Source organism: Sphingomonas sp. CROZ-RG-20F-R02-07, assembly GCF_022662335.1.
Taxonomy (GTDB): Bacteria; Pseudomonadota; Alphaproteobacteria; order Sphingomonadales; family Sphingomonadaceae; genus Sphingomonas.
Genome location: NZ_JAKNQJ010000001.1, coordinates 619,242 through 676,912 on the forward strand (window position 1 = coordinate 619,242; position 57,671 = coordinate 676,912).

At 67.3% G+C, this 57,671-nt stretch carries 49 protein-coding genes and 1 tRNA gene (2 of these 50 cut by a window edge); 32 read left to right on the plus strand and 18 right to left on the minus strand.

Annotated features, from left to right (window positions below; translation table 11 throughout):
- The 3 genes from L8H00_RS03085 to L8H00_RS03095 form a co-directional block, all read left to right on the plus strand.
- Nucleotides 1–327: the end of a DUF979 family protein gene (locus tag L8H00_RS03085; RefSeq protein ID WP_242095742.1), read on the plus strand. 573 nt of this gene lie to the left of the window's left edge; only the last 327 of its 900 coding nucleotides appear in the window; its start codon lies beyond the left edge, outside the window; the stop codon is at nt 325–327.
- Entirely contained in the window at nt 324–1,295 is a 972-nt protein-coding gene (locus L8H00_RS03090) for a DUF2891 domain-containing protein (RefSeq protein ID WP_242095743.1), read from the plus strand. The genes L8H00_RS03085 and L8H00_RS03090 overlap by 4 nt, the downstream gene beginning before the upstream one ends.
- A gap of 589 nt (nt 1,296–1,884) precedes the next feature.
- A complete protein-coding gene (locus tag L8H00_RS03095) occupies nt 1,885–3,027 on the plus strand; it encodes a hypothetical protein (protein ID WP_242095744.1) in 1,143 nt (380 codons plus the stop codon).
- 229 nt (nt 3,028–3,256) lie between these two features.
- Here L8H00_RS03095 and L8H00_RS03100 read toward each other — a convergent pair whose 3' ends face one another.
- Nucleotides 3,257–3,640: a response regulator gene (locus L8H00_RS03100; RefSeq protein WP_242095745.1), complete on the minus strand. Its 384-nt coding sequence runs from the start codon at nt 3,638–3,640 to the stop codon at nt 3,257–3,259.
- Complete coding sequence (locus tag L8H00_RS03105) at nt 3,621–5,060, minus strand: HWE histidine kinase domain-containing protein (protein WP_242095746.1); 1,440 nt, start codon at nt 5,058–5,060, stop codon at nt 3,621–3,623. The genes L8H00_RS03100 and L8H00_RS03105 overlap by 20 nt, the downstream gene beginning before the upstream one ends.
- 120 nt (nt 5,061–5,180) lie before the next feature.
- On the opposite strand from L8H00_RS03105, the gene L8H00_RS03110 reads away from it, so the two are divergent.
- Nucleotides 5,181–6,188: a chemotaxis protein CheB gene (locus tag L8H00_RS03110; protein ID WP_242095747.1), complete on the plus strand. Its 1,008-nt coding sequence runs from the start codon at nt 5,181–5,183 to the stop codon at nt 6,186–6,188.
- A 22-nt stretch (nt 6,189–6,210) separates the two neighbouring features.
- Here L8H00_RS03110 and L8H00_RS03115 read toward each other — a convergent pair whose 3' ends face one another.
- Nucleotides 6,211–8,448 (minus strand): CheR family methyltransferase, encoded by a 2,238-nt coding sequence (locus L8H00_RS03115; RefSeq protein WP_242095748.1) that lies wholly within the window; start codon nt 8,446–8,448, stop codon nt 6,211–6,213.
- A 167-nt stretch (nt 8,449–8,615) separates the two neighbouring features.
- Here L8H00_RS03115 and L8H00_RS03120 point away from each other — a divergent pair, with 167 nt between their 5' ends.
- The 6 genes from L8H00_RS03120 (at nt 8,616) to L8H00_RS03145 (ending at nt 16,923) form a co-directional block, all read left to right on the plus strand.
- Nucleotides 8,616–9,326: a sensor histidine kinase gene (locus L8H00_RS03120; RefSeq protein WP_242095749.1), complete on the plus strand. Its 711-nt coding sequence runs from the start codon at nt 8,616–8,618 to the stop codon at nt 9,324–9,326.
- A gap of 14 nt (nt 9,327–9,340) precedes the next feature.
- Nucleotides 9,341–10,075, plus strand: coding sequence for a Crp/Fnr family transcriptional regulator (locus tag L8H00_RS03125; protein WP_242095750.1), 735 nt, complete (start codon nt 9,341–9,343; stop codon nt 10,073–10,075).
- Nucleotides 10,076–10,403: 328 nt separating this feature from the next.
- The gene (locus L8H00_RS03130; protein ID WP_242095751.1) at nt 10,404–11,672 is read left to right on the plus strand and encodes a TolC family protein; all 1,269 of its coding nucleotides are present in this window, start codon (nt 10,404–10,406) and stop codon (nt 11,670–11,672) included.
- Nucleotides 11,669–14,827 carry a CusA/CzcA family heavy metal efflux RND transporter gene (locus L8H00_RS03135; protein ID WP_242095752.1) on the plus strand — a complete coding sequence of 1,053 codons (3,159 nt, stop codon included), beginning with the start codon at nt 11,669–11,671 and terminating at the stop codon, nt 14,825–14,827. The genes L8H00_RS03130 and L8H00_RS03135 overlap by 4 nt, the downstream gene beginning before the upstream one ends.
- 64 nt (nt 14,828–14,891) lie before the next feature.
- Complete coding sequence (locus tag L8H00_RS03140; protein WP_277924263.1) at nt 14,892–15,569, plus strand: response regulator transcription factor; 678 nt, start codon at nt 14,892–14,894, stop codon at nt 15,567–15,569.
- Nucleotides 15,556–16,923: a HAMP domain-containing sensor histidine kinase gene (locus tag L8H00_RS03145; RefSeq protein ID WP_242095753.1), complete on the plus strand. Its 1,368-nt coding sequence runs from the start codon at nt 15,556–15,558 to the stop codon at nt 16,921–16,923. The genes L8H00_RS03140 and L8H00_RS03145 overlap by 14 nt, the downstream gene beginning before the upstream one ends.
- 375 nt (nt 16,924–17,298) lie before the next feature.
- Here L8H00_RS03145 and L8H00_RS03150 read toward each other — a convergent pair whose 3' ends face one another.
- On the minus strand, nt 17,299–18,234 hold the full coding sequence (locus L8H00_RS03150; RefSeq protein WP_242095754.1) for a hypothetical protein: 936 nt from the start codon (nt 18,232–18,234) through the stop codon (nt 17,299–17,301).
- Between the two features lie 22 nt (nt 18,235–18,256).
- Nucleotides 18,257–19,264, minus strand: a complete 1,008-nt coding sequence (locus L8H00_RS03155; protein ID WP_242095755.1) for an NAD(P)-dependent alcohol dehydrogenase — start codon at nt 19,262–19,264, stop codon at nt 18,257–18,259.
- 172 nt (nt 19,265–19,436) lie between these two features.
- Here L8H00_RS03155 and L8H00_RS03160 point away from each other — a divergent pair, with 172 nt between their 5' ends.
- Complete coding sequence (locus L8H00_RS03160; protein WP_242095756.1) at nt 19,437–20,006, plus strand: DUF1993 domain-containing protein; 570 nt, start codon at nt 19,437–19,439, stop codon at nt 20,004–20,006.
- Nucleotides 20,007–20,052: 46 nt separating this feature from the next.
- On the opposite strand, the gene L8H00_RS03165 is transcribed toward L8H00_RS03160, so the two are convergent.
- From L8H00_RS03165 to L8H00_RS03180, 4 genes are all read right to left on the minus strand, one after another.
- On the minus strand, nt 20,053–21,351 hold the full coding sequence (locus L8H00_RS03165; protein WP_242095757.1) for an outer membrane protein transport protein: 1,299 nt from the start codon (nt 21,349–21,351) through the stop codon (nt 20,053–20,055).
- Nucleotides 21,352–21,398: 47 nt separating this feature from the next.
- Nucleotides 21,399–21,809 (minus strand): DUF2147 domain-containing protein, encoded by a 411-nt coding sequence (locus L8H00_RS03170; protein ID WP_242095931.1) that lies wholly within the window; start codon nt 21,807–21,809, stop codon nt 21,399–21,401.
- Between the two features lie 216 nt (nt 21,810–22,025).
- Nucleotides 22,026–24,353: a 3-hydroxyacyl-CoA dehydrogenase/enoyl-CoA hydratase family protein gene (locus L8H00_RS03175; RefSeq protein ID WP_242095758.1), complete on the minus strand. Its 2,328-nt coding sequence runs from the start codon at nt 24,351–24,353 to the stop codon at nt 22,026–22,028.
- Nucleotides 24,353–25,489, minus strand: a complete 1,137-nt coding sequence (locus tag L8H00_RS03180) for a thiolase family protein (protein ID WP_242095759.1) — start codon at nt 25,487–25,489, stop codon at nt 24,353–24,355. Before L8H00_RS03180 ends, L8H00_RS03175 begins: the two co-directional genes overlap by 1 nt.
- Before the next feature lie 129 nt (nt 25,490–25,618).
- Here L8H00_RS03180 and L8H00_RS03185 point away from each other — a divergent pair, with 129 nt between their 5' ends.
- On the plus strand, nt 25,619–27,310 hold the full coding sequence (locus L8H00_RS03185; protein WP_242095760.1) for a long-chain fatty acid--CoA ligase: 1,692 nt from the start codon (nt 25,619–25,621) through the stop codon (nt 27,308–27,310).
- Between the two features lie 17 nt (nt 27,311–27,327).
- The gene (locus L8H00_RS03190) at nt 27,328–27,741 is read left to right on the plus strand and encodes a MerR family DNA-binding transcriptional regulator (RefSeq protein ID WP_242095761.1); all 414 of its coding nucleotides are present in this window, start codon (nt 27,328–27,330) and stop codon (nt 27,739–27,741) included.
- A 181-nt stretch (nt 27,742–27,922) separates the two neighbouring features.
- On the opposite strand, the gene L8H00_RS03195 is transcribed toward L8H00_RS03190, so the two are convergent.
- Complete coding sequence (locus L8H00_RS03195; protein ID WP_242095762.1) at nt 27,923–29,227, minus strand: sugar MFS transporter; 1,305 nt, start codon at nt 29,225–29,227, stop codon at nt 27,923–27,925.
- Nucleotides 29,228–29,360: 133 nt separating this feature from the next.
- On the opposite strand from L8H00_RS03195, the gene L8H00_RS03200 reads away from it, so the two are divergent.
- The 6 genes from L8H00_RS03200 to L8H00_RS03225 all read left to right on the plus strand — a co-directional run bounded on the left by L8H00_RS03200 (nt 29,361) and on the right by L8H00_RS03225 (nt 38,977).
- Nucleotides 29,361–30,509, plus strand: coding sequence for an aldose epimerase family protein (locus L8H00_RS03200; protein ID WP_242095763.1), 1,149 nt, complete (start codon nt 29,361–29,363; stop codon nt 30,507–30,509).
- Nucleotides 30,510–30,520: 11 nt separating this feature from the next.
- Nucleotides 30,521–32,311 carry an IlvD/Edd family dehydratase gene (locus tag L8H00_RS03205; RefSeq protein WP_242095764.1) on the plus strand — a complete coding sequence of 597 codons (1,791 nt, stop codon included), beginning with the start codon at nt 30,521–30,523 and terminating at the stop codon, nt 32,309–32,311.
- A gap of 76 nt (nt 32,312–32,387) precedes the next feature.
- Nucleotides 32,388–33,686 carry an Hsp70 family protein gene (locus L8H00_RS03210; protein WP_242095765.1) on the plus strand — a complete coding sequence of 433 codons (1,299 nt, stop codon included), beginning with the start codon at nt 32,388–32,390 and terminating at the stop codon, nt 33,684–33,686.
- Between the two features lie 64 nt (nt 33,687–33,750).
- Nucleotides 33,751–37,782, plus strand: coding sequence for a Pls/PosA family non-ribosomal peptide synthetase (locus L8H00_RS03215; protein WP_242095766.1), 4,032 nt, complete (start codon nt 33,751–33,753; stop codon nt 37,780–37,782).
- A complete protein-coding gene (locus L8H00_RS18925; RefSeq protein ID WP_242095767.1) occupies nt 37,779–38,450 on the plus strand; it encodes a 4'-phosphopantetheinyl transferase superfamily protein in 672 nt (223 codons plus the stop codon). Before L8H00_RS03215 ends, L8H00_RS18925 begins: the two co-directional genes overlap by 4 nt.
- Nucleotides 38,447–38,977 (plus strand): GNAT family N-acetyltransferase, encoded by a 531-nt coding sequence (locus tag L8H00_RS03225; RefSeq protein ID WP_242095768.1) that lies wholly within the window; start codon nt 38,447–38,449, stop codon nt 38,975–38,977. The genes L8H00_RS18925 and L8H00_RS03225 overlap by 4 nt, the downstream gene beginning before the upstream one ends.
- A gap of 4 nt (nt 38,978–38,981) precedes the next feature.
- Here L8H00_RS03225 and L8H00_RS03230 read toward each other — a convergent pair whose 3' ends face one another.
- The 4 genes from L8H00_RS03230 to L8H00_RS03245 all read right to left on the minus strand — a co-directional run bounded on the left by L8H00_RS03230 (nt 38,982) and on the right by L8H00_RS03245 (nt 43,257).
- Nucleotides 38,982–39,389, minus strand: a complete 408-nt coding sequence (locus L8H00_RS03230) for a hypothetical protein (protein WP_242095769.1) — start codon at nt 39,387–39,389, stop codon at nt 38,982–38,984.
- 62 nt (nt 39,390–39,451) lie between these two features.
- Nucleotides 39,452–40,747, minus strand: coding sequence for a glycoside hydrolase family 130 protein (locus L8H00_RS03235; RefSeq protein WP_242095770.1), 1,296 nt, complete (start codon nt 40,745–40,747; stop codon nt 39,452–39,454).
- Between the two features lie 40 nt (nt 40,748–40,787).
- Nucleotides 40,788–41,831, minus strand: a complete 1,044-nt coding sequence (locus L8H00_RS03240; protein WP_242095771.1) for an aldo/keto reductase — start codon at nt 41,829–41,831, stop codon at nt 40,788–40,790.
- 103 nt (nt 41,832–41,934) lie between these two features.
- Nucleotides 41,935–43,257 carry an MFS transporter gene (locus L8H00_RS03245; protein WP_242095772.1) on the minus strand — a complete coding sequence of 441 codons (1,323 nt, stop codon included), beginning with the start codon at nt 43,255–43,257 and terminating at the stop codon, nt 41,935–41,937.
- A 132-nt stretch (nt 43,258–43,389) separates the two neighbouring features.
- On the opposite strand from L8H00_RS03245, the gene cyoA reads away from it, so the two are divergent.
- From cyoA to L8H00_RS03285, 8 genes are all read left to right on the plus strand, one after another.
- The gene (gene cyoA / locus L8H00_RS03250) at nt 43,390–44,490 is read left to right on the plus strand and encodes a ubiquinol oxidase subunit II (RefSeq protein WP_242095773.1); all 1,101 of its coding nucleotides are present in this window, start codon (nt 43,390–43,392) and stop codon (nt 44,488–44,490) included.
- Nucleotides 44,491–44,513: 23 nt separating this feature from the next.
- Nucleotides 44,514–46,523 carry a cytochrome o ubiquinol oxidase subunit I gene (gene cyoB / locus L8H00_RS03255; RefSeq protein ID WP_242095774.1) on the plus strand — a complete coding sequence of 670 codons (2,010 nt, stop codon included), beginning with the start codon at nt 44,514–44,516 and terminating at the stop codon, nt 46,521–46,523.
- Nucleotides 46,520–47,164: a cytochrome o ubiquinol oxidase subunit III gene (cyoC, locus tag L8H00_RS03260; RefSeq protein WP_242095775.1), complete on the plus strand. Its 645-nt coding sequence runs from the start codon at nt 46,520–46,522 to the stop codon at nt 47,162–47,164. The genes cyoB and cyoC overlap by 4 nt, the downstream gene beginning before the upstream one ends.
- Nucleotides 47,161–47,550, plus strand: coding sequence for a cytochrome o ubiquinol oxidase subunit IV (gene cyoD, locus L8H00_RS03265; RefSeq protein ID WP_242095776.1), 390 nt, complete (start codon nt 47,161–47,163; stop codon nt 47,548–47,550). The genes cyoC and cyoD overlap by 4 nt, the downstream gene beginning before the upstream one ends.
- A gap of 5 nt (nt 47,551–47,555) precedes the next feature.
- Complete coding sequence (locus L8H00_RS03270) at nt 47,556–48,233, plus strand: SURF1 family protein (protein ID WP_242095777.1); 678 nt, start codon at nt 47,556–47,558, stop codon at nt 48,231–48,233.
- On the plus strand, nt 48,230–49,525 hold the full coding sequence (locus L8H00_RS03275) for an ATP-binding protein (protein WP_242095778.1): 1,296 nt from the start codon (nt 48,230–48,232) through the stop codon (nt 49,523–49,525). Before L8H00_RS03270 ends, L8H00_RS03275 begins: the two co-directional genes overlap by 4 nt.
- Complete coding sequence (locus L8H00_RS03280; protein ID WP_242095779.1) at nt 49,515–50,048, plus strand: response regulator transcription factor; 534 nt, start codon at nt 49,515–49,517, stop codon at nt 50,046–50,048. Before L8H00_RS03275 ends, L8H00_RS03280 begins: the two co-directional genes overlap by 11 nt.
- 51 nt (nt 50,049–50,099) lie before the next feature.
- Nucleotides 50,100–50,176 (plus strand) — tRNA-Pro (locus tag L8H00_RS03285).
- Here the strand turns inward: L8H00_RS03285 and L8H00_RS03290 are convergent.
- The 3 genes from L8H00_RS03290 to L8H00_RS03300 all read right to left on the minus strand — a co-directional run bounded on the left by L8H00_RS03290 (nt 50,177) and on the right by L8H00_RS03300 (nt 53,306).
- Nucleotides 50,177–50,494 (minus strand): hypothetical protein, encoded by a 318-nt coding sequence (locus L8H00_RS03290; RefSeq protein WP_242095780.1) that lies wholly within the window; start codon nt 50,492–50,494, stop codon nt 50,177–50,179.
- A 63-nt stretch (nt 50,495–50,557) separates the two neighbouring features.
- Nucleotides 50,558–51,547 carry a WalW protein gene (locus L8H00_RS03295; RefSeq protein ID WP_242095781.1) on the minus strand — a complete coding sequence of 330 codons (990 nt, stop codon included), beginning with the start codon at nt 51,545–51,547 and terminating at the stop codon, nt 50,558–50,560.
- Between the two features lie 16 nt (nt 51,548–51,563).
- A complete protein-coding gene (locus L8H00_RS03300) occupies nt 51,564–53,306 on the minus strand; it encodes a HAMP domain-containing sensor histidine kinase (RefSeq protein ID WP_242095782.1) in 1,743 nt (580 codons plus the stop codon).
- Nucleotides 53,307–53,492: 186 nt separating this feature from the next.
- On the opposite strand from L8H00_RS03300, the gene L8H00_RS03305 reads away from it, so the two are divergent.
- Complete coding sequence (locus L8H00_RS03305) at nt 53,493–53,960, plus strand: Lrp/AsnC family transcriptional regulator (RefSeq protein ID WP_242095783.1); 468 nt, start codon at nt 53,493–53,495, stop codon at nt 53,958–53,960.
- Between the two features lie 72 nt (nt 53,961–54,032).
- On the opposite strand, the gene L8H00_RS03310 is transcribed toward L8H00_RS03305, so the two are convergent.
- Nucleotides 54,033–55,322, minus strand: a complete 1,290-nt coding sequence (locus L8H00_RS03310) for a hypothetical protein (RefSeq protein ID WP_242095784.1) — start codon at nt 55,320–55,322, stop codon at nt 54,033–54,035.
- A gap of 160 nt (nt 55,323–55,482) precedes the next feature.
- On the opposite strand from L8H00_RS03310, the gene yaaA reads away from it, so the two are divergent.
- The 4 genes from yaaA to gyrA all read left to right on the plus strand — a co-directional run.
- Nucleotides 55,483–56,235 carry a peroxide stress protein YaaA gene (gene yaaA, locus L8H00_RS03315; protein WP_242095785.1) on the plus strand — a complete coding sequence of 251 codons (753 nt, stop codon included), beginning with the start codon at nt 55,483–55,485 and terminating at the stop codon, nt 56,233–56,235.
- A complete protein-coding gene (locus L8H00_RS03320; RefSeq protein ID WP_242095786.1) occupies nt 56,232–56,915 on the plus strand; it encodes an SDR family NAD(P)-dependent oxidoreductase in 684 nt (227 codons plus the stop codon). Before yaaA ends, L8H00_RS03320 begins: the two co-directional genes overlap by 4 nt.
- 96 nt (nt 56,916–57,011) lie before the next feature.
- A complete protein-coding gene (locus L8H00_RS03325; protein ID WP_242095787.1) occupies nt 57,012–57,347 on the plus strand; it encodes a hypothetical protein in 336 nt (111 codons plus the stop codon).
- Between the two features lie 107 nt (nt 57,348–57,454).
- Nucleotides 57,455–57,671, plus strand: the 5' end (the start) of a protein-coding gene (gyrA, locus tag L8H00_RS03330) for a DNA gyrase subunit A (protein ID WP_242095788.1). Its footprint extends 2,552 nt past the window's final position; the window shows 217 of its 2,769 coding nt (coding positions 1–217); its start codon is at nt 57,455–57,457; its stop codon lies beyond the right edge, outside the window.

A 57,671-nucleotide genomic window follows, 5' to 3' on the forward strand; every position in this document is an offset into this window, starting at 1 on the left:
GGGGCGGTCGTGGCCTACACGGTCGGCATGGCGCTGTTCACGATCGTCATGGGCAACGCCTTCGCCGCCTTCCCCGTGATGGCGGCCGCAGTCGGCCTGCCGCTGCTGGTCCACCACTTCGGCGGCAACCCCGCGCCGGTCGCCGCAATCGGCATGCTCGCCGGCTTCTGCGGCACCTTGCTCACGCCGATGGCGGCGAACTACAACATCGTGCCCGCCGCCTTGCTCGATCTGCGCGACCGCTATGGCGTGATCCGTGCGCAGGTGCCGACCGCGCTGCCGCTGCTGCTGTTCAACATCATGCTCTTGTGGTGGGTGATCCGATGACGACGCTCGATACTGAAATCGCGAGCCGCTTTGCGCGGATCACGCTGGCGCATATCGGCCTGCAATATCCCTACAAGCTCGACCAGGTGCTGACCGGGCCCGCCGACGCCGTTCCGCCCACGACGCTGCACCCGATCTTCCACGGCAGCTTCGACTGGCACAGTTGCGTCCATGGCTGGTGGCAATTGCTGACACTGCGACGGATGTTCCCCGATCTGCCGGAAGCGAGCGCGATCGGCGCGCTGGCCGACAGGATGCTGACGCCCGCGCTCGTCGCCGGCGAGCTGGCCTATCTCGATCGCCCGATGAGCGGTGGGTTCGAACGTCCCTATGGCTGGGCCTGGCTGCTGGCGCTGCATGGCGAGGCGGAGCGCCACGATGCGCCCTGGGCGGCGGCGCTGGCGCCGCTCGCCCGCGCCTTCGCCGCGCGCTTCCTCGCCTATCTGCCCAAGCTCACCTATCCGATCCGGGTCGGCACCCATTTCAACACCGCCTTTGCGCTGGTACTCGCCCGCGACTGGGCGACGGGCCGCGAGCCGCGTCTGGCCGATCTGATCGACGCGCGCGCCCGAGACTGGTTCGGCGCCGATCGCGCCTGTCAGGCGTGGGAGCCGTCGGGCGACGACTTCCTCTCTCCCACCCTGACCGAGGCGGTGCTGATGCGCCGCGTCCTGCCGCCGGATGCGTTCGCGACGTGGTTCGCGGCATTCCTGCCCGACCTCGCGGCCGGCCAGCCCGCGACGCTGTTCCACCCCGTGCACGTCTCCGACCGCACCGACGGCAAGATCGCCCATCTCGACGGCCTCAATCTCAGCCGCGCCTGGTGCTGGCGATCGCTCGCTGACGGCGACATCGCGCTCGAAACCACGGCACGACGCCATCTGGAAGCGAGCCTCCCCCATCTCGACGCGAACTACATGGGCGCTCACTGGCTCCCGACCTTCGCGTTGCTTGCGATGACTCACTGAACCATCTTGCAGATCTTCGCCGCGCTCCACGGAGCGCACGTCTGGCTTCGAGCATGATCGGCCGCCGTGCGAGACCCTGCCGATCCATGTGACAAGATCATTCACGGGCTGAAAACACTGACCAATTATGCTGGTCGTCATGGAACCGACCATTACCGGGTCACCGGCTGCCGATTATCAAGGTAAGCAGGTGAAGGCAGGGACCGCCGCACTCCTATTTGCCGTCGTCACCGGGGTTCCCGTTGCGGGTCTCTGGCTGATCCCTGCGCTCGCGCCGGGTGAGCTGATCGCCCCGGTCAGCCCCGACCTCTTCGCGGCTGCGGTGTGCGTCGGTGTCCTTGGGGGTCTCTTGCTGACCGCCCGCCTCCCGCGTTGGTCTGCGATGGGTCCAGGGCATCGACGAACAGCCCGGCAAAGGTGAGCCCGACTACTTCCCAATCGGCCGTGTCGAGCGGTCGCCTCGAACCTCAACTGTGCCTGGTACGTGGCTTGAAATAGCGCAGGTCGATCAGGACTCAAAAGATCGTCGGCCGGAGGCGTCCGTCGTTCCCCTCCGCACGTATTCAAGAGCATGAGGAGTGAGGCTGCCTTGACCGACGTCCTCTCTCGAGCCCGACGAAGATATGGCCTAGCCATCCTGGTCTTCGCCTTGCTGCCCGGTATTGCCCAAGCGCACGTGAAATGGTTCTGCGGCCCGATCGACGCGTCGATCCCGCCTGCAGCGCTGCAGCAGGTGCTCTCCCCTTTGTTCTTCGCGTGCCTGGCCGGATTCGCGACCTTGGTAGCGTCGGGTAGCAGCTTCGATGCACTCCTTGCCCGGTACGTGCCCGCATCGCGCGAAGGCGACCGACGAGGCGTTGTGGTGGATATCGTCATCCGGGTCGGCCTGGCGGTCTATGCGGTGTGCCTGTGGCGCGATCTGGCGGTGGTACTCTGGGCCGACGACGCGACCGGGTCGGTTCTGACGCCGGAGATGGTAGACCGGGCCCACTGGATTGGCCTGCTCCAGCTCGCAATCGCGGGCATGGTTCTGGTGCCGCGGCTATCGCTGCTGGCCGCATTTGGGCTCCTCACGCTTTTTGCGATCGGCGTGGCGCGGTTCGGCGCGTTCTACATGATCGATTATACATTCTTCGTCGGGCTTGCAGCTTATGTGGCGCTGGGGCAGCCAGCGTTGCGGCGCCACCTTCGGCTCGCGTCGGGTCGGGTCTCGATCCTCACCGCCAGCCTCAGCCTCAGCTTGATGTGGACTGCGGTCGAGAAGTTCCTGTTTCCGCAGTGGACGATCGCCGTCCTGCTGCACCATCCAGCCATCACGGCGGGATTCCCGTTTACCTCGGTCACCACGATCGCCGGCTTCGTCGAGTTCAGCCTGTCGTTTTACCTTCTCGTAGGTCGCGCGGTTCTCGTCCGCGTCGCCGCGGTCCTACTTGCCGGCGTTTTCGTCATGGCGATGCCGGAGTTCGGCATGGTCGATATCGTGGGCCATATTCCGGTGCTCATCATCCTCGTCGCGACCCTGCTCCAGGGCGAAACCCGGCTGCAGCAAGCCTTTCGCGGTCCAGCTTCGGGCTCGTGGGCGACAGGCGGCGCGGTGCTAGTCCGCTATGTCGCGACCCTGACGGTCTTAATGTCCCTCTACTACGGCTTGCATGCCGCTTCGGTTTGGGCAGAAGGTAAACCGGTCACGCCGAACCAGCAGTCTCCGGCAATCATCCGACATCGAAGCTGAATTGCCACCATCGCGCATCGTCCCGGTCAGCCCATCATGCCTCCGGAATCAACAACGATTCCTTCCGGTTCCTTCAACCTGCCAAAGTAGTGTTAGAGCGGCGCGGCGGCACGCTGGGCGACTATGTCTTCCCCCAGTCGGAACGATTACATGAGCCACATGAGCACGCGCCAATATTCCCGCCTCGTTCACGAGTGGGTCCTCCCCATAGTCCCGGAGGCGGCCTGGATCAACGACTAGCCTGGCCGCCCAACAAAGGGCCGAGTGCGGCAAGCATTTTGCGGGGCTTCACCGGCTTTTCCAGCCGCGGGACATCGGCGAACCGGTCGGGGATGGCAGAATCGTCATAGCCAGTGGCGAACACGAAAGGCACTGCGCGGCCTGTCAGCGTGTCGGCCAGATCGAACACCATAGTATCACGGAGATTGATGTCGAGCAGCGCCCCGTCTAGCCGGGACTCGGCCGCCACCAGAGACATCGCGGCATCGAGCGTCGGCACCGGGCCCAGCACGTCTGCCCCCGCATCGAGCAGCGCGCCCCGCAGGTCGTCGGCGATCAGATACTCGTCCTCGACGACGAGGATGCGGCGACCGTCAAGCTGGTGTTCGGACATGGTGGGCCTCCCGGCGCGTACTATCCCGCGGCACATCGACTCTTATCGTGCAATGAACGCCATCGCCGGTAAAGGCGAAACTTGTCTTGGCGCCCATTTGATAGGGCAGCGCGCGTTCTATCAGCTCCCGGCCATAGCCGCCGCCGCGCGGCTTGTCGCCGGGCGCGGGCAGGTCTGCCACCCCAGTTTCGCGCCAGTCGACGTGGAGCTGGGCCTCGCCCTTGTCGTTGGCGACGACTTCCCACCGCACGGTGAGGTGGCCGGCCGGCGTCGCCAGCGCGCCGTATTTGGCGGCATTGGTCGCCAGCTCGTGGAGCGCGAGCGCGAAGGTCTGCACCAGCGAACTTTCGAGCGGCACGCCACGCGGTCCGCTCAGAGTCATCTGCGGCGCATTGCCGTCGGCATCGAGATCAAGATGCGCGCCGAGCTCTTCGCGAAGCAACGCATCGAACGCCACCCGATGCGCGCCGCGCCGGGACAAAAGACCCTGAACCCGCGCGAGCGCGCTCATGCGATCATCGATGCAGCGGCGGAACTCCTCCAGCGAGCTGCTGCCGCGCAAGGTGCGCAACATCACCGCCTGCACTACCGCCATCAGGTTGCGGGTGCGGTGCTGAAGCTCGTTCATCAGCACCGACTGCTGCTCCTGGAGCCGGATGATGTCGTCTACGTCGGTGGACGTGCCGAGCCATTCCAGCACGGCACCGTCCGGCGTGCGCACCGGCGTGGCCCTGGTCTGGAAATGGCGATAGCCCTTGCCGGCCTGACACAATCGGGCTTCGAAGCTCAGCCCGTCATGCTTCTCGGCGCGGCTCCAAGCGTCGAGTGCCGCCTGCCGATCATCCGGGTGAAAGGCCTCCAGCCAGCCCATGCCGCGACTGTCCTCGTCCGACAGGCCGGTGTAGCCGGTCCATTGCGAGCTGGCCCAGGTCCATTCACCGCCATCGGCCGCACGCCAGACCAGCTGCGGCATTCCCTCGATCAGGGTGGTGAGGCGCAGTTCCGTCCGGCGTAGCGCCGCGTTGGTCGCGGTGATCTCGCGGGTGCGCGCCTGGATACGGCCCTCCAGATCCTCGTTGGCCCGTTCCAAATTGGTGTTGGCAACCTCCAGTTCTTCGGAGAGGACCTGCAACCCCTCGAACGCCACCTGAAGCTCTTCGTGCGCTTGGCTCTGCTTGAACTCGCTTTCGTCGGTGGAACGACCCGGTGCGGAAGTAGCCGCGGCAAGCACGCCTTGAGCCGTATTCGCGGCCTGCAACTCGCGCGCCAGCACGGTCACCCGCCGCAGCAGGCGGTCGCGATCCTCGACGGTCCGGCTATTCTCCTCCAGCGCCGACTCGAGCGATGTCCGCAACTGCTCGTTCTCGTCCAGCAGCCTGGAGCGCTCGTCTTCGTGAATACCGGATGTCGACGCCGCCATAGGGTGGTCCTCGATCGTGCAACGCACCGGCAGCGGAAAAGCACCGGCCTGATCATTTTCTTTTCCCGTGCATGCGCCCGCCAAAGCGCGCAAATCGTTGCCCGGTTGCGAAGGATTATGATGGCGCTCAAGGATATCGTGGTGATCGGTGCATCGGCAGGCGGCGTTGACGCATTGCAACGGCTGTGTGCGCAATTGCCGGCGGACTTCCCGGCAGCGGTGTTGGTGGTCCAGCACCTGTCGCCGGTGACGCGCAGCCTGTTGCCGCAACTGCTCAACCGCGCGGGGCCGCTCCCCGCCCATTCGCCGCAGGACGGCGACGCGATCGCGCCCGGCCGCATCTATGTCGGTGCGCCGGATCTTCACATGCTGCTGCGCCCCGGCAAGGTGCTGATGCGGCGCGGTCCGCATGAGAACCGCACCCGCCCGGCGGTGAACGCGTTGTTCCGATCGGCCGCGCTTGCCTATGGGGGGCGCGTGATCGGGGTGGTGCTGACCGGGCTGCTCGACGACGGCACCGACGGGCTGATCGCGATCAAGGCCGCCGGCGGGTTGTCGGTGATCCAGGATCCCAAGGACGCCGAATGGCCGTCCATGCCGCAGAACGCGCTGAAGCGCGATCATGTCGACCACAAGCTGCCGCTGGAGGAGCTGGGCGCGCTGCTCGCCCGGCTAGTGCGCGAAGAGGCGGGCGTCGGCATCCCGCTTCCCCACGAATATGCAGTCGAGGATGAGATGGCCGCGCAGGAGTTTTCCGTCATGGACAGCAACATGATCACGCCCGGCGAGCCGAGCCACATCTCCTGCCCCGATTGCGGTGGTGTGCTCAACGAGATCACGGTGGAGAACGAGCTGCGCTTCCGCTGCCAGGTCGGCCACGCCTTCACCCCGCTCGGGCTGGCGGCGGCGCAGACGGACGAGCTGGAGCGCGCGCTGTCGGTCGCCGCGCGCACCCACCGCGACCGGGTGCGGCTGTTCGGGCAAATGCGCGACAGTGCCCATGCCCGCGGGCTGCCCCATGCCGAAGGGCGGTGGCTGGAGGCATCGCGCGAGTCGGAGGACATGATTGCCGTGCTGGAACGCGCGATGACCAGCCTGCGCCGGCAGCCGAGCGAGGGCGAGGCGTAGCTCGTCGCCGCTGATAACGGGATCAGCCGGCCGGTAGTTGCTGGCGCTCGCTGGTTTCGTGCACCATCACGACGAGGATCGGGGGATGCTCGTCGGCGAAAAGCTGCATGCAGAGCTCGGCCGGATATTCGTGACCGTCCGCCGCGCGGATCACGGCCTCGAACACGATCTCCGGCTTGGTCTTGTTGAACAGCGGCGCCAGCAATGCGCGAACGTCGTCGGTCGAAACACCCGCCAGCACGTCGGGAAACGCCACCAGCTCCAACTGCTGCGCCGAATAGCCGAGCTTCTTCTCCGCGCCGTCGTTGGCTAGCGTGAAGTGCAGCGTCACCGGATCGAGGAAATAGATCTCGTTCAGCGCCCGGCCCATGATCCGGCCGAGATAGCGGCTGAATTCGTCGCGACGGTTTTCGCCGGTGACGTCCTGGAACAGCAGCACCAGCCCGCGATTGCGCCCGTTCTCGTCTATCAGCCCGGACAAGGTGACGTTGCACAGGATGCGCCGGCCACGACGGTCGATGCCTTCCAGCGCCTGCTCGACCTGCGCCTCGCCGCCCGATCGAACCGTGGCCATGGCGTCGCGGAGGAGATGCACCGGCACGCCGATGTCCAGCGCGTCGAAGCTGGTTCCGACCACCTCGTCCGCGCGCAAGCCCCAGGTGTTCTCGCTCCACCGGTTCCAGCTCTGGATGTCGAGCTTATCGTCGACGACGACGATGCCGCCGTTCATGCTGCGCAGCACCGCCTCCAGGTAGAGCCGAAAGCTGGTCGCCTGCTCGGCCTGGATGCGCAGCTCTTCGTTGACCGATTCCATCTCCTCGTTGCTGGAGCGCGCCTCCTCGTTGAGCGTCTCCAGTTCCTCGTTGGTGGATTGCAGCTCCTCGTTGGTGGTCTCCAGCTCCTCGTTGGTGGACTGAAGCTCCTCGTTGGTGGTTTCCAGCTCCTCGTTGGCGGACTGGAGTTCCTCGATGGTGTTCTCCAGCGTCTCCTGCACCGCCTCGAGCTCGATCCGCATGGTGTGCAGCAGGGTGGTGTCGTTGAAGGCGAGCAGCACCGCATGAACGCTGCCGTCCGGCCGGGCGAGCGGGCGCGCGTCGACGGTCAGGCGGATCACCTCCGATTGGTTAAGTCTGTGTTCCTGATCCTCCAGCCGGACCGACCGGCGGGTGCGGAACACCTCCTCGATCGGGCCGCGCAGCTCGATCGGGCGATAGGAGATCGGCAGGTCCTGAAACGGGCGGCCGATATCGGCGTCGCCCACGCCTAGCAGGTGACGCGCCGGGTTTGTGGCGAGCGCCACCGTCCCCGTCTCGTCCACCACCAGCATCGCGGTGCCCGCCTCGTTGAGCGCCGATTCGAGCAGCAGCGCGTTGGGCAGCGGCATGTCGGCGCGGCGCAGGCGAGCTTCGCGGAACCCGGTGGCGATCGGCCGGCGCCACTCCTGCGCGACCTTGGCAAAAATGCGATGCTTGGTATCGACGGCGCGGAACAGCGGCGAGCGAGCAAGCTGCGTCTCCGCCTTGCCGAGGAATAGGAAGCCGTCGTTGTTGAGCGCATAATGCAGGCGCGGTAGGACGATTCCCTGCGTCTCCCCCTCCAGATAGATCAGCAGGTTGCGGCAGATCAGCAGGTCGATGCGCGATATCGGCGCGTCGTGGACGACGTTGTGGCGGCCGAAGATCACGCATTTGCGCACGTCGCGTTCGAACACGTAGTGGTTGGTGGTGCGCTCAAAATAGCGTTCCAGCAGCTTGGCCGGGACATTCTCGACGTCGCGCGACGAATATGTCGCGAGGCGGGCGACCTTCAACGCATCCTCGTCGAGGTCGGTGGCGTAGATCTTCACCCGTTTGCAGAAATCGACCTTGCCGAGCGCTTCGGCGAGCATCATCGCGACCGAATAGGGCTCCTCGCCCGAGGCGCAGCCGACGCTCCACACGCGGATCGGCTGGTCGGGCTCGCTGCGCGCGATCACCTTGGGGATCACCTCGTCCCTCATCACCTCCCAAGCCTCCTCGTCGCGGAAGAACGAGGTGACGTTGATGAGCACGGTGTTGAGCAGGTTCTCGAACTCGCCGGGATCGGCCTCGAGGTGCGATTGGTAGCTCTCGAAGCTGTCCACGCCGACCGCTTCCATGCGCAACGTGATCCGGCGCTTCAGGCTGGTGCGCTTGTAGCCGCGGAAGTCGAGCCCGCGGCTTTCCTGGATGTGTTGCAACAGGGCCTCGAACGGCGGATCGAGCGGTGTCTTGTCGGTCATCGGAGCTTTCGGTGGTGCGCAGGGTGGCGCGGCGCCACCGTAATCGGGAGTGGAACGCACACCAAGCAGAGATCGCGCAGTAATTTGGGCAGATTGCGGGGCGCCACGGCACGCGCGGACCCGTTGAACGTTACTGCTCCAATGGGCAGCCAAACGAGTGAAGCGTGATGACTACAGGTTCCCTGCCGGATTCGTCCCCCGAGTCTACCGACATGGCGGGCCAGCTTGCGGCCGCACACCTCGCCCTTGATGCCGCCCGAGCGCGAGAGGCGGCGCTTCGCACCGAATTGGAGCACCGGGTCAGAAATACGCTGGCGATTACCCGCTCGGTGTTCCTGCGCACCATGGACAACGCCGAAACGGTCGAGCATGCACGCGATCACTTCGTCGGGCGGCTCGACACCCTGGCCCGCTACAACGCTCGGCTGGCCATCGGCAGCCAGCCCCGCCTCGACCTCGAGACGATGATCTGGGACGAGCTGCTCTCCATGGCGCTGGGATCGGATGAACGCATCGAGGTGACGGGCCCCGAGGTGCTGCTTCAACAACGGGTCGCTGGCCTGATCGGGTTGGCGCTGCATGAGCTCGCCACCAATTCGGTCAAGTTCGGCGTCGTCGGCCATCCGTCAGCGGGCGGGCGGCTACGCGTGCGTTGGGAGAATAAGGGCCAGTCGGTGCAGTTGGAATGGGCGGAAAGCGGCGTCCCGATCGTAGCGTCAGCGCCGATCGGCAGCGGCTTCGGACGCGACTTCATCGAGAACGCTCTGCCGTACCAGCTCAATGCCGATACACGTTTCGAGTTTGTTCCTGGCGGTTTGATCTGCCGCATAGCATTTGAGGTTAGCGACCGTACAACAGGCGAACCTTTCCTCAGTTAAGCCGTTGAGCCGTTATGGAAATTGCCGCGATCCTGCTGGAACAACTCCCTCCCGCTTTTCGGCAGCTCGCAAGCCTCGCGCCGTTGGACGCCACGGATCTGAAGGCACTGGAGGCTGCGGCGCACGCTCCCCGAGCGGCACCCGCGAAGCGCGATTTCACGGCAAGCCTCGCCGCCGCGACCGGCCCCGTCCTCATCCTCGATGGATGGGCTTTGCGTGCCTGCCTGCTGTCCGATGGCCGACGGCAGATCACCGAGCTGTTTCTGCCCGGCGACATCATATCGAGCCACCCCACCGATCAGTGCTCGTCGGATAGCATAGGCGCGATCACGGCGGTAACGTGGTGCTCGCTCCATGCCGCCAGCGTCGCGCCAGGAACGGGGTTGAACAAAGCGCTTTCGGCCGTTGAAGTGATCAAGGAGCAATCTCTGCGCAGGCACATTGTTCGCCTCGGCCGGCTAGACGCGCTGGGCCGATTAGCCGACTGGCTGCTGGAGCTTCACGCGCGGCTCGGCACAGCCGGACTGAGCGCGGGCAACACGATGCACCTGCCACTGACGCAGGAAATGATCGGGGACGCGCTGGGCCTGACTAGCGTTCACGTCAATCGGACACTCGGCGCCCTCCGGCGCGAGGGCCTGATCGAGGTGCAGGCCGGACGGGCGATCATCCTGAACGCGGACCGTTGCCGTGCGATGGTCGGCTTGACACCTTCGGGCCCGTGGACGCGGAGCCGTCGAGGTACGTAACCGGTGCCCGGCGAACCTACGTGGCGGTGGAGTTCCCGGATGCCCAGGTGGAGGAGATTGGTTCCAGCGTACGGCAGTGCCTGACTGCACTGCGCGAGCTGGCGTGCGTCGCACCCACTGAATTCCACTTCGCGGACGTCTACAACCGGAGCGGCTCCTAGACGGGGGTTCAAGCCGGCCGCAACCTCGCCGTCTTCGGGTTCTTCCCCGAAATCTATGGTCGCTATCGCTGGAAAGTTCACCTCCTGTCCCTTTCTGAACGCGGATTTAGACGACGATGAAGAGAGTATCGGTCTAGGCACGGCTCCTTCTCCATCGAGGCGACTACATGCGTGTCATTCTGCTTTGGACGGCCATCGGTGCGATGCTCGTTCCAATCGCCGCGCAGGCCCAGACCGGTCCCGCGATATCGCTCGACGCATTGGCGGCCGACGTGGTGGCCAACAATCCCGAACGGCGCTTCTACCAGAAGCAGATTGACACGGCCGGTGTCGCACGCGCGGCCGCCGGCCGCCTGGCCGATCCCGAGGTCGTCGTCGAATTCGGTGAACGGAAGATCACCGATCCGGTGTCGGGCGTGCGAACGGGCGACGCGCCGGCCTACGCCGCGTCGGTGGTCCAACCGATCGAGTTCGGGGGACGGATCGCGCTTCGGCGCGCCATCGCCGAGCGACAGCTCGACCTCGCGCGCATCGGCCTCGCTCAGTTCGACGCCACGCTGGCGGCGCGTGCCCGGTCTCTCGGCTACCAGCTGTTCGCCGCCGACGAGAAGGCGCAAGCGGCACGCGAGGTCGCCGCGAGAATGCGCGACCTCGCCAGGGTGATCGTCAGCCGCGATCTCGCCGGTCCAGCGCCGACGCTGGAGGCGGCCTCTCTGCAAGCGCAGGCGATCACCGCCGAGCGCGACGCGGCAAGCGCGGACGCACAAGCCAACTCGTCGCTGTATGAACTCAACCAACTTCGCGGTGCGCCCTTCGCGGCCCGCATCCGCGTCATCCGGCCCGACATGGCCTTGCCCGCACTCCCGCCGGCCACCGTGGTCGCGACGCGGGTCGAGGCCGGCAACTTCGAACTGCGCGCGCTTCGCGTCCAATTCGAGCAGCAAGGGCTGCGCGTCGATCTCGCGCGCAAGGCGCGCATTCCGATCGTGTCGGTCGGACCCTATTACGACCGCAGCCGGGCCGATGGCCAGACCAACTATGGCTTGCGCCTCTCGACGACGCTGCCGGTCTGGAACCGGCAGGCGGTGCAGGTCGCGGAGGAGCAGGGCCGGCAGGCGCAAGCGGATGCGACGCTCATCGAGGCGCAGCGCCGGATCGAACGCGAGACATACGATCAAACCGCACAGTACGAAGCGAAGCGCATCGTGCTCGGCCAGTGGAGCGGAGACACGCCGCAGCGGTTCGCCGAAGCGGCCCGGGAAGCCGACCGCAACTTCCGCCTGGGAGCCATCCCGCTCGCGACCTACACCCAGATACAATCGTCCTATCTGAGTGCCCTCACCGCCGTGCTCGATACGAGACGCGAGGCGCTGGAAGCGCTGCTCGGTCTACGCGCGCTGGCTGGGGGCAGCCTCGACGGGCACGGTTCGCGATGATCGGTGGTCTCGTCGACTGGGCGACCCGCGCGCGCGGGGTCGTGCTGCTGATGCTTGCGCTGCTGCTCTGCGCCGGGGGGTACGCGCTCTACTCGCTGCCGATGGAGGCCGTGCCCGACATCACGGGCGTGCAGGTCGAGGTCAACACGCCGGTGCCGGCCATGCCGCCCGACGTCATCGAACAGCGGATCACGATCCCGCTCGAGCGGGGCATGATGGGCGTGCCGGGCATGACCAAGATGCGCTCGCTGACCAAGTTCGGCCTGTCGCAGCTGACGCTCGAGTTCAAGGACGGCACCGACGACCTGCGCGCACGCGCGCTCGTGTCCGAGCGGCTGCAGCAGCTGGCGGGATCGCTGTCGTTCGGCGCGCAGCCGACGATGACGCCGATCTCGCCGGGCCTGGGTGAGATCTTCTACTACACGCTCGACTGGGCGCCGGGAGCCAAATCCCGCCCCGCCGATCCGCAGGAGGCGCTGGAGGAGCTCTACGAGACCCAGGAATACGGCGTGAAGATCGCGCTCCGCAAGGTCCCGGGCGTCGCGGAGGTCAACAGCAACGGCGGTTTGGAGGCGCAGTATCTGATCCAGCCGCGTCCCGACCGTTTGGCGGCATCGGGTATGACCTTCGACGAGCTGGCCAAGCGGGTCGGCGAGAACGTGCAGGATACTGGCGGCGGCATGATCTCGCGCGGGGCCGACCGGTTGACGGTTCGCACCACCGGCCATGTCGCGACCGTGCCTCAGATCGCCGCGCTGCCGGTCAAGTTCGCCGACGGCGTACGCCCGATGACGGTCGCCGATCTGGCGACCGTCGACATGGGTTCGCGCATCCGCATGGGGGCCGCTTCGTCCAACGGCCATCAGGTCGTGCTCGGCACGGTGATGATGCTGGTGGGGGCGAACAGTCGCGATGTCGCGAACCGCGTGTCGGCCGCGCTACCGGCGATCCGGCAGGCGCTGCCGCCGGGAATGCGCCTGAACGTCGCCTACAGCCGGGCGACGCTCGTCGACGCGACCGTCGGCACCGTTCGGGACAATCTTTCCATCGGCGCGCTGCTGGTGTGCCTCGTCCTGCTCTTCGTTCTGGGCAGCTGGCGCGCCGCGCTGCTCGTCGCCATCGTCATCCCGACCGCATTTCTCTTCGCCGTCGGCGGCATGCGCATCGCGGGGGTGTCGGGCAATCTGATGAGCCTGGGCGCACTGGATTTCGGGATGATCGTCGACGGCGCGATCGTCATCGTCGAGAACTCGCTCCGGCTGATGGCTTTGCGCCGCGCGGACAGGGGCGAAGACCTCGACGCCGAGGAACGCCGCCGCGCCGTCGTCGACGCATCGAAGGAGGTCGTGGGGCCGATGGTGTTCGGCGTCGTCATCATCACGCTCGTCTACGTCCCCATCCTCTCGCTCACCGGGGTGGAGGGCAAGACGTTCCACCCGATGGCGATCACGGTGATGCTCGCGCTGGTCGGCGCGCTGCTCATGGCACTGACGCTCGTGCCGATGCTGACGGCGTGGGTGCTGCGACCGACCGGACAGATCGACGAGCCCGACAGCAAGAGCTGGGTGATCCGCCGGGCGACGGCCATCTACCGCCCGGCGCTCGACTTCGCTCTTGCGCACACCTTGCTGATCGCCGGTGTGGCCCTGGCGCTGGCGCTCGGAGCAGGCTTCCTGTTCTCCGGCCTGGGCGCGGAGTTCGTGCCGAAGCTCGACGAGGGCTCGATCGCGACGATGGTGTACAAGCCGGTCAATATGAGCCTGGCAGACTCGCTTGCCACCGAACTCAAGAGCGAACGCGTCATCATGCGGCGCTTTCCGGCGGTCACCACGACCTTCTCGCGCATCGGCACGAGCGAGGTCGCGACCGACCCGATGCCGCCGAACCAGAACGACCTGTACATCTTCTACAAGCCCAAGGATCAATGGCCCAAGGGCGACGGCCAGCCGAAGGACAAGCAGGCCTTGATAAAAGGCATTCAGGATGTCCTGGACAAGCAGGTGCCGGGGCAGACGTTCGAATTCTCGCAGCCGATCGAGACGCGCTTCAACGAGATGCTGCAGGGGACTCGGTCCGACGTAGCGGTCAAGATCTTCGGCCAGGATTATGACAGGCTGGACAAGTTGACCGACCAGATCTCGGCCGTCCTCAGCAAACAGCCTGGCGTCGACAGCGTCGAGCCCGAGACGCACGGCCGCGTCGACACCCTGTCCATCGTTCTCGATCGGGCCGCGCTCGTGCGATACAACCTGTCGGTGCAGGCGGTGAACGACGCGGTGAACGCCGCGCTGGCGGGCCAGACGGTCGGATCGCTGTTCAGCGAAGGGCATAGTCATGACGTCGTGGTTCGGATGACCGAGCCCGAGCGCGCCAGCGACACCGCCATTCTGCAGCTGCCGATCCGGGTGGGCACGGATGGGCTGATCCCGCTCGGCCGAGTGGCGTCGCTGAAGGTCGAGAAGACGGTCGATCCCATCATGCGCGACGATTCGGACCGGCGAACCTCGCTGATGGTCAGCCTCGGCCAGAACGACGTCGAGGGGTTCGTGAACAAGGCCAAGGCGCAGCTGGCCAGGCAGGTGAAGATGCCCGAGGGTTACCGCGTCGAGTTCCAGGGACAGTTCCAGAATCTGGAGACCGCCCGCGCGCGCCTGGCGCTCGTCGTACCCGCCGCGCTCGCGTTCATCTTCGTCCTGGTGGTCTTCGCCCTGGGCAGCTGGCGGCAGGCGGCCATCGTCTTCACCGGTATCCCGTTCGCCGTCACCGGCGGCGTCTACGCGCTGGTTCTTCGCGGCATGCCGTTCAGCATCACGGCGGCGATCGGCTTCATCGCGCTGCTCGGCGTCGCGATGCTGAACGGCCTCGTTCTGCTGTCGCACTTCAACATGCTGCGCGAGGATGGCCAGGATCTCGATGACGCGGTTCATCACGGCGCGCTCGATCGGCTTCGTCCGGTGCTGGCCACCGCGCTCGTGGCGAGCATCGGCTTCATTCCCATGGCGATAGCGAGCGGCCCCGGCGCGGAGGTGCAACGGCCGCTCGCAACCGTCGTGATCGGTGGCATCGTCACGTCGACCCTGCTGACGTTGATGCTGCTGCCGTCCCTCTATGCATGGGTCGAACGTCGGAAAGAGCGCAGGGAATCGTCGCGGTGATGGTCCGGCCCGAAGAGGAACCACCCCTCGCCTGCCGTTCTCGCCGGTTGCGGGCAAACCACTGATGGCGCACATCCTGTTGATCGAGGACGACCCCGGAACCGCTGAGGAGATCATGCTCGAGCTTGCGCGAGAAGGCCATCGCACATCTCACCATATGTCTCTCGGCGGAGGCGCCGCGGTCATGCAGGACCAGACGGTCGACCTGATGATCGTCGACCGCCAGTTGCCCGATGGCGAGGGGCTCGACCTGATTTCCAGGCTGCGTGGCGAGGGTCGGCGGACGCCGGCGCTGGTGCTGAGCGCGCTCGGCACGCTCGACGATCGCGTCCGCGGCCTGCGTGCGGGTGGAGACGACTATCTTCCGAAGCCATTCGCGCTCGTCGAACTCGTGGCGCGCGTGCAGGCGCTGCTTCGCCGCCCGGACGATGCCCGTGTCACCCGACTGATCGTCGGACCGCTCATCCTCGACTTGCTTGAGGGCACCGCCACCCGCACCGAGCGACCGCTCGATCTGCTTCCACGCGAGCTGAAACTGCTCGATTACATGGCGCGCCGGCCGGGGCAGGTCGTCACGCGCTCGATGCTGCTGCGCGACGTCTGGGGTTACACCTTCGAGCCCAACAGCAATGTCGTCGACGTCCATATGGGTCGGCTGCGACGCAAGGTCGACGCGGAGGGTGAAGCGCCGCTCCTGCGAAACGTGCGCGGCCAGGGCTATGTCTTCGATGTTCCGGTCTGATCCGATCGCGCGCTCGACATGGCGTTGGGGCGGTGCAATCGCTGCGCTTCTCATCGTCCAGTCGGTTCTTCTCGCCGGACTTTTCTGGTGGCTGGCACTCGACTCCCATGTCCGCGACGCCGAGGCAGATTTTCGCGCCGACTGCCGCTCGCTGGCCGGCATGCCAGCCGCGCACCGCATCGAAGAAGTGGAGGAGGCGCTGGGTCGCGACATCCACCGTCAGCGCTTTCTCGCGCTGTTCGATCGCGAAGGCCACCTCGTGGACGGAAACGTCGCGAAGCTGCCGGACGGGGCGCCGATCCACGGCTCGGCGGTGATGACGGTGGTCCCGACCCGGCTGCCGGGCAAACGGATCGACGTCGCACGGCTCGTCCTATGCCCCATGGGCGATGGCGAACGTCTTTTGACCGGCGTCGATCTCGACGACGCCGAGCACGCCAACCAGATCGTCGAGCGCGCCCTCGCCATCGCGCTCATACCCGGGCTGCTCCTCGCGATGGCGTTCGGCCTGCTCGCCGGCACGCGCGCGGCGCGGCAGGTCGATGCGGTGCGGCAGCTCGCAAGCAAGATCATCGTCGGGGATCTCGACCAGCGCCTGCCGGTCGGCCGGCGCCCCGATAGCTTCGGCCTCCTGTGCGAGCAGATCAATCTCATGCTCGACCGACTGCAGCTGCTGATCGCGGAGGTCCGCGGCATCGGCGACGACATCGCCCACCAGCTGCGGACGCCGCTGACCAGACTGCGCGCGCGGCTCGAACGTGGCCTGCGAGACGCCGATGAGCTCGCCTCGTTTCGGGAGGTGGCCGACAATGCGCTGGCCGAGGTCGACGCGCTGCTCTCCGTGGTGGCGGCGCTGCTGCGCATCCGGGAGCTGGGCGACGACGCCCGCCGCAGTCGCTTCGGCGCCGTCGACCTCGCGCGTCTAGTCGAGGACGCCTGCGACCTGCACCGGCCGAGCGCCGAGGACCGCGGCATCGACCTGAGATGTGAAATCGAGGGCGCCCCCATGGTCGAAGGAGACGCGGATCTGCTGATCGAGGCGGTCTCCAACCTGCTCGACAACGCGTTGAAATTCGGTCCGCCCGCGGGAGAGGTCAAGCTGCTGCTGCGATGCATCGGACCCGCGCCCATCATCACGGTTGCCGATCAGGGCGAAGGCGTACCTCTGGCCGAACGTCCGCTCGTAACCCAGCGCTACTACCGCGCACGCCACGATCGCGCAGGCGCGGGCCTCGGCCTCAGCCTCGTCAAGGCGATCGCCGATCTGCACGGGTTCGGGCTCGCTTTCGCCGATCACGGCAGCGCCGTCTCGATCATTTGTTCGTCCGAGCCGTTCCAAACGAAATCTGAATGACCGCGCCTGGAAAAACCTGGGCCCCGAACAGCCGAGCCGCCGAGGGCGGTGCTTTGATGGGCGCTCCCGCGATCTGGCGTCCTTCGTCTCGGCCGCCAGGCAGGCCGATGGCCATGCCGAGACCTTCAGCGCGTGACAACGGCGCTGACGTTCCGCCCATTCCTCTCTGTCGAAACTCTCGCTTAACATCGTCTGGCCGGCCCTTGGGAAGGTCGCTGATGCAAGCGCAGGAAAGCGGCTCGTTTGGGAAGAACAGAACGGGACCTGTTAATCGGCGGTTCCTTGATTCGAGCCCAAGTGCGGCCACCATTTCTTTCACTAAAGCCTGCCGCGCACGTGTTGGGGATGTACTCCAGGCCCGTGCTGCGCGCTTGCCTAACGCGGCTTCACCCCGATCTCCCGCTCGTCCGTGTCGTAGAGGACAGACCATCGAAAATAGGGCGCGAAGCCGAGCGACAGGCGCGTGTCCCCGTCTCGCCGAGCATAGAAAAGGCCGCTTGCCTGGTCGCGGCGGCCGATCGTCACCGCAATGCTCCGTGTCGCGGCACCCGATCCCACGCTGATCGTGGCCGGCGTGCCGTTCGCCCATGGGCGGAACGGCGCGTCGCGCAGCACGCGCAGGCCGGCCGCTCCGCTGTCGAAAAAGGCGCGTCCGCAAATCCTTTGCGGGCCCACCAGGCAGCCGGGCGTCGTGCCGTCACGGTCGACCGCGATCCGCGCATAGCCTGCGATCTCGGCGTCGGTCGGGTTCAGCACGATGCGCCCCTGCTCGGTCGCCGAACGCGGCAGCTCGACGATCCAGCGCCGGATGCCGAGTTGCGCGAAGGGATTGTCGATCTCGTCGTGTTTCAGCCGGATGCCCAAGATCGCGGCGAAGCCCTGGCCGGCAATACCGTCGCTCTGGATGCCATAGGTGGACAGGACCGCGCGAGCTGCCGGACAGTCGGGGTGAGCGGGCGTGCAACCGATGGCGGCGATCCGCATCAGCTTAACGGGGCCAGCGATCGGCCCGGCGGCGACGGGCACGACGACCGCCTCCCCCTCGATCGCGGTTCCCACATCATAGCGATAGGTGACCTTCGGGCCTGCCGGCGTATCGGTCCTGCCACCCAGCCCCCGCGGGAGCACGCGCAGACCCGTCGACCCGGTGTCGATGCCGACCTCCACCGATCGACCGTCGATCGTCAGCGTGGTCGCGAACCGCCGATCGCCGTTCGGAAGCGCGACCAGCCGAACCGGCAGCTCGGCGCGCTGGGCCGATGCCGGCGGAGACGCCACCATGATCGCCGCGAACACGATCCGCTTGATCACAGGCCCCTCCTCTACCCGCCGCTCACCATTCAATGCCGATCTTGCCGAAATGCGCCGCGCTCATCTCGTAGCGGAACGCATCGGCGAGGCGTTCCAGCGGGAAGCGGCGGTCGACCACGGGCCGGATCGTAGCACCGTCGAGCGCGCGCACGAAATCCTGCTGCTCGCGCCGGCTGCCGACGATGAGGCCCTGCAGACGGGCCTGTTTCCCCATCAGGGCGGCGGTCGGCACCTCGCCGCTCGCGCCCGTCAGCACACCTATCAGCGAGATGTGACCACCCACGCGCACCGCCGCAATCGACTGCGCGAGCGTGCCCGGGCCGCCGACCTCGACGACATGGCCGACGCCGCGGCCGCCCGTCCAGTCGTACACCGCGGCGCCCCAGTCCGGTTGCGTGCGGTAGTTGAGCACATGATCGGCGCCCAGAACGCGGGCGCGTTCCAGCTTTTCGTCCGATGAGGAGGTGATCGCCACGGTCGCGCCCATCAGCTTGGCGATCTGCAGCGCCCATATCGACACACCGCCGGTTCCCAGCAGCAGCACCGTGTCGCCCGCCTTCAGCCGGCCATCGACGATCAGCGCGCGCCACGCCGTCAGGCCCGCCGTCGTGATCGTCGCCGCCTCCACGGCATCATAGCCCTTGGGTGCATGCGTGAACGCGGTCGCCGGCCGCACGACGAATTCCTGCGCGAAGCCGTCGATGCCGTCGCCGGGCGTGCGGGCGAAATCCCCGATGGTCGGCTTGCCGTCCTGCCAATCGGGGAAGAAGCACGACACCACCAGGTCGCCGCACGCGAACTCCGTCACCCCCGCGCCGACCGCCTCGACGATCCCCGCGCCGTCGGCGAGCGGGATGCGCCCGTCAGCGGCGCCCATCTTCCCGGTCGCCACGCCGAGATCGTGGAAGTTGAGCGAACTGCCATGCAACGCCACCCTGATCTCGCCCGCGCCGGGGCTTCCCGGATCGGCGCGGTCCTCCGCCAGCAGCCGATCCAGGCCGATCGGTGTGCGCAACGCCATTGTCTTCATGCCAGGCTCCCTCGATACGGTGGCCAAACGCGCGAAAGGACCTGATCGTCGCAGCCGCGCGCGGATAGCCGAACGACGGTCGCGGGAAGAAACGGGCTTCGACGATGGGGCGGACATATCGCCTCGACGGGCGTCGCGCCCTATACCGTCGCGCACCCGAGGAGAAACCATCGTGAACCTGTCCGACGTTCTGGTCCCCACCTATGCGCAGATGTTGGGGGCGCTGTCCGCCTGGCTCGGCAAGGCCGAAGCGCAACGGCCCGGCGGCGAAGCCGAAGCGCTGCTCGTCGCGCGTCTGGCGCCCGACATGTTTCCGCTCTCCACCCAGATCCGCTTCGCGTGCGTGCAGGCGCTCGAGGGCGTGTTCCGGCTGCGCGGCGAACCTCTGCCCGACACGGCGGCGGTGCTGCGCGACGAGGGGCGGAATGCGGCCGAGCGGCCGGGAACGATCGCCGAGGCGCAATCACGGATCGCGGAGACGCTCGCCGAGGTGAAGGTGGCGTCGATCGATCACGGCCGATGGAACGATCCCGCGGCGGCGGTCGAGCTCGCCTTGCCGCAAGGCCTGATCTTCGACCTGACGGCCGAGCAATACTCACGCGATTGGGCGCTGCCGCAATTCTATTTCCACGTCATGGCCGCCTATGCGATCCTGCGTGCGCAAGGCGTGGAACTGGGCAAGGCGGACTATGCCGCGCATATGTTCGCCCATCTGCGGCCGGGATCGGCCCCAGCGCAATAAACCTGTCGCGGCCACGCTCGCCGGGCGAGACGTGGCCGCGCGGGCATCAGAACGTCATGCGGCCGCCGAGCGACAGGACGACGGCATGCGCGTTCTGCAGTTCGCCGTTGGTGAGGATCGGCGTCTGGGCGGCGGTTCCGGGATAGGCCGCCGTCACGCGGTCGATCGACGCATTCGAGAAATCGACATAATTGGCGGCCGCATCGACGGTGAAGCGGCGCGTCAACTGATAGGAAGCACCGGTGCCGTAGTTCCAGCGGTTGGCGTCGGGCACGCGGGCGTCGCGCAGGCCGTCCTGCGTCGGCGTGATCGCGCGCTGCACGCCCGCACGCCAGGTCAGGCGCGGCGTCACGGCATAATCGAACCCGCCGGCCATGCTCCAGCTGTTGCGATAATTTTCCGGGATCGCCTGGTTGATCGGCGCACCGAGCGCGATCGTGTCGAACTTGTCCCAGGTGTAATGGATATATTGGGCGTTGAGCGTCAGCCGGTTGGTGGCGCGCAGCCGGCCGCCGAGGATCACCTGCGCGGGCGTGCTGAAGCGCGCTTCAATACCGGACAGGCTGGCGTTCGACGCGGCGAGCGGGCCGACCAGACCGGAAATGGTCAGATCGCCCTTCAGCGTGTGGCGGATGGAGGATTTGTAGCTGAAGCCGATCGTAACGACGTCGTTGTGCATCTGCGCGCCGGCCGTCCAGCCCACGTCCCAGCCCGCGCCTTCCAATTGCTGCTCGCCATCGGGTAGCGAGGCGAGCACGTTGGGCAGCGCATTGCTGAGGCTGGCATAGCTATGCTCGACATTCACGCCGCCGCCGATCCGCAGCCAGTCGGTGGGCGCGATGCCGATCGAAGGCTGGATGTCGAAGGTGAGCAGCTTGGTGCGATCGGCGGTGTAGCGCGCCCAGCTTGACGCCTTGTAGTCCGTGGTGAAGCTGAACGGCGACGTGATCGCGAGCCCTATCGCGACCCGGTCGCCGAGCGGGAAAGCGATCGCGCCCGAAGGCAGCACGCCGTTGCTGATCGGGTTGCGCGAAATCGTGTCGCCGCCGATGGGCGCGAAGCTCTGGCCCGGACGGCGGATCAGCGTGCCGCGGTCGACCACGTCGCCGTGCGGCAGGATCGCCGCGGCGCTGAGCGCCACTTCGGCATCGGTCTGCCCGGCGATAGCGGCGGGGTTCCACCACAGCGACGAGGCGCCGGTGTCGGCCACTTCGCCCGAAAAGGCGCGGCCGGCGGCGCGGGCGGACTGTTCCTGGAGGTAGAAGGCCTGCGCATGTGCCGCGCCCGACATGGCGAAGGCGGAGGCGGCAGTGGCGCCGAGCAGAACGAGCTTGGTGGGGGACATGGGGCGATCCTGTTTGCGGGATAGGTGAAAGGGGAAACGGCGACGAATCAGCGCACGCGCGTCCAGGTCTGGGTCTTGCAGAAGGGCACGAAGACGCAGCCGCGCACCTTCAACTGGTCGGCGCCGAGCGGCGTCACCTTGGCGCCGTAGGTCTTGCCGTCATCGGCGTTGTAGATCGATCCGCCGCTCCAGGCGTCGCCGTCGCGCGTGAAGCCGCTGAGGAATTGCAGGCCCTTGATCGGGCGGTTGCGCAGCGCGGCGTTCGCATTCTTGGCATCGCGCAGGTCAGGCTGGGTCCGCAGCAGATCGGACGTGACGATGCGGCCACAGATCGACGGGCCGCAATGCGTGATCTCGACGATCGCGTTGTGAGTCTCGGTCTTCCAATGGCCGATCGCGGTATCGGCACCGGCGGGTGGCGCGGCGGCCAGCATCAGGCCCATCATGACGGATCCGATCATCATCCTCTCCTTCTTCCCCCACCCAAACCGGGCGGGATGGTGAAGCGCCGTATCTGTACGGTCGCGATCTGCGTCAGCCATTAGACCAAAGCGTGCACTGGCTGACCTATGCGGCAAGCAATTAATCCGCGAACCGCTCGCGTCAAGCGCCTTGTGTCTCGGGGATCACCGGGCATCTGCGCGGATGCCCGGTGATGTCGGCGTCGATGGGTGTCAGTTGCGCAGCGGCTTGCCCGTCGTGAGCATCTGCTTGATCCGCGCCTGGGTGCGCTCGTCATGGATGCTCGCCATGAACTGCGCGCGTTCCAGATCGAGCAACGCCTCCTCGCTCACCGTATCGACCAGATCGGCGTCGCCGCCGGTCAGCACCTGTGCGAGTCGTTCGCCGACCACGCCGTCATAGGCGGTCGCGATGCCCCGCGCCTGGAAGCCGCGGACCACGTCGGCGATCCCGGCGCGACCGCTTTCGCCGGGCAGACGATAGCCGGGCCTGGCGGGTGGCGCATAGCCTTCCACCAGCGACAGCGCCTTGGCCTTGGCGTCCGCCAGCAGCCGGTCGCGGTTCATGGTGATGCCGTCGCCGCCGCGCAGGATCATCATCTCGCGCGCTTCGGCGGCGGATTTGGCGACCTTGGCGGTCGACACCATCTCGAACACCTTGGCGACCGCGGGCATCGGCCCCTTGGGCATCATCGGCGAACGCGCGAACCGGTCGAGCATCTCGCCATTGCCGCCCCATCCGGGGATCAGCCCCACGCCGCACTCGACAAGGCCCGCATAGGTTTCGGCATGCGCCTGGATCGCGTCGGCATGGAGCAGCACCTCACATCCGCCGCCCAGCGCCAGTCCAGCGGGCGCCGCCACCACCGGAAAGGGCGCGTATTTCAGCGCCTTCATCGCCTGCTGGCCACCGGCGACCGATTGCTCGATCATGTCCCACAGGCCGCCCGCCACCGCGAACATCGCGACGCCGAGATTGGCGCCGGCCGAGAAGTTCGTCCCCTCGTTGTAGATCACCAGGGCGCGGAATCGCGCGGCGACGAGCGGGATCGCTTCGCCGATCAGCGCCATGATCTCGCCGTCGAGCGCGTTCATCTTGGTGGTGAATTCGAGTGCCGCGACGCCGTCCCCCACGTCCCACAGCGCCGCCGAGCCGTTCTTCAGCAGCGGCTGTTCGCGCAGCTTCACGTCCTCCAGCAGCACAACGCCGTCAGCGCGGCGCAGATCGGCATAGTCGCCGCCGGTCGTCAGATATTGGCGGCGACCATCCTCCACGCGGTAGAACGGGCGCGTGCCCGCGGTATCGAGAATCGACGGCACCGCCCTGCCCTCGGCGCGCAACCGCGTGGCGAGCATGCCGCCGCCCAGCCGGTCGATTAGCTCGAACGGCCCATATTTCCAGTTGTAGCCGAGCTTCATCGCGTCATCGATCGCAACGATATCGTCCGCCGCCTCACCGACGAGCATCGCGGCATAGGCGAGCGTCTTGCCGAGCACCTCCCAGGCGAACTGCCCGACCTTGCCGGGTGCGTCGATCAGGGCCGCCAGGTTCTTTTCCGCCGCGGGCGGCAAGGCCGCCGGCTCCGCCTGCGCGCGGTAATCGCCCGATGCGAGGTCGAGCGCCTGCTTCACGCGGCGGCCGTCCGCCTGTTTGTCGAGCCGGTAGAAACCGCCCTTGCCCTTGCGACCCGTGAAGCCGTCCGCGATCATCCGGTCGACGAGCGGCATCGGCCGCACCGTCTCGAAATAGGGATCGCCCGCGGGCAGCGTGGACGACAGGCTCTTCGACAGCAGCGGCATCAGATCGACGCCGACGAGATCGACCAGCCCGAAGATTCCGGTCTTGGGCACGCCCATCGGCCGGCCGCCGATCTGGTCCGCCTCCTCGACGCTCAGCCCTTGGTCCATCGCCGCATTGATCGCGACCGCCAGCCAATAAGTGCCGATGCGGTTGGCGATGAAACCCGGCGTATCCTTGGCAGGAACGATGCGCTTGCCCATCGCGCGATCGACGAACGCCTCCACCCTGCCCGCCACCACCGGATCGGTGTCCGCGCCGCGGACGATCTCGATCAGGCGCATATAGCGCGGCGGATTGAAGAAATGGGTGATGAGGAAGTCGCGCCGGAACTGATCCGAGCGCCCCTCGACCAGATGGCCGAGCGGGATGGTCGAGGTGTTGGACGAGACCGCCGTGCCCGGACGCTTCAGCGTCTCCAGCCGCGCATAGAGCGCCTGTTTGATGTCGAGCCGCTCGACGATCGCCTCCACGATCCAGTCGCATTCGGCGACGCGGTCCAGATGATCGTCGATATTGCCCGTCTCCACGAGCTTCGCCGCGGCCTTGGACATGAACGGTGCGGGCTCGGTCTTGAGCATTCGGGCGACCGAGCCCTTGGCGACCGCGTCGCGATCCGGACCGTCCTTCGCCGGGATATCGAGCAGCAGCACGGGCACGCCGGCATTGGCCACCTGGGCCGCGATCCCCGCGCCCATGACGCCGGCGCCGATCACGCAGACCTTCTTGATGACATCGGCCATCACACGCGCTCCAGCACGGTGGCGATGCCCTGCCCGCCGCCAATGCACTGGGTGGCGAGCGCATAGCGGCCGCCCTCACGCTCCAGCAGGGCGGCGGCCTTTCCGACGATCCGCGCACCGGTGGCGCCGAGCGGATGGCCGATCGCGATCGCACCGCCATCCAGGTTGATCGTGCCGTCCTTAAGGCCGAGATCGCGGATGCAGGCGATCGCCTGGCTGGCAAAGGCCTCGTTGATCTCGACGATGTCCAGATCGCCGGTCGCGATGCCGGCGCGCGCCAGCGCCTTTTGCGAGGCGCTGATCGGCCCCAGCCCCATCGTCTCGGGCGCGATGCCCGACACGCCGACCGCGACGATCCGCGCGAGGATCTTCAGGCCGTGGCGCTTCGCGAAATCCTCCGAGGTGACGAGCACCGCCGATGCGCCGTCGGTCAGCGGCGACGACGTGCCGGCGGTCACCGTGCCCTCCTGGTCGAAGGCGGGCTTGAGCCCCGCCAGCCCCTCCGCGCTGGTGTCGGGGCGGATCGTGCCGTCCTCGCTCACCACGCCGGCCTTGGTCGTGATCGGCACGATCTCGTCCGCCAGGCGTCCGTCGCTGCGCGCCGCCGCGGCCTTGTGCTGGCTCGTCACCGCGAACGCCTCCTGCTCGGCGCGCGTGATCTGATAGTTGCGCGCGACGTTCTCGGCCGTCTCGCCCATGCCCATATAGGCCCCGGCGTTCTTCTTCGCGAGCGCCGGGTTGGGCAACGGATTATAGCCGCCCATCGGCACGCGGCTCATCGATTCGAGGCCGGCGCAGATGAACGCCTCGCCCGCACCGATCCGGATCTGGCCCATCGCGATGTGGATCGCGCTCATCGACGATCCGCAGAAGCGGTTCACCGTCATGCCGCCGACCGACAGCGGCAGATCGGCGAGCAGGCCGATCATCCGCGCCACGTTCAGCCCCTGCTCGCCTTCCGGGAAGGCGCAGCCGAGCACGATATCCTCGATCTCGGCGGGATCGACGCCGGTGCGCTCGATCAGGCCGCGGATCACCTGCGCGGCGAGGTCGTCGGGCCGCACGCGGGCGAGATCGCCCTTGCCGGCGAGGTGGAAGGGCGAGCGGGCATAGCCTGCGATCACGACGTCGGTCATAAGATCCTCTCGATTGGCACGCCGGCCTCTGGGCCTTGCGATGTGCCGTAAAGGTGCACTAGTTCCCGTATAGGGAAAGCGCCGGGCCTCATCAAGATGGCCGGACGCGACATGACCGGGAGAGCGAGCATGAATGACGGGATCGGCGAGCCGGCAACGGGCCATGGGCAGGACGGATCGGCGACGGGCATTCCACTCGCCTTCGTGCCGCGGCTGCTGACCGACCTGCTCGACCATACGGTCGCGCGCTTTCCCGAACGCGCCGCGATCGACTTTCTCGGCCGGATCACCCGCTATCGCGAGCTGGGTGAAGCGGTGGATCGCGCCACCGCAGGGCTTCAGGCGCTGGGCGTGACGAGGGGCACGCGCGTGGCGCTGTGCCTGCCCAACCTGCCTTATTATCCGATCCTGTTCTTCGCGACGTTGCGCGCAGGCGGCACGGTGGTGAACGTCAATCCGCTCTATGTCGAACGCGAGCTGCGCCATTTGCTGGTCGATTCGGGTGCGTCGGTGATCGCCACCTGCGACATTCCCGAACTTCATGCGCGCGTCACCAAGGTGGCGGCGGAGGTAGGCGTCGCCCATGTCGTGACCTGCCCGATCGCGGACGCGCTGCCGCCGCTCAAATCGATCGCCTATCGCCTGTTCAAACGGCGCGAGATCGCGCGGGTTCGCCGCGACGCACGGCACGCGCTGTTCGCCGATCTGCTGGCAGGGGACGCCAAGGCGGCGCCGGTCGTGGTGTCGCCCGAGGCGGTGGCCGTCCTCCAATATACCGGCGGCACCACGGGGCTGCCCAAGGCGGCGATGCTGAGCCACGCCAATCTCGTCGCCAATGCCGACGCCATGGTCGCCTTTGTCGGCGGCGAGCGGACGGAGCCGGACCGGGTGCTGGGAGTGTTGCCGCTGTTCCACGTCTTCGCGCTCACCACGGTGCTCACCTTCGCGATCCGTGCCGGCGCCGAGATGCTGCTGTTGCCGCGCTACGATCTGAAAGCCACGCTCGCGCTGATCGCCCGGCGCCAGCCGACCTATTTTCCCGCCGTACCAACGATCTATGCCGCGATCGCCGAGGCCGCCGAGACGCAGCCGATCGACTTGTCGGCGATCCGCGCCTGCATCTCGGGCGGCGCGGCGCTGCCCGCCGAGGTACGAAGCGCGTTCGAGGCGCGCACCGGCGCGCGGCTGGTGGAGGGCTATGGCCTGTCGGAAGCCTCGCCGATCATCACCTGCAATCCGATCGACGGCGCGAACCGGCCGGGATCGGCGGGCCTCCCCTTCCCCGGCACCACGATCGAGATCCGCGACCGCACCTATCCCCAGATGCTGCTGCCGCGCGGGGAAAATGGCGAGATCTGCGCGCGCGGGCCGCAAGTCATGAGCGGCTATTGGCACCAGCCCGCCGAAACCGAAGGCGCCTTCGTCGACGGCGCGCTGCGCACCGGCGACGTGGGCCATCTCGATGCCGACGGCTATCTGTTCATCGTGGACCGGATCAAGGATCTGATCCTGTGCGGCGGCTACAACGTCTATCCGCGCGTGATCGAGGAGGCGCTCTACGAGCACCCTGCGGTCGCCGAAGCCGTCGTGATCGGCGTTCCCGACCCCTATCGCGGCCAATCGCCCAAGGCGTTCGTGACGCTCCATGCCGCTGGCACGGTGACGGGTGAAGCGCTGCGCGATTTTTTGCGTGACAAGGTCAGCAAGATCGAGCTTCCCCGCAGCGTCGAAATCCGCGACAGTCTCCCCAAGACGTTGATCGGCAAGCTTTCCAAGAAGGAGCTGGTCGAGGAAGAGACCGCAAGAGCGGCAGGCGGCTGACACGAGGGGAGAATGGGTTGGACCAGGCCGAGACCGAATTGCGCGGCATCCAGGAAACGGCGGATGCGCTGGGCATCACGACGCGGACGCTGCGCTTCTACGAGGATCGCGGGCTGATCGCGCCGCACCGGATCGGCACCGCGCGTGTCTATACCCGGCGCGAGATGGCGCGGATGCAATTGATCCTGCGCGGCAAGCGGCTGGGGTTTTCACTGCGCGACATCCGCGAGTTCCTCGATCTGTACGAGGCCGATCCGCAGCATGTCGAACAGATGCGCGCGCTGGCGGAGCGCTGCCGCCTGCGCATCGGCGAGCTGGAGAAGCAACAGAGCGCACTGCTCCAGACGCTGGGCGAATTGGGCGAAATCGAGCAGCAGGCGCTGGAGCGGATCGTCGCCCACGTCCAGCCGGCGAAGCGCGCCGCCGGCTGAGCGTGGGCGCGCCTAGCGCGGGAGACGTTACCTGGACCCGTTCGCCCCAAGCTTGTCGAAGCCTGTCCTGAGCTCCCCCGAAGGGGACCTGTTCAGACTGCGAGGGCGCGTGCGGAGAGCGCGGTTCGCTAAGCTCAGCACGAACGGAAGAGAAACTGGATCAATTTAACGTCATGCCGTTCTAGATTTGCCGCTCGGGCAATGCGGCGGTGGGCTTGGCGCCCCAGACCGCGTAGAACAGCACGTACAGCTCGCACGCCGCGGTCAGCAGGAACGACGCCTGGAGACCGTAATGGTCCGCGAGCCAACCCTGTACGATCACCAGCGAACCTCCGGCGATCGCCATGATGAGCAGCCCGGCGCCCTCTTCCGTCAGCGGCCCCAGACCCCGGATGCCCAGCGTGAAGATCGTCGGGAACATGATCGAGTGGAAAAGCCCGACCGAGATCAGCGCCCACATCGCGACATGGCCGGTGGCGAAGCTGGCGACCAGCATCACCGCGCACGCGCCCACGCTGGCCAGCGCCAGCACGCGCTCGGCGGGCACGGTGCGCATCACATAGCTGCCGAGCAGACGCCCCACCATCATCCCGCCCCACAGGATGAAGAGATAATGCGACGCCTGTTCGTGGGTGAGGTTGCCGATCTGCGGCTGGCTGACGAAATTGATGAACAGGTTCGCCACGCCGATCTCGGCGATCAGGTATATGAAGATCGCCGGGATGCCGAACACCAGATTGCGGTGCGCCCAGAGCGACTGGCCGCGCCGCTCCGCCTTGGCCGCACGCTCGGTCGCCGCGCCCATCGCCGGCAGCGGAAAGCGGGCGATCACGACCGCGAGCACGACGAGAATGCCGGCCACGATGAGATAGGGCAGCACGACCGATTGCGCGTCGGCCAGCCGCTCGGCCGGCGTCAGCGCGGCAGCGCCCGCCACCGCCGTGCCCGACGTCGATCGGCCGAGGATCAGATAGCCGCCGAACAGCGGCGCCAGCGTCGCACCCGCCGAGTTGAACGCCTGGACGAGGTTCAACCGCGACGACGCGGTCTCGGGCGGCCCCACCACCGCGACATAGGGGTTAGCCGCGACCTGAAGCAGCGTGATGCCGCTGGCGATCACGAACAACGCGACGAGCGTCACGCCATAGGAGGGGATGCGCGCGGCGGGCACCATCAGCAGCGCGCCCCCAGCCATCAGCGCGAGGCCGAACACCATCGATCGTTGATAGCCGATCCGCTCGATCAGCTTGGCCGAGGGGATGGAGGCGAAGAAATAGGCGATAAACCACACGCTCTCGATCAGCGTGGTCTGCGTGTAGCTCAGGTCGAACACGCTGCGCAGATGCGGCAGCAGCGTGTTGTTGATGACCGTGATGAAGCCCCACATGAAGAACAGGCTGGCCAGCAGCGTCAGCGCCGAGCGATAGCTTGGGCCGCCCGCCGCTTCGCTCGTCGCCGCGCCGGTAAGCCCGATCGGTGTTGCCATGCCCTGATCCTCTTTTTCTATACCGTATCGGCACCCAAAGGTCTGCCGCACAGCTTGCCCTCGTTGTTCTTGTCGGACTATATAGGATCGAACGGCCCGTCAACGGGGCCGACAGTCAGCAAGGGTGGGGTGCATGCGAAGAATGAGCAAGCTGGGATCGGCGATGATCGCCTTGGTCTCGTCGATTGCGGCGCACGGGATCGCCGATGCCGCCGAGGCCCGGCGCGAACCGGCGGGAACGCTGAAGGACGGTGCGGCGGTCGAGGCCGTCACGCTCACCAACGCCCACGGCGTCAGCGCGCGGATCCTGACCTACGGCGCCACGCTGCAGGCGCTGATGGCGCCCGATCGCCAGGGCCGGGTCGCCGACGTCATGCTGGGCTATGACGATGCGTCCTCTTATGCCGAGCATCCCAATTTCTTCGGCGTGACCGTCGGCCGCTACGCGAATCGCATCGCCGGCGGCCGCTTCACGCTCGATGGCAAGACGTATCAGTTGCCGCTGAACGACAAGACGAACTCGCTGCACGGCGGCGGCAAGGGTTTCGACAAAACGCTGTGGCGGATCGCGTCGGTGAAGAGCGGGGCGAACGCCAGCGTCGTGCTCACGCATCGCAGCCCCGATGGCGAGTCCGGCTATCCGGGCAATCTGGACGTCAGCGTCACCTATTCGCTCGACGAAGCCGGCGCGCTGACCATCGCGTTCGAGGCCAAGACCGACAAGCCGACGATCGTCAACATGACCAACCACGGCATCTTCGACCTGGCGGGCGAAGGCTCGCCGGATGGCGCCACAGGGCATCGGCTTACGATCCCGGCGCGAGCGATCACGCCGGTGGACGCCCGCCTGATCCCGACGGGAGAGCTGCGTCCGGTCGCTGGTACGGTGTTCGATTTCCGCACGCCCCGCCGAGTCGCCGACGGCATCCGCGACGGCCGCGATCAGCAGATCCGCTACGGCCAGGGCTACGATCACAATTTCGCGCTCGACAAGGGCCTGACCGCGACACCCGAACTGGCGGCGCGACTGGAGGACCCGCAATCGGGCCGCGTGCTCGAAGTGCTGAGCACCGAGCCCGGCGTGCAATTCTATACCGGCAATTTTCTCGATGGCACCTATCTTGGCAAACATGGCCATCTCTATCGGATGGGCGACGGCATCGCGCTCGAGCCCCAGAAATTTCCCGACGCGCCCAATCAGCCGAACTTCGTTTCGGCACGCGTCGATCCCGGCAAGCCTTACCGGCATGTCATGATCTACCGCCTCTCCACGACCCGCTGAAAGACACTTCGATGAACGATGCTCCCCGTCTGCGCAGCCGTGCGTGGTTCGACAATCCCGACAATATCGACATGACGGCGCTGTATCTGGAGCGTTATCTGAATTTCGGGCTCAGTCTGGAGGAGCTTCGGTCGGGCCGGCCGATCATCGGCATCGCCCAGACGGGCAGCGACCTTTCGCCGTGCAACCGCCACCATCTCGTGCTGGCCGAACGCGTGCGCGAGGGCATCCGCGAGATGGGCGGCATCGCGCTCGAATTCCCCGTCCACCCGATCCAGGAAACGGGCAAGCGTCCGACCGCGGGGCTGGATCGCAACCTCGCCTATATGGGGCTGGTCGAAACGCTCTACGGCTATCCGCTCGATGCGGTGGTGCTGACGATCGGTTGCGACAAGACGACGCCCGCCTGCCTGATGGCCGCGGCCACCGTGAACATTCCGGCGATCGCGCTGTCCGTCGGGCCGATGCTCAACGGTTGGCACAAGGGCGAGCGCACCGGCTCGGGCACGATCGTGTGGAAGGCGCGCGAGCTGCTCGCGACGGGCGAGATCGACGAGGCGGGTTTCATCAAGCTCGTCGCCTCGTCCGCGCCGTCCACCGGCTATTGCAACACGATGGGCACGGCCACCACGATGAACAGCTTGGCGGAAGCGCTGGGCATGCAGTTGCCGGGCTCGGCCGCGATCCCCGCGCCGTATCGCGATCGGCAGGAGGTGGCCTATCACACCGGCCGGCGGATCGTGGAAATGGTACACGAGGATCTGAAGCCCAGCGACATCCTGACGAAAGAGGCGTTCCGCAACGCCATCGTCGTCAATTCGGCGATCGGCGGATCGACCAACGCGCCGATCCATCTGGCCGCGATCGCGCGTCACATCGGCGTCGACCTGCCGATCGATGACTGGCAGACGCATGGCCACAAGGTGCCGCTGATGGTGAACCTGCAGCCCGCAGGCGAATATCTGGGCGAGGATTTCTATCGCGCCGGCGGCGTTCCCGCGGTGGTGAGCGAACTCATGCGCCAGGGTCTGATCCACGAGGATGCGATCACCGCCAACGGCAAGAGCATCGGCGACAATTGCCGCGAAGCGACGATCGAAGACGAAAAGGTGATCCACCGCTTCGCCGAGCCGTTGAAGGAGGAAGCGGGCTTTATCGTGCTGCGCGGCAATCTGTTCGACAGCGCGATCATGAAGACGAGCGTCATCAGCCCCGAATTCCGCGCCCGCTATCTTTCCAATCCGGACGATCCCGATGCATTCGAAGGGCCCGCGGTCGTGTTCGACGGGCCGGAGGATTATCATCACCGGATTGACGATCCGTCGCTCGGCATCACCACCGATACGTTGCTCTTCATGCGCGGCGCGGGGCCGATCGGCTATCCGGGCGCGGCCGAAGTCGTGAACATGCGGCCGCCCGCCTATCTGATCCGCGAGGGGGTGCATGCGCTGCCCTGCATCGGCGATGGCCGGCAATCGGGCACGTCGGGCAGCCCGTCGATTCTGAACGCCAGTCCCGAAGCGGCGGCGATGGGCGGCTTGGCGCTAATCCGCACCGGCGACCGGGTCCGCATCGATCTGGGTCGCGGCAGCGCCGACGTGCTGATTCCCGATGACGAACTGGCCGAGCGGCGGCGGGCGCTGACCGCGACGGGCGGCTATGCCTATCCCGCCTCGCAGACGCCGTGGCAGGAGATCCAGCGCAGTGTGGTCGGCCAGATGCAGGACGGCGCGATCCTCGAAGGCGCCGAGAAATACCAGCGCATCGCCCAGACGATGGGCCTGCCGCGCGACAACCACTGACACGCATCCGCCGGGTGACGATGCATGTGCCACCCGGCGGCTTGCGGACCCCGACGGGGCGTGTAGGGCGCGCGGCATGACGAACCCTCCCCCCTTCGCGCTCGGACTGGATTTCGGCACCACCAACACCGTCGCCGCGGTAGCGCGCGGCGGGGTCGCCGAACTCGTGGCGCTGACCGGGCCGGATGGCGAGCCAGAACCGGTCTTCCGCTCGGCGCTCTGCTTCTGGCAGGATGACGACACCCGCGGCGGGATCGCGGCGGAGGGCGGCCCCTGGGCGATCGCGGAATATCTCGCCGATCCGGGCAGCAGCCGATTCCTGCAATCGTTCAAGTCGGTCGCCGCCAACGCCTCGTTCGAACATGCGAGCGTGTTCGAACGCCGCTACCGGTTCGAGGAGCTCGGGCGGCTGTTCCTCGACAAGATGGCGGCGCGCGCCGGCGGTCTGCTCGACGGCGGCGCGGCGCGCGTCATCGTCGGGCGGCCGGTGACCTATGCCGGCCATCGCCCCGACGAAGCGCTGGCGCGCGAACGCTATGGGGCGATGATGGCGGGACTCGGCGCCGAGATCCATTATGTCTACGAACCGATCGGCGCGGCGTTCAGCTATGCCGCGCGCATCACCGAACCCGCCACGATCCTGGTCGCCGATTTCGGCGGCGGCACCAGTGACTTCTCGGTCGTGCACATCGCCAAGCCTGGCGCGGCGCGGCGCTGCATCCCGCTGGGCTCGGCCGGCGTCGGCATCGCAGGCGACCGGTTCGACTATCGGCTGATGGACCAGCTCGTCCTGCCGCTGCTCGGCAAGGGCGGCGGCTATCGCTCGTTCGACAAGGTGCTGGAGATCCCCGGCGGCTGGTATGCCGATTTCGGCGACTGGTCGCGGCTCGCGCTGATGCGCAACCGGCGGACGCTGGCCGAACTGGAGACGCTGCGCCGCGCCGCGATCGATCCTGCCGCGATCGGGCGAATGATCGCGGTGATCGAGGGCGAACAGGGCTATGCGCTCTACGATGCGGTGAGTGCGGCCAAACGCGCGCTTTCGACGGGCGAGGACGCACGCTTCGCGTTCGAAGGCGGCGGTCTTTCGATCGAGGCCGGGGTGACTCGCGCACAGTTCGAGGCGTGGATCGCGCCCGACGTGGCACGGATCGAGGCGGCGGTGGACCGCGCGCTCGAATCGGCGGGCATCGGGGCCGCGGCGATCGACCGGGTGTTCCTAACCGGCGGCACCTCGCTCACGCCGCGGTTGCGCCGCCTGTTCGCCGAGCGGTTCGGCGAGGAACGCCTCGCGAGCGGTGGCGAACTCACGTCGGTGGCGCATGGCCTCGCGCTGATCGGCGAGCAGAACGACGTCGCCGCCTGGGCCGCATGACCACAAGAGTTCGCAACGCCGGCACCCCATGGCGCGTGGCGCGTTGAACGGGCACAGGAGCCTCATGACCGCCACCGATTTCGCCGACGTGCAGCAGCACGCAGCCCCCGATACCAAGCGCGAGGCCTCGATCGCCGCCGCACCTGCGCTCCGCCCGCAGGAGCCTTATGCGCGCGACGAACTGCTCCACGAGATCTTCGATGGCGTGGCGCGCGCGAACCACGCGTCGGTCGCACTCCAGTTGCTCGGCGCGGACGACGAATATGGCCGCCGGGATCACTGGACCTATGGCGACCTACGCCAGCGCAGCCTGGGGCTCGCGCATCACCTGCGCGGGCTCGGCATCGGGCGCGGCGACCGCGTCGTCATCTGCCTGCCGCGCGGGCTCGATCAATATATGGCGATCCTCGGCGTGTTGTGGACGGGGGCGGCCTATGTGCCGGTCGACTGGGGCTACCCCGCCGACCGGATCGATTATATCGTGGGCGACAGCGGCGCGGCGTTGACGCTCACGCTGTCCGATCGCGTGGCCACGATCCCCGGTGCGACGCTCGCGATCGACGCCGCACTCGGCGATATCGCAGCGGAACTGCCCGAGGGGCTGACGCGGGCCGACACCGGGTCGGAACCGGACGATCTGGCGTACATCATCTACACCTCGGGCACGACCGGCCGCCCCAAGGGGGTGATGATCCGGCACCGCAACGCATGCCATCTCGTCCGCTGCGAAAGCGCGATCCTGGCGCTGGAGCCGAGCGACATCTGCTTCGGCGGGTTCAGCCTTGCCTTCGACATGTCGGTCGAGACGATGTGGACCGCGTTCTTCGTCGGCGCGCGCGTGATCGTGCCGACCGAGGCGCTGGCCAGCAGCGGGCCCGACATCGCCGTCGCGCTGGACGCCGCGGGCGTTACCATCTGGCACGTCGTGCCCTCGCTGCTCGCGCTGGTCGAGCATCCCTTGCCCAGCCTCCGCTTGCTGAACATGGGCGGCGAGGCCTGCCCGCCCGAACTGCCGCGGCGCCTCGCCCGGCCCGGGCTGCGGCTGCTCAACACCTATGGCCCGACTGAGACGACGGTCACCGCGACTTGGACCGAGCTTCAGCCCGGCCAGCGGATCACGATCGGCAAGCCGCTTCCCGGCTATACCGCGTGGATCATCGACGAGGCGCTGCAGCCGGTACCGGCGGGCCAGGAGGGCGAGTTGATCCTCGGCGGCCCCGGCGTCGGCGCCGGCTATGTCAACCGGCCCGACCTCACCGCCGAAAAGTTCGTCATGACGCCGTTCGATGGGCTGTCGGGCGTGCCCGAGCCGGTCTATCGATCGGGCGATCTCGTCCGGCTCGATGCCGCGGGCGACATCGATTTCGTCGGCCGGATCGACACGCAGGTGAAGATCCGCGGCTTCCGCGTCGAACTCGCCGAGATCGAGTCGGTCATCGGCGAATGGCCGGGCGTCGCGCAGACGGTCGTCCAGCTGTTCCGCGACGATGACGGCGCCGAATTCCTGGCCGCCTTCCTGCTGCCGCGCGGCGACGAGGCGATCGATCTCGCCGGACTGCGCGACCGCGTGAAGGAACGCCTACCGGGCTATATGCGCCCCGCCGCCTATCAGCTCCTCCAGGCGTTCCCCACCCTGCCTGCCTCGGGCAAAGTCGATCGCAAGGCGCTCGTCCGCCCGCAGGTGGAGGCGAGCGCCGATCATGTCGTGGTCGCGCCCTCCACGCCAATGGAGGCGAAGCTCCACGCGATCTGGGCCGCCGCCTTTTCGCCGCAACCCGTCTCGGTGACGGACGATCTGTTCGACGATCTGGGCGGCCATTCGCTGAAGGCCGCGCGGCTCGTATCGTCGGCGCGCAAGGTGTCGGGCCTGGAAGGCCTGTCGCTGGAGGATCTCTACGCCGCCCCCACGATCCGCGCGCTGGCGCTGCGGATCGGTGGTGCGGCGCCCGTCGCGGTGCTGGACGAGACGAGCTTCCCGCGCGTCGGCGCCTGGACGCGGCGGCTGTGCGTCGCCGCGCAGACCGTCGCGCTGCTGCCGATCTTCGCGCTGGCGGGGCTGCAATGGTTCTTCCCCTATGTCGCCTATACCTGGCTGGCGGCGACCATGCCGCGGCTGGAGGCGCTGGCGATCAGCGGGCTGTCGTTCGTGCTGATCCCGATCGCGGCGATGCTGCTGTCGATCGCGGTCAAGTGGATCGTGATCGGCCGCTACAAGGCGGGCGATTATCCGCTTTGGGGCGGCTATTACTTCCGCTGGTGGCTGGTGCGCCGCGTGATCGGCGCCACCGCCACGCCTTATCTGGCGGGCACGCCGATGATCCGCGGCTATTACCGGATGCTGGGTGCGAAGATCGGGCGCGGAGTCCATATCGGCACGGGCATCATCGATGCGGCGGACCTCATCTCAGCGGGTGACGAGTCGATCATCAGCGATCAGGCGGTGCTGGCGACGAGCGCGGTGGAGCGCGGGCTGCTGCGGCTCGGCACCGCGACGATCGGCGCGGGCGCGTTCGTCGGATCGATGGCGGTAATCGGACGCGATGCGGCGCTGGGCGACGGCGCGGCGCTCGACGAGTTGTCGTCGCTCGCCGCCGGCGCCACGATCCCGGCGGGCGAACGCTGGGCCGGATCGCCCGCGCATCGGAGCGATCATGCGCCGAACCATGCCGACACGCCGCCCGCCGGCGCGCGCGGGATCGGTCCGGCGATCGGGCTGTTCGTCGGCGCGCTGTTGCTGCCCCTCGTCGCCATCCTGCCGATCGCGCCCGGGCTGATCGCGCTGATCGAGATCGACTGGGCGACGGCGGGCTATACCTATGAGCTGCTCGCGCCACTGCTGGCGGCCACCTATGTCATCATGATGTGCGTGCTGACGGTGGCGGCGAAACGGCTGATCCTCGGCAAGGTGCGGCCCGGCGCCTATCCGCTGCGAAGCTGGTTCTATGTCCGCTACTGGTTCGTGCAGCAGGTCAACGATCTGGCGCTCCGCCTGCTTCACCCGATCTTCGCCACGCTCTACGTGATCCCCTGGTATCGCGCGCTGGGCGTGAAGATCGGGCGGCGTGCGGAGATCTCGACGGCAAGCGCGATCGTGCCCGATCTGGTCGAGATCGGGGCGGAGAGCTTCATCGCCGATTCGGTGATCTTCGGCGCGGCGCGGATCGGCCGCGGCACGATCAATCTCGCGCATACCCGGATCGGCCGGCGCAGCTTCATCGGCAATTCCGCCCTGCTGCCCACCGGCACCGCGATCGGCGACGAGGTGCTGATCGGCGTGCTCTCCAAGCCGCCCGCCGACCCGGCCCAGGCGCTCGAGCCCGGCAGCACCTGGTTCGGATCACCGCCGCTCCAACTGCCCGTGCGCCAGGTGAGCACGATGTTCGACGAGGGCGCGCGGTTCAATCCGTCACGCCGGCTGATCGCCACGCGGCTGGCGATCGAGGCGGTGCGGATGACGCTGTCGCTCACCGTCTTCCTCGCGCTGTTCAGTCTGTTGCTCTCGGTGGTGGGCGATATCAGCGACATGGATCATGGCGGGTTGTTGATCGTGGCGAGCTTCCCGTTCCTCTATGTCGGGTTCGCGCTGGCGTGCGGTGCGTTCGTGCTGGCGCTGAAATGGATCGTCATGGGCCGCTACCGCGTCACCACGGCGCCGCTGTGGAGCACCTTCGTGTGGCGTACCGAGCTGGTAACCGCGACCTATGAGAATCTGGCGGTGCCGAACCTGCTGGAGCCGCTGCGCGGCACGCCCTGGCTGCCGCTGTATCTGCGGCTGATGGGCGCGAAGATCGGCAAGCGCTGCTATATCGATACCACCGATCTGACCGAACATGATCTCGTCCATGTCGGCGACGATGTGGCGCTGAACGACTTCGCCGGGCTGCAGACGCATCTGTTCGAAGACCGCGTGATGAAGGTCGGTGCGATCCGGGTCGGCGACCGAGCGACGATCGGATCGCTCGCGATCGTCCTCTACGACGCGGAGCTGGGCGCGGACGCGCAGCTCGGCGATCTGTCGGTGGTTATGAAGGGCGAGACGCTGCCGGCGGGCACGAGCTGGGAGGGCAGCCCCGCGCAGATCGCCGCTGCGGGGTGATCCCCGTCTGGCATGACGGGCCGCTCGCCACGCTCGTTCCCGGTCGCGGCCTCGTGGTCTGGAGCGTGGCAACGCGTACCGATCCGGGCATCGTGCCCAGCGCCGAGGATCTGTCCGACGCGGCGCGGGTGACGGACGGCGCCGGGCGGCTCGCCAGGCGACTGCTGGCACGCGCACTGGTGAGGCACGTCGCCGGGTGTGCGTCGGATGCCGTGACGATCCGCCGCGACGCGCATGGCGCACCCATCGTCGTCGCGCCCGCCGGCTGGTTCGTGAGCCTGTCCGGGCGCAGTGATCGGGCCCTGATCGGCGTCGCCCGCGTGCCGGTCGGCGTTGATCGCGAACCGCTGGCCTGTGGTGACGTCCCATGGGACATGTTGACGCCCGACGAGGCGGCGTCGCTTCAGGCGCTTCCGCCAGGTTCACAGTCCGCGGCCTGGCTGACCCGCTGGACGATCAAGGAAGCGCACGCCAAGCTCGTCGGCGAACCACGGCGAATCGCTCCCGAGGCGGTCGCGACGCATGTCGACCAAGCCGGCCATGGCGGCGCGACGTTCGAGGGGCGGTCCGGGAGCTGGACGCGGATCGCGTATCGCGGGGTGGAAACCGTCGCGATCTGGCAGGATGGGGTGCGTGGCGGCCTCGCATCGCCTAATGGCGCGACATGACCCGCATCGATATTTGCCCCTATGTCGAGTCCGATCGCGCGGCGGCGCTCGCGATCTTCGATTCCAATCTTCCCGAATATTTCGGACCCGGCGAACGCGAATGGTTCGGCGATTCGCTCGACGAGCTCGACGGCCCCGCCTTCGTCGTCACCGTGGACGGCACGCCTGCCGCGTTCGGCGGGTATGAAATCTGGGACTATTATGACAAGGCGCTGCTCTGCTGGGGCATGGCGGCGCGAGCGCATCACAAGAGCGGGCTTGGCCGCCTATTGCTCTTCGAACGTCTGCTGCGGATCGCGCGCGAGGATTCACCGCGCACCCGCTACGTCACGGTCGATACGTCGCCACTCGTGTCGCCCTTTTTCCAGCATTGTGGGTTCGAACTGAGCAGCGTCTGGCCCGGCGGTTATCGCTCGGGGCTCGACATGCACGAGCTCCGCTACGACCTGTCGGCCACGACGGAGGCAGCGCTGGTCGCCGCGCGCGATGCGGCATGGGCGCGGGCCGAAAGCCGGCTCGCGCCCTGATCGCTTACCAGAAGTCCGCAGGGTTCGGGCTCGGCGCGTTGCACGCTGCCGGGTGGCCCTTGTGGCAAGCCTCGACCTGCGCGCGCCAAGCCATCATGGCATCGGCATAGGCGCGCTGCTGGTGCGCATAGACGCGTGCGTCGTTGGCGGCGATGCGATGGTTCGCCATCACTGCCTGGCGGTATGCCGCCATGTCCTGATCCGCGCTGCCCTGGACCGCGGCGTTGACCGCGTCCGTCGCGGCGGCCTGTTGCTGGCTCTGCGCCGCGGAGACGGCATTGGCCGCTGCCACGCCGGGCGCGCCGGCGGGCTGGGCATGACCCGTATTGTCGGTGTCGCTGACCTGCTGCGCGATCGCGCCGGTGGAGAGTAGGGCGGCCGATGCGAGGCCGAGAAGAAAGATGCTTTTCATGATCGCCATCCTGTGTTGATCCATGTCGCGCCAAACGGCCGAACCGGCCTTAGCGTTCCGGATCACGCCATGGCGTCGAGTAGCGTGTCGAGCTTCACACTGGCGAAGGTCGCGAAATTGTCGGCGACGCCATAAGGGAGCAGCAGCGTGCGATCGTGAACCAGCGCGCCGCAGCTATAGACGACGTTCGGCACATAGCCATCGCGTTCCTTGGGGCTGGGATGGACCAGGGGCAGCGTCATCCGCTTCAGCACCTTGGACGGATCGTCCTTGTCGAGCAGTGCCGCCCCCATGCAATAGGTGCGCACCGTGCCGACGCCGTGGGTGAGCACCAGCCAGCCCTCTTCGATCTCGATCGGCGAGCCGCAATTGCCCATCTGGACGAACTCCCACGGCCATTTGGGCGTGATGAGCTTCTCGCCCGTTTCCCAGGTGTAGAGATCGTCGGACATGAGCAGCCAGACATTCTCGTTGTCCTGCCGCCCCAGCATCGCATAGCGACCACCGATCTTGCGCGGAAACAGCGCCATGCCCTTGGACTGCGCGGCGGCACCCTTCAGCGCCCGCATCTCGAAATTGCGGAAATCCTGCGCGTGCAGCATTTCGGACCGCGCGGCGCTGCCGCTGAACGCGGTGTAGGTGCCGAGATAATGGACCTCGCCGTCATCCTCCACGAAGCGGACCATGCGCAGATCCTCGATCCCCTGCCGCTGGCTCGGCGTCACCGGGAACAACACCGTCTCCGACGGATCCTCGCTGCCCTCGCAGCGGATGCAGACGACGGTATCCTCGCCATCGCCGTTCGCCGCCAGGATCTGCGGCGCGACGACCGTGTCGCTGACACGGTCGATCGTCACCGTTCCGTCGGCCGACCAGACACCCGTGCGGAAGGTGACCGATGAGACATGGCCCTCGCCGATCCCGCGCAGCGACATCGCAAAGCGAAGAGCGCCCTCGGGAACGCCGGACTGGTCGGTGGCGGGAACGATGCTCGGGTTGAACAGCGCCGCCGCTTCGAACGAATATTCCTCGGTGAAATAGGCACCGATCAGCAGCTTGTGATCGCGGTCCAGCGTGTCGGGATCGATCGTCAGCCCCTGCACCTCGTCGAAGCGGCGAAGCAACACCGCCTCGACATGGCGGTGGCGGCTGTTGAGCGCCCCCACGACTCGCTCGAGCTCGAACGCCAGATCCGCCGCGTCCAGCGTCATGACGCGATCGACGATCCGCTGGGCACGGCTATGCCCCTCCACGCGGAAGCCGTCCGGATCGGACAGATCGAACGGCCGAAGCACCGTGCGCGACGGATCAGGGCGAAGGATCACTTCGAGATGGGTCATGATGTCGGTGCCGGGCATGCGCGCTCCTGCAGGAATGAGGCGGATCGAAACGGATGGTTCAGTCGCGGCGTCCGGTCGCGAGCTGATCGCGGCGGCCCTGACCCTGCCGCTCGAACATCCAGCCGGGATATTCGGGTGGCAAGGCGCTCACCGCGTCGAGCGTGGCCAGATCGTCCGCAGAGAGGACCAGATCAACCGCGCCCAGATTGTCGACGAGCTGCTCGGGCTTGTTCGCGCCCACGATTACGCTCGTCACCGCCTTCTGATGGAGCAGCCAGGCCAGCGCCACCTGCGCCACCGAAGCGCCGTGCGCCTCTGCGATGGGACGGATCGCGTCGATCACGTCGAAGCCGCGATCCTTGTTCACCGGCGGGAAGTCGAACGCCGCGCGACGCCCTTCCCCGCCCTGCTGATCGCGCGCATATTTGCCCGAGAGGAAGCCGCCCGCGAGCGGGCTCCAGACCATCAGGCCGACGCCTTCGGACGCCATCATCGGCACGAGTTCGCGCTCCAGATCGCGCCCGGCGATGGTGTAATAGGCCTGGAGCGAAGCGAAGCGGTGAAGACCCAGCCGTTCGGAGATGCCCAGCGCCTTGGTAATCTGCCACGCCGCCCAGTTGGAGACGCCAATATAGCGGACATGGCCATGTTCGACGAGCGTATCGAGCGCCCGCAGCGTCTCCTCGATTGGAGTCGCATCGTCGAAGCCGTGGAGCTGGTAGAGATCGATATGATCGAGCTGGAGCCGCTTGAGGCTTGCCTTGCAGGCGTCGATCAAGTGATAGCGGCTGGACCCGCGGCCGTTCTGGCCCGGCGCCATCTGGCCGAACGCCTTGGTAGCCACCACGATCTCGTTCCGGGAGATGCCGAGATTCTTCAGCGCCTGCCCGGTGATATCCTCCGACGCCCCTTCCGAATAGACGTTCGCGGTGTCGAGGAAGTTGATGCCGCCGTCGATAGCGGACTTCACCAGCGCGTCGGCCTGATCCTGGCCGAGCGTGCCGATCTTGCTCCACATCTCGCCCTTGCCGCCGAACGTCATCGTGCCAAGGCAGAGTTCGGACACGAACAGGCCGGTGCGGCCAAGGGTCTTGTAGCGCATGATGGTTCCTCGCGACGTGCAGGTTGCGAGCGCTCAACGCGCGGACGGGAAGAAGGTCCTCGGGGGGCGCAGCCCGCGCACCCTTTTTGGCTACGGCCGCCGATCAGCGGCGCGCGAGCTCCTTGTTGATGTACAGCGCGATCAGCGTCCCCGCCGAGCCCGACAGCAGATAGCCGCCCGCCGCGAGCAGCCCGTAATGGCTAGCGAGTTCGAGTGCGATCAACGGCGCGAAGGCGGCGCCGACCAGCCAGGCGAGGTCCGAGGTGAGCGCGGCGCCGGTGTAGCGGCGGCTGGTGGCGAAGTTCGCCGTCACCGCGCCCGACGACTGGCCGAATGCCAGCCCGAGCAGCACGAAGCCCGCGATCATGAACACCAGCTCGCCCGCCGTGCCGCCGTTGAGCAGCTGCGGCGCGAAGCCGCTGAACGCCGCGATCGCGGCGGCCGACGCGCCGAGCAGCGTGCGCCGCCCGACCCGGTCGGCGATGAGCCCCGATGCCACCACCGCGAAGAAGCCGAAGATGCCCGCGATCACCTCGATGCCGAGGAACCGCGCCGCACTCTCATGCGCGAACAAATAGACCCAGGAGAGCGGGAAGACCGTGACCATGTGGAACAGCGCGAAGCTCGCGAGCGGCGCGAAGGCGCCGATGACGATCGTGCGCCAGTCGCTGCGCACCGTATCGACGACTCGCGAGGGCTGCAGCTCGCGGCTTTCGAACAACGTGGTGTAATCCGGCGTCGACACGATCCGCAGGCGCGCGAACAGCGCCACCACGTTGATCGCGAACGCGACGAAGAAGGGATAGCGCCAGCCCCAATCGAGGAAGTCCGCGCTCGAAAGCGTGGTGACGAAGAAGGCAAACAGGCCGCTCGCCACCATCAACCCCAGCGGCGCGCCGAGCTGCGGGATCATCGCGTACCAGCCGCGCTTGTGCTCGGGCGCGTTCAGCGCGAGCAGCGAGGCGAGGCCATCCCACGCGCCGCCGAGCGCGGCCCCCTGCCCGATCCGGAACAGCGCGAGCAGGATCGCCGACCACACGCCGATCGTCTCGTAACCCGGCAGGAACGCCACCGCCGCGGTCGATCCGCCGAGCAGGAACAGCGCGATGGTCAGCTTCGTGCCGCGGCCCAGCGCGCGATCGATGCCGAGGAAGATCAGCGACCCGAACGGCCGCGCGATGAACGCCAGCGAGAAGATCGCGAAGGCGTAGAGCGTGCCCGTCAGCCGATCGACATAGGGGAAGACGAGGCTCGGGAAGACCAGCACCGACGCGATCGCATAGACGAAGAAGTCGAAGAATTCCGACGTGCGCCCGATGATGACGCCGATCGCGATCTCGCCCGGCGCGATCTCGCTGTGGCGCGTGTTGATCGCGCGGGCATCGCGCTCGGCCGTGCCGGACGTCGGGGCGATCTGGACGGTCATGACTTCTTCCTGGCAACGGCGACGACGGATCCCGGGCGGGACCCGCGACGGTCATGCCGCATCGCGCCGCGATTGTGGATTGGACAAAATGTCCACTGTTGCAGCGCAGCGCAAAAGGGTAGCGCCCCGACCATGTTCCAGCCTGCCCGCCTGCTCCGCACCCTGGCCGCAACCGGCGCGCTCGCCCTGCTCGGCGGGTGCGATCTCGTCGTGATGAACCCGATGGGCGACGTGGCGGTCCAGCAGAAGAATCTCGTCATCATCGCGACGGTGCTGATGCTGTTGATCGTGGTGCCCGTCATCGCGCTCGTCGGCGTGTTCGCGTGGCGCTACCGCGCCGCCAACACCGAGGCGCGCTACGATCCCGAATGGGACCATTCGACCCAGCTCGAGCTGGTGATCTGGGCGGCGCCGCTGCTCATCATTATCTGTCTCGGCGCGGTGACATGGACGGGCAGTCACCTGCTCGATCCCTATCGCCCGATCGATCGCGTGGCACCCGGCCGCGGCATCGCTGCCAACACCAAGCCGCTCGAGGTGCAGGTGGTGGCGCTCGACTGGAAGTGGCTGTTCATCTATCCCGAATATGGCTTCGCGACGGTGAACGAAGTGGCCGCGCCGGTCGATCGCCCGATCGCGTTCCGGCTCACCTCGTCATCGGTGATGAACGCCTTCTACATCCCGACGCTCGCCGGTATGGTCTACACGATGCCGTCGATGGAGACGAAGCTCCACGCCGTCATCAACAAGGCGGGCGATTACGAAGGCTTCTCGTCCAACTATAGCGGCGCGGGCTTCTCGCACATGCGCTTCCGCTTCTACGGGATGACTGACGCCGGCTTCGCGGCCTGGGTCGCGCGCAACAAGGCCGCGGCGGGCACGCTCGACCGCAGCCGCTACGAAGTGCTGTCGCAGCCCACCGAGAAGGTGCCCGTGCTCCGCTTCGGCCGGATCGATCCGGGCCTGTTCAACGCGATCGTCGGCCAGTGCGTGAAGCCGGATACCACGTGCATGACCGAGATGATGAAGATGGCGCCGGGCGATACCGCAGGCGTGGCGCATGAAGGCAAGGGCCGGCCCGAGGGCAAGGACGCCAAGTCGCCGCTGACCACGACCGATGCAGGCGGGCCGCCGCCCGCCGATCCGACCGACATCCGCCAGCGCGGGCCCTCCTCGCCGGCTCGCTCGGGTACGCCCCAATCCACGGCGCCTCGCGCCGGCACTCCGAACTGATCGTCCTCCAGATGGCCACCCCGATGCAACCCTCCCCGTTTTCCGTCAGCCCGATCTTCGGCCGCTTCACGCTGGAATCGCTGCCGCTTCACGAACCGATCGTGGTCGGCACGTTCGTCGCGGTGGCGCTCGGCGGCGCCGCGCTGCTGGCGGCGCTCACCTATTTCAAGCTCTGGGGCTATCTCTGGAAGGAATGGTTCACGACCGTGGACCATAAGCGCATCGGGATCATGTACATGATCCTCGGCGTCGTGATGCTGCTGCGCGGCTTTTCCGACGCGATCATGATGCGCGCGCAGCAGGCGATGGCGTTCGGCGGATCCGAGGGCTATCTCAACGCTCACCATTACGATCAGGTGTTCACCGCGCACGGCGTCATCATGATCTTCTTCGTGGCGATGCCGTTCGTCACCGGGTTGATGAACTATGTCGTGCCGCTCCAGATCGGCGCGCGCGACGTCTCGTTCCCGTTCCTCAACAATTTCAGCTTCTGGATGACGGCGGGCGGTGCGGTGATCGTGATGATGAGTCTGTTCGTCGGCGAATTCGCGCAGACCGGCTGGCTCGCGATGCCGCCCTTGTCGGGGATCAGCTACAGCCCCGGCGTCGGTGTCGATTATTATATCTGGGCGCTCCAGATCGCGGGCGTCGGCACCTTGCTGTCGGGGGTCAACCTGATCGCGACGATCGTGAAGATGCGTGCACCCGGCATGACCATGATGAAGATGCCGATCTTCTGCTGGACGTCCTTGTGCACCAACGTGCTGATCGTGGCCGCGTTTCCGGTGCTCACCGCGGTGCTCGCGCTGCTGACGCTCGACCGCTATGCCGGCACCAACTTCTTCACGAACACGCTGGGCGGCAACCCGATGATGTACGTGAACCTGATCTGGATCTGGGGTCACCCGGAGGTGTACATCCTGATCCTGCCCGCGTTCGGCATCTTCAGCGAGGTCACCTCGACCTTCTGCAGCAAGCGCCTCTTCGGCTATACATCGATGGTCTACGCCACCTTCGTTATCACGCTTCTCGCCTATGTCGTATGGCTGCACCATTTCTTCACCATGGGATCGGGTGCCAGCGTCAACTCGTTCTTCGGCATCACCACGATGGTGATCTCGATCCCCACGGGGGCGAAGATCTTCAACTGGCTGTTCACCATGTACCGTGGGCGGATCCGGTTCGAACTGCCGATGATGTGGACGATAGCCTTCATGGTCACGTTCGTGATCGGCGGCATGACAGGCGTGCTGCTCGCCGTGCCGCCTGCCGACTTCGTGCTCCACAATTCGCTGTTCCTGGTGGCGCATTTCCACAACGTCATCATCGGCGGCGTGCTGTTTGGTATCTTCGCCGGGATCAACTATTGGTGGCCCAAGGCGTTCGGCTTCAAGCTCAACGAATTCTGGGGCAAGGTGTCGTTCTGGAGCTGGGTGTCGGGCTTCTACTTCGCGTTCATGCCGCTCTACGTGCTGGGGCTGATGGGCGTCACCCGCCGGCTGCGCACCTTCGACGATCCCTCGCTCCAGATCTGGTTCGTGATCGCCGCGTTCGGGGCGTTTCTGGTGGCGGTGGGAATCGGGGCGATGCTCATGCAATTCTATGTCAGCATCCGCGACCGCGAGAGCCTGCGCGACGTGACGGGCGATCCTTGGAATGGCCGCACGCTCGAATGGGCGACCTCGTCGCCGCCGCCCGACTACAACTTCGCCTTCTCGCCCGTCGTGCATGACGGCGATGCCTGGGCGGACATGAAGGCGCGTGGCTATGTTCGGCCGACCACGGGCTTCAAGCCGATCCACATGCCGCGCAACACCGGCGCGGGCATGATCCTGGCGGGCTTCAGCGTGGCGTTCGGCGTCGGCATGATCTGGTATGTGTGGTGGCTCGTCGCGATCAGCTTCGTCGGGCTGCTCGCCACCGCGATCGGCCACACGTTCAACTATAAGCGTGATTACCACATCCCGGTCGACGAGGTGATCGCCACGGAGGGTGCGCGCACCCGCCTGCTGACGGCGGGAGCGATCGCATGAGCGCGACCGTAGCCGACACGACGGGCTCGACGGCGGAGGAACGCCGCGACGTGTTCCATCTGGTGGAGGAGCACGACCATCCCGAGGGCGCGAGCACGATGCTCGGCTTCTGGATCTATCTGATGAGCGATTGCCTCATCTTCGCGATGCTGTTCGCCACCTATGGCGTACTCGGCACCAGCTATGCGGGTGGCCCCGGCCCCCGCGAGCTGTTCGAGCTGCCGCTGGTGGCGGTCAACACCACGATGCTGCTGCTGTCGTCGATCACCTATGGGTTCGCCATGCTGGCGATGACCGACGGCAAGCGCGGCGCCACGCAGGGCTGGCTCGCGGTGACGGCGCTGTTCGGCCTCGCCTTCCTCTCGATCGAGATGTACGAATTCCACGGCCTGATCCACGAAGGCGCCGGGCCGCAGCGCAGCGCGTTCCTGTCGTCCTTCTTCACCCTGGTCGGCACGCACGGGCTGCACGTCACCTTCGGCATCATCTGGCTGGTGACGCTGATGGTGCAGGTGCAGATGAAGGGCCTGATCCCCGCCAACCGGCGGCGACTGATGTGCCTCAGCCTGTTCTGGCATTTTCTCGACGTGATCTGGATCGGCGTCTTCACCTTCGTCTACCTGATGGGAATGCTGCGATGAGCGCGCATCACGACACCAACCCGGGCCATGTCGATACGCATGGCCATCATGACGACGAAGAGGCGCACGGCTCGCGCAAGGGTTACTGGATCGGCTTCGTCCTCGCCGCGATCCTGACCGCGATCCCGTTCTGGCTGGTGATGACCCATCCGCTGTCGAACGCGGCCACCGCTCTCGTCATCATGGGCTTCGCGATCGTCCAGGTGATCGTCCACATGATCTTCTTCCTGCACATGAACCGCCGGGCGGAGGGGGGCTGGTCGATGATGGCGCTGCTCTTCACGCTCGTCGTGGTCGGCATCTCGCTCTCGGGTTCGCTGTGGGTGATGTACCACATGAACGCCAACATGATGCCGACGGCGCAGGTGATGGACCATATCGAGTGAGCCCGGTGCGGCGCATCGTCGCCGCATCGCTTGCGCTTCTGGCGCTGGCGGGGTTCGTCGCGCTCGGCACCTGGCAGGTGCACCGGCGGACGTGGAAGCTGGCGCTGATCGCGGCAGTCGAGACGCGGGTGCACGCGCCGCCCGCCGCGGCGCCCGGCCCTGCCGCGTGGCCCGCGATCGACGCGGCGCATGACGCCTATCGTCACGTTCGCGTCGACGGCATCTATGACGGCACGCGCCAGACGCTCGTCCAGGCGAGCACCGATCGCGGCCCCGGCTGGTGGGTGATGACCCCGCTCCGCACCCCCTCCGGGTTCGTGGTCCTCGTCAACCGCGGGTTCGTCGCGGGGCGCGGGGCGCCACCCTCTCCGGCCGGCTCGACCAGCGTCACCGGCCTGCTCCGCATCACCGAGCCCGGCGGCGGTTTCCTGCGCAGCAACGATCCCGCGCATGATCGCTGGTTCTCGCGCGACGTCGCCGCGGTCGCGCACATGCGCGGCATCGCGCCCGCGGCCCCCTATTTCGTCGACGCCGATGCCGGCCCCGAACGGCCGGGCCAGCCGGTCGGCGGCCTCACCGTGATCCGCTTCACCAACAACCATCTCGTTTACGCGCTGACATGGTATGGTCTTGCCATCATGTCCGCACTCGCCGCCCTGTTCGCGCTTCGCCGACCGCGATGACCGCGCCGCTTCCTCCCGGCGAGGCGGGGTCGCGCAACATGCTGCAGCTCATGCAGTTGCGCTGGATGGCTATCGCGGGGCAGCTCGGCACGATCCTGCTCACCCGCTTCGCGTTCGACGTCGCGTTGCCGATGACCGCGATGCTCAGCGTTCTGACCGGGCTAGCCGCGCTCAACGCGATCAGCATCCTGTGGCTGCACTGGCGGCACGGCATCGCCAACACCGAACTGCTTGTCGCGCTGCTGCTCGATATCGGCGCGCTCTCGGCGCAGCTCTATCTCAGCGGCGGGGCGACGAACCCCTTCGTCTCGCTCTTCCTGCTCCAGGTCGTGCTCGGTGCGGTGCTGCTCCGGCGCTGGTCGGCCTGGGTGGTGGTGGGGGTGACGACCGCTTCGTTCGCGCTGCTCACGGTCGCCTATCGTCCGCTGGCGCTGCCGGTCGGCTATACCGACACGCTGTTCCACCTGCACGTACAGGGCATGTGGGTGTGCTTCGCACTCGTGGCGGTGCTGCTGCTGCTGTTCGTCCGCCGGATCGACGGCAATCTGCGCGCGCGCGACATGCATTTGGCCGAATTGCGGCGGCAGGCGGATGAGGAGGACCATATCGTCCGCATCGGCCTGCTCGCGTCAGGCGCCGCGCACGAACTGGGCACGCCGCTCTCCTCGCTGGCGGTAATCCTCGGCGACTGGCGCCGTTCGCCGCGGATCGCGCGCGATCCAGAATTGGCGGCAGAGGTGGAGGAGATGCGCACCGAGGTGCAACGCTGCAAGGCGATCGTCACCGGAATCCTGCTGGCGGCGGGCGAGGCACGCGGCGAGGCCTCGGCGGCGACGAGCGTGCGCTCCTTCTTCGGCGGCGTGTTCGCCGATTGGCGCACCGCGCGGGGCTTCGCGCATGCCGATTATCGCGACGATTTCGGCGAGGACGTACCGATCGTTTCGGATACCGTGCTGCAACAGGCGGTCTTCAACGTGCTCGACAATGCCGCCGAAGTGTCGCCCGACGCGATCGCGGCCGTGCTCGCCCGCGACGGCGACGTGCTGACGATCACCGTCACCGATCGAGGGCCGGGCTTCAAGCCCATGATCCTGGCCGGGATCGGCTCGCCCTATCATTCCACGAAGGCGCGCGCGGGCGCAGGCCTCGGCCTGTTCCTCGTCACCAGCGTGATGCGCAAGCTCGGTGGATCGGTGACGGCGCGCAATCGGGCGGAGGGCGGCGCCGAAGTCGTGCTGCGCCTGCCGCTCGCCGCCATCGCCCTGCCCGAGGACCGCCGCCATGGCCGCTGAGCCGCTGCTCTACATCGTCGAGGACGACGCTGCCTTCGCACGCACGCTGCAACGCTCGTTCGAAAAGCGCGGCTATCGCGTGGGCGTGGCGAGCGACCCGGCGGCGCTGGAAACGTTGCTGGCAGCCGAGATCCCGGCCTATGCGGTGGTCGATCTGAAGCTCGGCCAGGCCTCGGGCCTTACCTGCGTCCGGACATTGGCCGAGCGCGACGCCGAGACCACGATCGTCGTCCTCACCGGCTATGCGAGCATCGCCACCGCGGTCGAGGCGGTGAAGCTCGGCGCGACCTCCTATCTCGCCAAGCCCGCCAACACCGACGATATCGAGGCCGCGTTCGGCCGCGGGGCGGGTGATGTGGAAACCCCGATCGGCGACCGTCAGACCTCGATCAAGACGCTCGAATGGGAGCGTATCCAGAAGACGCTGGCCGAAAGCGACTTCAACGTTTCCGAAACCGCCCGTCGCTTGGGGATGCACCGCCGGACCTTGGCGAGAAAGCTCGAAAAACGCCCGCTGCGATGAGCCACGGGCGCTTCCTTTGCGCCGCACATGCCGCTATGCCCCGCTTCGCGTCGGGGAGTGGCGCAGTCCGGTAGCGCGCCTGCTTTGGGAGCAGGATGTCGCAGGTTCGAATCCTGTCTCCCCGACCATCATTCCGGATCGAAGACCACCGCTTGCGCATCCGCCTGTTCGATCCGGTGGGGCTTGCCCGCGACGACGCCGCGCGTCGGGGTGCAGACGTAATGGACTCCAGGCTCGGCCGCTTCGAGGATCAGCAGGATATGGTCGCGCGTGCCAGGAAAACGGCCGCCCACCGTGGCTTCGGTGGGTACGCCGTCCTGTTGGAACGCGAGGCTCGCGATCCGCCGTTCCGTCGTCGCCATGCCCATATCGGCCAGGTGGTGGCGCACCGCATGCCAGGTCTGTTCGGCGGTGTCCGCATCGACATCGGGAACGTGGAATCGCATCATGGCATCCTTCGGAATTCGTCCGACACGGGTAACCGGATCGGCGATCCGCGCCAAGCGGGCTCAGGGCGGTGGCGCTGCGGCCACGATCTCCGCGAGCGATGCGTCGCGGACGCCGAGCCGATCGAGCTGCGCGAACATCGCATCCCACCATCGGTGGAATGCCGCGAGGTCGGCCGCGTCGCGGACATAGGGGGTATGGCCCGGCGCGAGCGAGGGCGAGTGGAACGACAGCGTGAGCAGGCGCACCCCCTCGCCCACTGCGACCGCCACCGCCTCCAGCGCGGCGGCGATCGGCATATCCTCCGGAGTGAGCGCCACGCGCGACAACAGGCCGGTCCGTGCCGCCACGCCCCGTCCGTGCGGAATTGCGCCGAGCGCCGGATGGAGCCAAGGTCCGGCGCGGTGAGCGGCGCCGGTGAAGACCGTGGTTAACGGCAGTTCGATCAGGCCGCCGCGGTGGTATGCCGCGCTGCCGACTGCGGTGAAATCCGGGCCGCCGTCGCGGCTGTAATCGTAACGCGCGCGCACCGAGCTATCGATCCGGTAACCCCGCTCGGCGAGCAGCGCGCGGGTATGCGGGCCGATGCCGTAGCGGCCGGCGCGATAGGCGACCGGGCGGGCGCCGAACGCCGCCCCGATCGCGTCGCCCAGAACGTCAAGCTTGGCGGCCTCGCGCGCCGGCGGCAGGTTGCCGGGATAGCTGTCGACCGGACCGACCCTGTCCGCAAAGGGCGGGTTCACCCAGGCGTGAAGCTGCGCGCCGATGGTGGAGCGGCCATCCTCGATCACGCGCGCCAGGATATCGACGGCGGCGGGATCGGTCGCGATCGGGTGATCGATCATGCACGCCAGGCCGACGCCGCGATCCGCAAAGCGCCGATGCGCCGCCGGAAACGCCTGCATCGCCGTGGTCGATCGCGCCGCGGCATCGAGCGGCGCGCGCCAGTCGAACTCCTCCTCGACATCGGCGAAGACGGTGAAGCGGGTGCCGAAACGCTCCGGCCATACGATCCGTTCGTGCGGCGCGGGTGCCGGTTCGCGATAGGGCAAGCCCGCGCTCACGAGGTCAAGGATTGGACGCCTGCTCCATCGGCGCATTCAGCGCGGCGGGCAGCCGCAATGTCAAGCGATCCGCGCCGATCGTCAGCGCCCCGCTCAGTTCGATCGCGAGATTGCGCGCGAGGCGGAGCGCGAAGCCGGTGCCGAGCAACGGCGCGCCCTCGCGCTCGTCCTCCTCGGCATCGAGGCTGAGCAGCGTCTCCCCCACCGCGGTGCCGAGCGCGCGCGGCCGGTCGATCGCGATCGCGACGTTCCCGCCCTCGTCGGCGAAGCGCACTGCAACCCGCTCGCCCGCGCTCGACGCGGACGTGAGCGCCGCCAGCAGCCGCCCGACGAGCCGCTCGATCGCCCGGTCGTCCCCGGCGATCGGATAGGCCGATGCGCCGTCGGCCACGAGCGTGGCACCGCGCAGCGACGCGAGCGGCTGAAGATCCGCCACGATCCGTTCGAGCATCGCCGCGACCGGCACGACGCCGCTGCGCAGTTCCAGCGCCCGCCCCTCGATCCGCGCCGCCACGTCGAGATCGTCGATCGCGGCGATCAGCGCGGAAGCCTGCGCCCGGATCGTTCCGGCCTGTTCGCGATACGGGTCGGGCACGTCGCCGAGCAACTGCGTCTCGATCAGCTCGGCAAAGCCTGCGATGGCATTCGTGGGCGTGCGCAGCTCATGGACGAGCTGGCGCAGCGAATCGGCCGCCGCCGTCGATCGCACCGGCGCGCGCGGCATGGCGGTTTCGTCAGCACGCGGCCGGCGCGCGGTGCCGCGCAGCCCGGTGAAGCGGCCGCTCGCGGGATCGAACACCGGCACGCCCGACATCCGCCATGATCCTGCCGCGTCCGACGATCCGCCGACCTCGAGCCGCGCATCGCCGAACCGCGAACGCCGCCGCAGCGCGCCGGCCGCAATGCCGTCGACGCGTACCACGCCTTGCGCCGCCCCATAGGCGAGCGGCACACCCACCAGCGTCGCCCGCGCCACACCCTCGACCCAGCGGATCACGCCTTGCGCATCGGTCTCGTAGCGGAACGACGACGCTTCCGTGGGCGCGGAGGGAACCGCCGCGGGCTCTTCGCGCGCGCGGTTGAACGCGTCGATCCGGGCGACCAGATCCGAGATCACGAAGCCGCCCGGCGCACTGCGGACCGGCGGCGCGGCATCGGCTTGGCGCAACGCCTCCGCGACCAGCGGCAGGCTGCGCGTCACGTCGCCCAGCGCCACGAACGGCGTCTCGCTCAGCGGCGCATCGGGCGCGGGCGCGGCATCGTTTGCGGGGGACGGGATCGCCGGCGCGGGTGCCTCGGGCCCGCTGGTCGCCGCTGGATCCTGCGCGATGACGAAATCAGTGGCGCCGAACGCCGCGAGCGCCGTCGTCACCACGCCCGGCAGGTCGCGCCGGTGGCGCAGGATCGAGCGTTGCGTCGGCCCGAGGCGCGGCAGCAGGCCGATCCAGTCGTCGCCCGGCAGCGTCGCGGTGCGTAGCACCGGCGCGGCGATCGCCAGCTCATCCTCCGCGAACAGACCGACCAGCGCGGCCGGCGGCTGCGCGAACGCCAACGCCCGCGCGCTCGCGGCCCGCACCGTCGCAGGCACCGCCTGACGGAGCAGACGGAGCCGGGCGATCACCGGCTCGTCGGCGGCGATCCGGCCCCGGGACATCAGGTCGACGAGCTGACGCCATGCGGCCTGCGCGCCATGACCGCTGACGATATCGCCCGAAAGAACGGTCTTGAGGCTATCGTCGAAGCGCAAGTCGGATCCCCTGGCACGAAAGCGGATGGCTCCGTTCGCAACCAATTCTTAACGCACCCCGACGCCGCGCGGAACCGCCCAATTCCACCGCGTAGCAATGTGGGACAATTGCGTTTCGCCGCAACTATCTTATCAGGACGCCAGCACGAACCGCAGCCGAGCACTGCGGAACAGGAGTTTTGCGTAATGGCGCTCGATCGGATCGATCGACAGATTTTGGGCCTGTTGCAGGCCGATGGCCGGATGACGAACGTCGATCTGGCCGAACGCGTGGGCCTGACGGCGCCGCCCTGCCTGCGCCGGGTGCGCGCGCTGGAGGAAGCCGGTGCGATCCGGGGGTATCACGCGGATCTCGATGCGGCGACCTTGGGCTTTCCGATCACGGTGTTTGCCATGGTCAGCCTGCGCAGCCAGGCCGAGCACGACCTCCACGCGTTCGAGGAGCATGTCGCCTCGATCCCCGAGGTACGCGAATGTCATATGCTGAACGGCGAGATCGACTTCATCCTGAAGATCGTGGCGAGCGACCTGAAAGGCTTTCAGGAGATCCTCACCACCCATCTGACGACAGCACCCAACGTGGCGAGCGTCAAGACATCGCTGACGATCCGCACCGCCAAGGCGTTGTCGGGGATCCCCGTTCCCGCCGACTGACCGGTTCGACCGCCGGCACGAAAAAGGGGCAGCATCGCTGCTGCCCCTTTTCCCAATCAAAACGATCCGGGTTCAGGCCGGCTGCGAATCCAGCCAGCTCACCCACAGGTTCGCGATCCCCGAACGCGGTGCGCCGGTGACGAGCGCGAAGGCGGCCTTGGCGCCTGCCTTATCGCCCGAACGCGCCAGCGCGATACCGAGGCGGGTGTTGACCTCGTCGGTGTTCACGCCGCCCTTCTGCAAGGCGAGACGATAGAGCTCGATCGCCTTGGCGTTGTTGTCCGCACCCAGATATGCCTCGGCGGTCTGCGACGCGAGCTTGCCGTCGGCGCTGGCGGCAGCCTTCTTTTCGAGCGGCGCGAGCGAACCCTCGCTGCGCAGCGACTGGGCCGCGCTGCTGGCCAGCGTCGCGGCATAGCTGTTGCTGGCGGGCAGCTTGCCCGACGCGGCGCCTTCCTTCAGCACGGTCTGCGTCTCCGCGGGCAGACCCTTGTCGAACGCCTTCTGGGCATATTCGGCATAGTCGGCCTGATCGGCGAGCGCCTTGGCGGCGCGCAGCAGGCGGTACAGGTCGAGCTTCTGCGCATTGTCGAGCTGCGCGATGCTATTGCGATCCTGTAGTCCGTAGGTGACGATCACGTCACGCCAGTTCTTGGGGCTGGGATAGGCGGCGACATATTTCTTCAGCCATTCGAGCGTCAGCGCCTGGTTCTTCGAGGCGTTGGCGCGCGCGATGCCGTAGCGGTAATAATCCTCGGGCGCCTTCTGGCCGGCCGCGGTCTGCTTGGTGATCGCGGCGTCCAGCGCGGCGAGGCCGCCCGCCGTGTCGCCGCTCTCGACGCGCGCACGCACGATCAGCATGCCGATGTCGTTGTCGGTATAGCCGGCGGCCTGCGCCTGCTCGAAATACTTGATCGCGACGGGATATTGCTTGGCGTTGTACGACAGCGCGCCACGACGGAACGCATATTTGCCGATCATGTCGCGGGGCGTGACCGGGTTGGTCAGCAGCGTGTCGAGCGGGCCGGCCAGCGCGGTATCGTCCACCTTCGCGTTCGGATTGGCGGCGAGCTGGGCCGCCACCTTCTGCTGCTCGAGATCGAAACGCAGCGCCGCGGCGATATACCGGTCGTCATCCGTCTTCGCGGCGGCATCCATCTGCGCGATCGCGGGCTCGGCCACGGCGAAATTCTTGGCGGCGATCGCGGGCTGCGCGATCTGGGCGGCCTTCACCACGTCGGGGCTGTATTTGGGGCCGGCGGCCTCCTTCTTGTCCTTGGCCAGCGCCGGCGGCACGAGAGCCATACCGCTACCGACGGTGACGAGCGCCGCGGCAAGCGCAACCTTGGAAAATGTCTTCATGCGGGAATGCTCCTCGTGCGGCCGGATGCCGTGATGATCTCGTATGCGCTCTATCGCGCGGGCGATACGCGTTCAAGCGGACGCCGGTTCCGTGCATTCCCTGTCGCGAACGGGGTGAACCCTGATTGAACGCGCGCGACCGTGCCGCTACCCGGCGGCGATGATCGCTCTCCTTTCACCCGCCAAGACGCTCGACTACGAGACGCCCCTGCCCGCCGTCGCGCCGAGCCGCCCGAGACTGGAAAAGGAAGCGGCGACGCTCGCCCGCGCGGCATCGCATCTCACCCAGACGCGGCTGCGCGAGCTGATGCATATCTCCCCGGCGCTTGCCAAGCTCAACGCGGATCGCTTCCGCGACTTCGCCGATGCCCCCGAACGGCCCGCGCTCTACGCCTTCGCCGGCGACGTCTATACCGGACTGGAGGCGGCAACGCTCGACGAGGCGGCGGTGACGTTCGCGCAGGATCACCTGCGGATGCTATCGGGGCTCTACGGGCTGCTCCGCCCGCTCGACGCGATGCGACCCTACCGCCTCGAGATGGGCACGCGCTGGGCGCCGCGCCGCAAGAGCCTGGTGGAATGGTGGGGCGACCGGATCGCCGAACTCGTCACCGCGGACGTGGGGGCCGAAGGATCGGGCGCGGTGCTGAACCTGGCCAGCCAGGAATATTGGGCGGCGGTCGACGGGCGCCTGCCGCCCGCGACCCGGATCGTCGCCGCCGATTTCCGCGAACACGGGCCGGACGGCCCGCGCTTCGTCAGCTTCCACGCGAAGAAGGCGCGCGGGCTGATGGCACGCTGGATGGTCGAGCATCATGTAACCGACATCGAGGCGATGAAGGGCTTCGACTCCGACGGCTATGCCTATCGGGCCGAGGGCAGCACCGACGATCGCTGGCTGTTCCTGCGGTGAGCGCGGTCGTCATCGGCGCGTCGGGCGGGATCGGCGCCGCACTGGCCGAGGCGATCGCGGAGGAGGGCGAGACCGTCCACGCCTTCGCCCGCTCCTGGACCGGCGCTCGGCACATCGACGTGACCGACGAGGCGAGCGTGATCGCCGCGGTCGAATCGCTCGGGTCGGCCACGCCCACGCTGGCGATCGTCGCGACCGGGCTGCTCCATGAGGGCGATCGCGGACCGGAAAAGGCGACGCGCGAGATCGATCCGGCATGGATGGCGCGCAACTTCGCCGTCAACGCGATCGGCCCCGCGCTCGTCGCCAAGCATCTGTTGCCGCGCATGCCGCGGACGGGGCGGTTCGTGTTCGCGGTACTCTCCGCCCGGATCGGCAGCATCGCCGACAATGCGATGGGCGGATGGCACGGCTATCGCGCATCCAAGGCCGCGCTGAACCAGCTGATCCGCACCATCGCCATCGAGGACAAACGCCGCAACGGCTCGGGGATCGTCGTCGGGCTTCACCCGGGCACTGTCGACACCACGCTGTCGCGCCCGTTCCAGGACAACGTCCAGCCCGGCCGGCTGTTCGCGGCGGACCGTGCCGCGGTGCAGTTGCTCGACGTGATGGATGGCCTGCGCGCGCCCGACAGCGGCAAGCTCTTCGCCTGGGACGGTGCCGAAATCGCGCCTTGATCCGGGGGATTTCCCAGGGCGGCAAGGCGTGCGATACCCGGCCACGCGCTAAGCGCTCCGCCGCCTGATGGGGCGTCGGTCAGGAGGAGGATGACGATGAAACTGTCCCTGTCGCTCGCACTGATTGCCACTGCGGCCCTGGTTTCGACCGGTGCCACCGCGCAGACCGCCAAGCCGGCGACCACCACTGCGACGAAAACGACCAAAATGGCGCCGATGTCGAAAATGACGCCGATGCCAACGATGGCCCCGATGGCGCATTCGACCGCCACGTCGCACGCGATGGTCGCCAAGACGACGACCACGCACACCACGACCGGCGGAATGACCGCCGCCAAGGGCCGGATGGTCACCACCAAGCTCGCGAACGGCAAGACCGTCACCTACAATTGCTCGCTCGCCGGCAACGCGTCCAAGAAGGCCTGCAAGTAACCACATGCCCGCCCGCCCCCGCGTGCGCAGGCGCGCGGGGGTGGTAAGGTCGGCGCAACTCGGCTAGGATTCGTCACCGAAACGACGCAATTCGAAAGCATCCCGATTTGACCGACGCGACGCTCCTCGCGGAGCCTTCCGATACCCCCACGATCTCGATCGTCGACGAGATGAAGTCGAGCTATCTCGACTATGCGATGAGCGTGATCGTCGCCCGCGCGCTGCCCGACGTCCGCGACGGCCTGAAACCCGTCCATCGCCGCATCCTGTACGGCGCGCACGAAAGCGGCTTCGTCGCCGGCAAGCCCTATCGCAAGTCCGCCC

Coding starts and splice junctions, on each gene's coding strand:
- L8H00_RS03325 (WP_242095787.1), top strand. CDS start 57,012: ATGAAACTGTCCCTGTCGCTCGCACTGATTGCCACTGCGGCCCTGGTT.
- L8H00_RS03140 (WP_277924263.1), top strand. CDS start 14,892: ATGGCGCACATCCTGTTGATCGAGGACGACCCCGGAACCGCTGAGGAG.
- L8H00_RS03165 (WP_242095757.1), bottom strand. CDS start 21,351: ATGTCCCCCACCAAGCTCGTTCTGCTCGGCGCCACTGCCGCCTCCGCC.
- L8H00_RS03240 (WP_242095771.1), bottom strand. CDS start 41,831: ATGCGCTACAAGACCCTTGGCCGCACCGGCCTGTTCGTGTCCGAACTC.
- L8H00_RS03195 (WP_242095762.1), bottom strand. CDS start 29,227: ATGGCAACACCGATCGGGCTTACCGGCGCGGCGACGAGCGAAGCGGCG.
- L8H00_RS03090 (WP_242095743.1), top strand. CDS start 324: ATGACGACGCTCGATACTGAAATCGCGAGCCGCTTTGCGCGGATCACG.
- L8H00_RS03135 (WP_242095752.1), top strand. CDS start 11,669: ATGATCGGTGGTCTCGTCGACTGGGCGACCCGCGCGCGCGGGGTCGTG.
- L8H00_RS03225 (WP_242095768.1), top strand. CDS start 38,447: ATGACCCGCATCGATATTTGCCCCTATGTCGAGTCCGATCGCGCGGCG.
- cyoB (WP_242095774.1), top strand. CDS start 44,514: ATGCAACCCTCCCCGTTTTCCGTCAGCCCGATCTTCGGCCGCTTCACG.
- L8H00_RS03280 (WP_242095779.1), top strand. CDS start 49,515: ATGGCCGCTGAGCCGCTGCTCTACATCGTCGAGGACGACGCTGCCTTC.
- L8H00_RS03200 (WP_242095763.1), top strand. CDS start 29,361: ATGCGAAGAATGAGCAAGCTGGGATCGGCGATGATCGCCTTGGTCTCG.
- L8H00_RS03145 (WP_242095753.1), top strand. CDS start 15,556: ATGTTCCGGTCTGATCCGATCGCGCGCTCGACATGGCGTTGGGGCGGT.
- L8H00_RS03175 (WP_242095758.1), bottom strand. CDS start 24,353: ATGGCCGATGTCATCAAGAAGGTCTGCGTGATCGGCGCCGGCGTCATG.
- L8H00_RS03305 (WP_242095783.1), top strand. CDS start 53,493: ATGGCGCTCGATCGGATCGATCGACAGATTTTGGGCCTGTTGCAGGCC.
- L8H00_RS03110 (WP_242095747.1), top strand. CDS start 5,181: ATGGCGCTCAAGGATATCGTGGTGATCGGTGCATCGGCAGGCGGCGTT.
- L8H00_RS03120 (WP_242095749.1), top strand. CDS start 8,616: ATGACTACAGGTTCCCTGCCGGATTCGTCCCCCGAGTCTACCGACATG.
- L8H00_RS03185 (WP_242095760.1), top strand. CDS start 25,619: ATGAATGACGGGATCGGCGAGCCGGCAACGGGCCATGGGCAGGACGGA.
- L8H00_RS03275 (WP_242095778.1), top strand. CDS start 48,230: ATGACCGCGCCGCTTCCTCCCGGCGAGGCGGGGTCGCGCAACATGCTG.
- L8H00_RS03115 (WP_242095748.1), bottom strand. CDS start 8,448: ATGACCGACAAGACACCGCTCGATCCGCCGTTCGAGGCCCTGTTGCAA.
- L8H00_RS03105 (WP_242095746.1), bottom strand. CDS start 5,060: ATGGCGGCGTCGACATCCGGTATTCACGAAGACGAGCGCTCCAGGCTG.
- L8H00_RS03310 (WP_242095784.1), bottom strand. CDS start 55,322: ATGAAGACATTTTCCAAGGTTGCGCTTGCCGCGGCGCTCGTCACCGTC.
- L8H00_RS03125 (WP_242095750.1), top strand. CDS start 9,341: ATGGAAATTGCCGCGATCCTGCTGGAACAACTCCCTCCCGCTTTTCGG.
- L8H00_RS03210 (WP_242095765.1), top strand. CDS start 32,388: ATGACGAACCCTCCCCCCTTCGCGCTCGGACTGGATTTCGGCACCACC.
- cyoC (WP_242095775.1), top strand. CDS start 46,520: ATGAGCGCGACCGTAGCCGACACGACGGGCTCGACGGCGGAGGAACGC.
- L8H00_RS03130 (WP_242095751.1), top strand. CDS start 10,404: ATGCGTGTCATTCTGCTTTGGACGGCCATCGGTGCGATGCTCGTTCCA.
- L8H00_RS03245 (WP_242095772.1), bottom strand. CDS start 43,257: ATGACCGTCCAGATCGCCCCGACGTCCGGCACGGCCGAGCGCGATGCC.
- L8H00_RS03215 (WP_242095766.1), top strand. CDS start 33,751: ATGACCGCCACCGATTTCGCCGACGTGCAGCAGCACGCAGCCCCCGAT.
- L8H00_RS03100 (WP_242095745.1), bottom strand. CDS start 3,640: ATGTCCGAACACCAGCTTGACGGTCGCCGCATCCTCGTCGTCGAGGAC.
- L8H00_RS03205 (WP_242095764.1), top strand. CDS start 30,521: ATGAACGATGCTCCCCGTCTGCGCAGCCGTGCGTGGTTCGACAATCCC.
- yaaA (WP_242095785.1), top strand. CDS start 55,483: ATGATCGCTCTCCTTTCACCCGCCAAGACGCTCGACTACGAGACGCCC.
- L8H00_RS03290 (WP_242095780.1), bottom strand. CDS start 50,494: ATGCGATTCCACGTTCCCGATGTCGATGCGGACACCGCCGAACAGACC.
- L8H00_RS03180 (WP_242095759.1), bottom strand. CDS start 25,489: ATGACCGACGTCGTGATCGCAGGCTATGCCCGCTCGCCCTTCCACCTC.
- L8H00_RS03230 (WP_242095769.1), bottom strand. CDS start 39,389: ATGAAAAGCATCTTTCTTCTCGGCCTCGCATCGGCCGCCCTACTCTCC.
- cyoA (WP_242095773.1), top strand. CDS start 43,390: ATGTTCCAGCCTGCCCGCCTGCTCCGCACCCTGGCCGCAACCGGCGCG.
- L8H00_RS03155 (WP_242095755.1), bottom strand. CDS start 19,264: ATGAAGACAATGGCGTTGCGCACACCGATCGGCCTGGATCGGCTGCTG.
- cyoD (WP_242095776.1), top strand. CDS start 47,161: ATGAGCGCGCATCACGACACCAACCCGGGCCATGTCGATACGCATGGC.
- L8H00_RS03235 (WP_242095770.1), bottom strand. CDS start 40,747: ATGCCCGGCACCGACATCATGACCCATCTCGAAGTGATCCTTCGCCCT.